Raw genomic sequence first — 55064 nt, 5'->3', positions numbered from 1 at the left:
GAACGGTTCGTCGGAATAGCCGATCTCGACCTCTTCCTCGGCCTGGCCGGCTTCCATGTTGCGGACGGTCAGCTTCACGCGGTCGTTGTCGAAGGCCAGTTTCACCGAACGGCTCTTCTCGGCCGAGATGGTGGCGACGCGGTCGACGGCCTTGGCGAACAGGGCGTTGTCGATGTCGGCCTGTTTGTCGTTGCCGCGCGGGATGACGCGCAGATAGTCGGGGAAGGCGCCGTCGATGACCTTGGACGTCAGGGACGCCTCGCCCATCTGGAAGCGAATCTTCTGGGCCGAGACGGTGACCTCCACCGCGCCGCCGGCGTCGTCCAGCAGGCGACGGACCTGGTCCACCGTCTTGCGCGGTACGATGACGCCAGGGCCGCCGGCCGCACCCTCGGGCGCCGGGGTCTCGGCCAGGGCCAGGCGGTGGCCGTCGGTGGCGACGGCGCGCAACAGCGGAATGCCGGCCTCGGCGACCGTGTGCAGATACAGGCCGTTCAGATAGTAGCGCGTTTCCTCGGTCGAGACCGCGAACCGGGTCTTGTCGATCAGGCGCGCCAGATCCTCCTTGGGCAGGACATAGGAGGCGCCGGCGCTGTCTGTGGACATCACGGGGAAGTCGCCGGCCGGCAGGACCGGCAGGTTGAAGCGCGACCGGCCGGCCGAGACGACCAGGCGCGGATCGTCGCCCGAATAAAGCAGCGAGACCTCGGCGCCTTCCGGCAGCTTGCGCACGATCTCGTACAGGGTGTGGGCGGGGGCCGTGATCTGACCCTCGACCTGAACCTGGGCCTCGGCCTCGTCCACCATTTCCATGTCCAGATCGGTGGCGGCGAAAGCCAGCCGGTCGCGGCCCGCGCTCAGCAGGACGTTGGACAGGATCGGAATGGTGTTTCGACGTTCGACGACGCTCTGCACGTGGCCCAGGGCCTTCAGGAGCGCGGATCGTTCGATGGTCAGCTGCATGTCGTCTCGCCCGGCGCGGCCGACTCGCAAGGCGGCTGCGGTTAAGTGACCTGGGACACTAGCGGATTGCGCGGCGGGAGCAACGGGTCAGACCCGCTGCTCCACAGCTTCAGCCCCGCAGCTTGCGTGTCAGGGCTTCGACGTCGCGGGCGATCTGATCGTCCTGCGGCATCAGCTCCTCGATCTTGCGCACGCCGTGCAGGACCGTGGTGTGGTCGCGTCCGCCAAACCGACGGCCGATGTCGGGGTAGGAGCGGGTCGTGTGCTGCTTGCACAGATACATGGCGATCTGGCGCGGGCGGGCGACCGAACGGGTGCGGCGCTCGCTCAACAGGTCGGCCTGTTTCATGTTGAAGTGGTCGGCGACCGTCTTCTGGATCTCGTCCACGGTGATGCGGCGCTCGGGACCGCCGCGCATGGCCATGCCCAGCAGGGCCGAGGCTTCGTCCACCGACACCGACGACAGGCGCGCGCCCGCAGCAGCGGCCAGGGTGTTCACGGCGCCCTCAAGCTCGCGCATCGAGCCGGGGGTGCGGTCCACCAGCTGGGCCAGGACTTCGGGGTTGGCTTCGCCCTGGACGACGCCCAGGGCCGACAGGGCCTTCAGACGGTTCTGGGCCACGGCGATCTTCAGCTCGCGGTCGCCCGCCTCGACCGGGCAGGTCAGGCCGGCGGCGAGGTGGCTGCGCAGGCGCGGCTCGACCTCGGTCAGGGCCATGGGCGCACGGTCGGCCGAGAAGACGATGCGTTTGCCGTCCTCGATCAGGGCGGTCAGGGTCGAGAGCAGTTCTTCCTGGGTCGACGTCTTGCCGCCCACGAACTGGACGTCGTCCAGCAGCAGCATGTCGGCCGAGCGCAGGCTTTCCTTGAAGGCGGCGGTCGAGCGGTCCTGCATCGCCTTGACGAAGGTCGACAGGAAACGTTCGGCGGTCAGATAGACGACCTTGGCCTCAGGCCGCAGACGCTGGGCCTCCCAGGCGATGGCGTTCAGCAGGTGGGTCTTGCCGTAGCCGTAGGGGCCGCAGAAGAAGACGGGGTTGAAGTGTCCGTCGGCCCAGCTGGCCACCTGTTTGGCGATGGCCAGGGCGAAGGCGTTGCCCTGGCCCTCAACGAAGCTGTCGAACGTCAGGCGATCCTGCAGACCCGCGGCGCGAACGGCGCGGGCGCCGTCAGCGCTGATTTGGGCGGCGGGAGCCATCTGCGGCGAGGCGGCGAAGGCGGCCAGGCGCGGGGCGGCGTCCACCACATTGCCCGGCATCACGGCCGAGGCCGGCGGGGCCGATCCCACTTCGGCGCGGCAGCGCACCTCGAGACGGCGCGACAGGCCGTCCAGGCCCAGCCACAGCTCGTTCATGCGACGCAGGGCGTTCTTGCGCACCCAGTCGCGAGCATAGGCAGTCGGCGTGACCAGGATCAGATGGCCGGCGTTGTCCAAGCGGACGGCCGACGGGGCGATATAGGAGGAGAACGGGCCATCACCGATTTCAGCGCGCAGGCGCAAGGACGCCTCGCTCCAGATGCGGTCCGGATCCGTCAGTCCCGACGTCTTCGTTCCGCCTGCCATCGCCGCTGCGCCCCCAACCATCTTTGCCCGCCCACCTTAGAAGAACCATTCCGACCTTCCGCGCTTCAGGGCGATGGTTCAGGGACGACTTCTCCTGCGCCGAAAAGCGATGCTTTTCGGACGGGGTCTAACCTCTGAACAGACATCTCCCGCCGACGCGAAACACAGGCCTCGCGCCGTCTTCATCCGTGCTGGGATGGAAGTGCGTTAGAGGCCAAAACTTACGCCGCGAGCCGGGTGGGTCAACGCTGATTCGTTGGTCGATTCGCAGTTAAATTGTTTGACTCCGTCAAACCCTGACACCGCTTGGAATTTCGGCCGGATCATGGCTCGACGATCGGTGTTTTCGGGTTTGACAGTTAGCGACACAACGCAAAACGGCGAAGGAGCTTGCGCGCCTTCGCCGTTGATATTGCTTTATAATCCCACAACGAAACAGCGACAGCTGCTCCGTCCGCTGTTGGATTAATTTTGGCTCAGGCGGCCGACAGCTTCTTCAGCTGGGCGGCCAGGCGCGAAACCTTGCGCGAGCCGGTGTTCTTGTGAACGACGCCCTTGGAGACGGCGCGCATCAGCTCGGACTGGGCCTCGATGAAGGCGGTCTTGGCGACGGCGGCGTCGCCGCCGGCCAGAGCTTCCTGGAACTTGCGCAGATAGGTGCGGACGCGCGAGCGGCGCGCCTTGTTCACTTCGGTACGCGCTTCGATCTTGCGGATCGCCTTGCGGGCGCCGGGGTTGTTGGCCATGTCAAACCTTCGAACGGAAAACGCCGCGGAGCACACGTCCACGGCGCGGAAATCTCAAGAGGGCGGGCCTATAGCCGAAAGCCCGGAGGCGGTCAACGCGGAGTCTTCATCGCTGGACTCCGAGGTTGGGCCAGGACGCCGGTTTGAGCGCGCCTTGCGCGCTATCATCCAAACGCAACCCAACAGGCTTTAACGCGCTTTAGCGGACTTTCCGTCGCAGGTTTTTGCGTTGTGTCGAAAGTGCGCAACGCTTTCACTTTGTTCATGAATTGTGTCGTTTTACGGCCATGTTTGTCCCGTCCTGACAAGGGCTGAAATCATCTCCCGGATCGTCGTTCCATGACCCAGACCGCGCTTCTCCTGCTTGCGCTGGCCCCCGCCGCCGGTGTCGTCCAGCCTGCTCAGGCCCAAACCACAGAGGCTCAACCCGTAGAAGCGCAGGCGCAGGTCCAGCAGGAGGAGCCGACAGTCGTTTTGCCGGACGTGGAGGTGACGGCGGCGCGGCGCGGGGTGGCCTTGGGCGGGCAGGAACCGATCGTCTCTTACGACACCGCCCAGATCCAGGCGTTCGGCGCCACCAACATCGGCGAATTGATCACCCTGCTGGAGGCCCAGACCCGCAGCGCCCGCGGCGGGTCTCCGGTCTTCCTGGTCAACGGACGGCGTATCTCGGGCTTCCGCGAAATCCGCGGCATTCCGCCCGAGGCCATCGAGCGCTTCGACGTCCTGCCGGAAGAAACCGCGCTGTCCTATGGCTACAGCGCCAATCAGCGGGTGGTGAACATCGTGCTGAAGGCGGACTTCAAGTCCCTGACCGCCTCGGTCAACGTCAGCCGGCCGGAGCACGGCGGTCGCACGACCACCGCCAGCGAGAACAACGTCCTGCGCATCGCCGGCTCCGATCGCTGGTCAGTCGATATCAACGGCACGACCTCCAACACCCTGTTCGAGACCGAGCGCGACATCGACCGCAGCACGACAGCCGGCGGCGACAGCGAACTGGCCAACGCCTACCGCACCCTGTTGCCCAAGACCGACGAGCTGTCGGTGTCGGGGACCTACAAGCACGACCTAAACGACAAGGTCGGCATGACGCTGAGCGGCAGCGTGGAGGACTCAAACAGCTTCAGCTACCAGGGGCTGCCCAACGTTCAACTGACCGTCCCGGGGACCAATCCGTTCTCGCCGACCGGCCAGGACGCCAATCTGTTCAGCTATCTGGACCTGCCCGGCGCCCTGACGCGCAAGACCGACACCCGCACGGCCGAACTAGGCACGGTGTTCGACGGCTATGTCGGCGACTGGCGCTGGACGGCGACGGGGGAATACAGCCGCGTCGAGACCGACACCACGACGGGACGAGGCGTGAACGCGACGGCGTTGCGGGCCCTGATCGCGGGCGATCTGACCGTCAATCCGTTCGGCGACCTGACCGACCGGGCCATCGTCAATCCGCGCGACACTGCCAACTCCGTGGCCCAGACGGCGACGGCGGAACTGGTGTTGAACGGGCGTCCCTATGAGCTGCCGGCCGGCGACATCACCTCGACCTTCAAGGTCGGGGCGGGTTATCAATCGCTGGATTCCGAGAGCCTGCGTTTCTCCGAGAGCCTGGGTTCAAGTGTCGCTGTGGATCGATCGCAGTCGCGCAACTCAGGCAGCGTGCAGGCCAACTTTGACCTGCCGATCTCCAACGTCGAGCGCGGCGTCCTGCCCAAGATCGGCGACCTGTCGGCCAACCTGAACCTGGCCTATCAGGAACTGTCCGACTTCGGCGGCGTATCCTCGGTCGGGGCCGGGCTGAACTGGTCGCCGGTCGAGCGGCTGTCCTTCTCCGCCAACTATTCCGACGAGGGCAAGGCTCCGACGGTCCAGCAGTTGAACGACCCGACGGTGGGAACGCCGAATACGCCGGTCTTCGATTTCCGCACCGGCCAGACCGTCGAGATCAACCGGATCACCGGCGGCGATCCCAATCTGCAGGCCGAGGATCGGCGCATCCTGAAGCTGGGCATGAACTGGCAGCCGGTGTCGGACAAGGATTTCCGCCTGAACCTGGCCTACACACGCACCGAGGCGGACAACGAAATCTCCAGCTTCCCGGCCATCACGCCCGATCTGGAAGCGGCCCTGCCGGATCGGTTCGTTCGCGATGCGGACGGCAACCTGGTGTCCATCGACGCCCGTCCGCTGAACTTCTTCAAGCGCGAGCAGCAGGACGTTCAGTGGGGTTTCAACTTCTCGCGCCCATTCGGCAAGCCGAACCCCGCGGCCGCGGGCGGTCGTGGTCCGGGCGGACGCGGCGGTCCTGGTGGCGGTCCGGGCGGCGGCGGAATGATGATGATGGGAGGACCGGGCGGCCCTGGCGGACCCGGCGGCGGCGGGCGGATGCGCGGCGGGCGGGGATCGGGAATGCAGCCCGGCCAAGGCATCTTCAACCTGTCGCTGACCCACACCTGGCGTGTCCAGGACGAGGTCACCATTCGCGACGGTCTGGCGCCGCTGGACCTGCTGGACGGCGATTCCATCTCCGGCTCGGGCGGTCAGTCGCGCCATGAGGTCCAGCTTCAGACCGGGCTCTCCAGAAACGGTGTGGGCGCCTTCGTCAACGCCAACTGGCGCTCGGGCACGACGGTCAATGGCGACGCGCTGGGGTCGCCCGATCTGGACTTCTCGGGGCGGACCACGGTCAATCTGTTCGCCTTCGCCGACCTGACCCAACGCACGTCGTGGGTCGAGCGCTTCCCGATCCTGAAGGGCACGCGGATCGGCTTCGGCGTTCAGAACATCTTCGACGACCGCGTCTCGGTGACCAGCAGCGACGGTCAGAGGCCGGTCAACTATCAGCGCGACTATCTGGACCCGCAGGGGCGCGTCTTCCGCATCAATCTGCGCAAGATCCTCTTCTAGAGGATCAGGGCCAGACGGTCGCCAGGGCGATCATCACGACGGCGGCGGCGAGCGCCAGGGGAAAGAAAAGACGGTCGGACATCGATCCGACCGTTACCCCGACCTGCGCGGCGCGACAAGCGATGGCGAGGCCCGCGAGCCTTGACCGACTTCGGAGGGCGTCCTACCCCGAAAGGCCGTATTTCGAAGGACCGACCGAATGCCGCGCCTGATCCTGCTCCGCCACGGCCAGAGCCAGTGGAACCTCGAGAACCGCTTCACCGGCTGGGTCGACGTCGATCTGACGGCGGAGGGCGAGGCCCAGGCGCGTCGCGGCGGCGAACTGATCGCCGAGGCCGGCTTCAAGCCGGCAGTGATGTTCACCTCGGTCCTGACGCGCGCCCAGCGCACCGGCGCACTGGCGATGCAGGCGGCGGGCCTGACCGATGTGCCGGTGATCGAGGACTGGCGCCTGAACGAGCGCCATTACGGCGGTCTGACGGGTCTGAACAAGGCCGAGACGGCCCAGAAACACGGCGAAGACCAGGTCAAGATCTGGCGGCGCAGCTACGATGTGCCGCCGCCCCCGCTGGTGCCCGGCGGCGAGTTCGATTTCAACGCCGACCCCCGCTACGCCGGCAAGGCCATTCCCGACACCGAAAGCCTGAAGACCACCCTGGACCGGGTGAAGCCCTATTGGGACGCCGAGATCGCGCCGCGCCTGAAGGCGGGCGAGGACGTGCTGATCGCCGCCCATGGCAACTCCCTGCGCGCCATCGTCAAACTGCTGTTCGGCGTGCCGGACGATGAGATCGTCGGCGTCGAAATCCCGACCGGCAATCCGCTGGAGATCGATCTGGACGCGGACTTGAAGCCCACCGCCGCCCGCTACCTCGACGCCGCTCGCGCCGAGACATTGCCGACCGCATCATGAGCTGGAGCGAAGCCGACCAGGCCTTCATGGCCCAGGCGATCGCCCTGGCGACCGGCCGCATGGGCGAGACCTGGCCCAACCCGGCGGTCGGCTGCGTCATCGTCAAGGACGGCCGGGTCATCGCCCAGGCCGCCACCGCGCCGGGCGGCCGTCCCCATGCCGAGGAGCAGGCCGTGCCCGCCGCAGGCGCGGACGCCGTCGGTTCGACCGTCTATGTCACGCTGGAGCCCTGCGGCGCGCGGTCGTCAGGCCGCAAGTCCTGCGCCCACTTCCTGACCGAGGCGGGCGTGGCGCGGGTCGTGATCGCCTGTATGGACCCGTCGCCTTTCGCAGCCGGACGCGGTACGGAGCGACTGCGCGCGCAAGGGCTGACCGTGGAAACCGGCCTGATGTGCGAAGAGGGCGCGGCCCTGTGCGAAGGCTTCCTGCACCGGCTGGAGACCGGCCGTCCAATGGTGCGCATCAGCGAGGACGGCGCCGGGTTCGACGGCCGCTTCGTCGCCTCGCCCAAGGCCGATCTGATCACCGAGCTGAAGCGACTTGGGGAGGCCGGTTATACGCGCCTGTGGACCGGGCCGGGCGAGCTGGCCGAGGCCCTTCAGGGCCAGGGGCTGCTGACCGTCTGAGGCGGCTTCGCCGTTCAAAGGTTTCTTAAGTCAGGCCGCGTAATGTGCCCTGATGGCCCTCGCCGCTGAACCCCTCGTGAGAAAGCGCCTGACGCAGGCGGAGCTGGACGTCATCTGCGCCAAGCATGATCGACTATTCCAGGCCCGCCCCGGCGGCGCCCGCGCCGTCTTCGCGTGGATGGACTTGTCAGGCCTCAGCCTGAAGGGCCGCAATCTGGCCGACGCCGATTTCGCCGCCGCCTGTCTGGAAGGCTGTGACCTGACCGGCGCCAAGCTGGACAACGCCAACTTCTTCGGCGCGGACATGCAGGACGCGATCCTGGCCGAGGCCAGCCTGCGCCGTTCCGACCTGCGCGGCGCCTGTCTGCGCGGAGCGGACCTGTCGGGGGCCGATCTGTTCGAGGCCGACCTGCGCGAGGGCACCATCGCGGCCGCCGACGCCAGATTGGGTTTCAAAGTCATCGAGCCCCGCCACCGTGACGAAACCGAGGCCAGCGGCGCCTGCTTGGCCGGCGCCAATCTTCAACGCTCCAAAATGGCCGGCGTCATCGCGGTGAAGGCCGACTTCTCTGGCGCGGTGATGAAGGACTGCAAGCTCGTGCGGGCCAATCTGAAACAGGCGGATTTCCGCGGTGCCGACCTCGCCGGCGCGGATCTGTCAGGGGCGGATTTGTCGGGCGCGGACCTGCGCGACGCCATCCTTGTGGGCTGCAAGACGACCATGTGGCGCGCCGACGGCGCCGACATGCAGGGCGCCCTGACCGACAACAAGTCGTCCTGCGAATCCGTGGAAAAGATGCCGGCCGCCGAGATGCTGCGCGAACACGCGCGCTGGTGCGAGACCGGCGGCGCGGAAGGACAGCCGTCGGTCTTCAACGGCGTCGACCTGCGTCCGCTGAAGTCGATCACGGGCCTGAACCTGACCGCCCTGTCGGCCAAGGGCGCGGTCTTCTACGGCCTGGATATGGAGGGGGTGCAGTTGCAGGGCGCTCAGCTTGACAACGCCGACCTACGCTCCGCCAAGCTGCGTCGCGCCGACCTGCGCGGGGCGCGCCTGCGGGGCGCGCGACTGAACGGAGCGGACATGCGCGAGGCGCAACTGGGGCCGCTTCTGATCGCCGCCGACCGGCTGATGCCTGCAGATCTGACAGGCGCCGTGCTCCGCGGCGCGGACCTGTCGGGCGCCGACCTGAAGCGCGCCGTCCTGGCCGGCGCCGATCTGGGCCGTGCAACGATGCACGGCGCCCAGACCCGCCAGGCCGACCTGACCGACGCCAATCTGGCGGGCGTGCGCGGCCTGACCATCGATCAGGCCGCTTGAAGCCTTAGGCCAGCGCCTTCAGCTGATCGACCAGATCGGTCTTTTCCCAGCTGAAACCGCCGTCCGCGTCCGGCTTGCGGCCGAAGTGGCCGTAGGCGGCCGAGCGGGCGTAGATGGGCTTGTTCAATTGCAGATGCTGGCGGATCGCACGCGGCGTGGCGCCGCCGATCAGGTCCAGAATCTTGTCTTCCAGCACCGCTTCGGAAATCTTGCCGGTGCCGTGTAGATCAACGTGGATCGATTGGGGTTTGGCCACGCCGATGGCGTAGGAAATCTGGATGGTGCAGCGATCAGCCAGACCGGCGGCGACGACATTCTTGGCCAGATAGCGGCAGGCGTAGGCGGCCGAACGGTCCACCTTGGTTGGATCCTTACCCGAGAAGGCGCCGCCGCCGTGGGGCGCCGCGCCGCCGTAGGTGTCGACGATGATCTTGCGGCCGGTCAGGCCAGCGTCGCCGTCCGGTCCGCCGATCTCAAAGATGCCGGTCGGGTTGATGTGCCAGACCGTGTTCTCGTCGGTGAAGCCTTCCGGCAGCACTTCGAGAATATAGGGTTTGACGATCTCGGCGACCTGCTCGGAGCTCAGCCCCTTGGCGTGCTGGGTCGACAGAACGATCGAGGTAGCGCGGACCGGCTTGCCGTCCTCGTATTCGATCGTGACCTGACTCTTGGCGTCGGGCTCGAGCTGAGAGCCGCCGGCGTGGCGAACCTCGGCCAGGCGTTTCAGGATGTTGTGGCTGTACTGCAGGGTCGCCGGCATCAGCTCCGGCGTCTCGTTCGATGCATAGCCGAACATGATCCCCTGATCGCCCGCGCCCTCGTCCTTCTCGTTGGTCGAGTCGACGCCGACGGCGATGTCGGCCGATTGTGCGTGCAGGAAGCAGGAGTAGTCCGCCGTCTCCCAGTGGAAGCCGTCCTGCTCGTAGCCGATGTCCTTGACCGCGGCGCGGACCAGCGGCTCCAGGCTGTCGATGATGCTCTGGGTGAAGGCTTCGTTCTCTTCCTTGGTGTTGCCCGGCTGGGTGGCGCGAACCTCGCCGGCCAGCACGATGCGCTGGGTCGTCACCAGGGTCTCGCACGCCACGCGCGCCTCGGGATCCTTGGCCAGGAAAGCGTCCACGACCGTGTCGGAGATGCGGTCCGCGACCTTGTCGGGGTGGCCTTCGGAAACACTTTCCGAGGTGAAGAGGAAGGAAGAACGAGCGGCCAAGAGAGGCTCCTGTCAGTGTCAGACCGACAGACATATAAAGATATGCTTATATGTTCAAGTGATCTGACGCAGCGCCCAGCCGCTAGAAACTGCTTTGCGGCGTAAGCATATCGGCTGACTCCCCCTCATTTTAGGGTAAACAGGCCCAAGGGGGTCCCCATGCCAGAAGGCCTGACGACGAGAGAGAGCGAATGTGTCCGCCTGGCCGGCCAGGGTCTTGAGGACAAGGAAATCGCTGCGCGCCTGCGTATCTCGCCGCGCACGGTCGGCAATCACCTGCATCGCGCCTATGCCAAGCTGGGCGTTTCGGACCGCAAACTGGCGGCCCGGCGACTGAGTATTGGCTACTCAGAGGCGTCGATACTCATTCCCGACACCGGACCCAATACGCTCAATGATCCCACGTCGGCCGAACAGTCGGGCGATGCGGTTTCCGACCCAACGACATCCTGGCTTCTGCCTGCGCCTCCTCGGGGCGCTCTGGCGAGAGTGGGGATCATCGTCGCCGGGGCCGCTATCGCCCTTCTGTTCGCCATCGGGATCGTGACGGCGGGCATGGTGGTTCCATCCCTTTTCGACCGGCTTGCTCCCGCTGAAATGCGCTGACTAAACGGCTTAAAGGAAGGTGGAGCCAATGAAGAACATGCACGTCGGCGTCCGCGTGGCACGGCAGGTCAGAACCGCAGAACACGCCGTCGATCAGGCGATGATCGAGGTCAGCCGCTTGGTTCAGACCGCGTTGGAAGGTCGGGTCGAGGCGCGTCTGGCGGCCGAGGTTGGACAGGAAGCGCTGGCCAATATGGTGCGCGGCCTAAGCCAACTGGCCGAGGTTCGTAGCGCCGTCATCGCCAGTCACTGCGAACTGGCCCATGTCGCCGACGACCATCAGGTCGGCTGGCATATGGATGGCGCGCAAGAAGACAAGACGGTCAAACCCACTGGGTTCGCACCGGTTCTCGCCGTCGCCGCTTGATCGCGGCCATCGGAATGGGGTCGCCGCTGTCCTTGTTTCTGGTGGGTCTGACCTACGGCGTCATGGCGCTTCTGCTCTGGAAGGGTCGTATGCCGGAGCGGATCGCCTTGGTCGCTCTGGTCGTCCTCAACTGGGGCACGCCATTGGTCGATCACCTGTTCATCGGGCACTTCCGGTGGGGGGTGGCGATCCTGTCGGTGTCCATGTTCTGTCTGCTGGTCGGTCTGGCGCTCCGTTACGACCGATGGTGGCTGCTTCTCGCCGCCGGCGCCCAGCTCATCGCGGTTTCGACCCATCTGGCCGGCATCGCCGGCTCCGACGCCCTGCTGTGGTCGATCGTATCGACCCGAATGGTCGTCTGGTTCGAGCTCCTGCTTCTCGCCCTCTTCGGCGTCTGGGAGGCCCAGTGCGCCCCCTACGCCCGTCCCAAATCAGCGCCCGGATCGATCCGGGCGCTACAGAAAGTCTGAATGTCATGAACACCCAAACCACCCCCGCCTTCATGCCGCTTTTCCGCTCGTGGCTGGAAACGGCCAATCTGGCGAAACAGGTCGGATCGTCATCGTTGTCCGCCAGCGGCGAGAATCTACTCGTCGAACTGGATCTGGCGCCGATGGAAGCGGCGGAAACCACGCTTCTCGATCACGCCCCGACCTCGGCCGTCGAGGCGGTCTGCATGATCGAGATCATTCGCCAGAGCCTGTCCGACGCCGGCCGCTCGGACGGTCGCGATGCGCGCGCGCTGGACGCCATCCAGTCGTGGTTGGCAGGCGCCGCTCTCGACGGCGCCGATCATCGTGATGAGGTCGAGCAGTTGCTGAAAAGCGCTAGCAACAGGGCCTGATCAGCCGCGCAGGCCCTTGGCCACGGTTAGAAGGGCGTCGCGCTGGGCGGCGTCCTTGATGCCGCGGAAAGCCGCCAGCAGTTCGGCGACCCCGGGAGCGGCCAGCGCCAGCTCGTCGCCCTCGGCCGTTTCCAGTTCGCCCAGCAGGGCCGCGCCGGTCGATTTCAGCACCGAAGCGATCTGCAGCAGGCGGGCGGCCGAGACGCGGTTCACGCCCCGCTCGTACTTCTGGATCTGCTGGAAGGTCACGCCTGCGCCGGCGGCCAACTGCGCCTGGGTGATGCGCAGTTCCTCACGACGGGTGCGGATGCGTCCGCCGATGGCGATGTCTACGGGATCAACTGCGTCGTTCATGTCGGCCTGCGGGCATAGATAATGCGGCGCCATGGCCCCAAAACACCGACCCCGTCAAGCCAAAGCTGCTTAGCTAGGGATTGCTACGTGCGTTGCAGGTGACGATTCAACCTTTAGGATATATTTCGGCGATCTAGACGCCGCCTCCCGCGCGAACCGCGCTCGGAGAAGTGGTGCCGCTTAGGTGACTCGAACACCTGACCCCATCATTACGAATTCGATGGAAGCTTACTTGTCAAACTCAAGCCGCGCCTAGCTTCTGGCATCGTTTCGCTCAGGCTGAAAGCTCCCCACCCACAGGCTTCCCAGTTTGGGCCGAAGGGGCCATTGGGGTGTTTCCTAGTTAAAGATCGTTAGCGTGGGAACGCGACAAATTGCGACCTGCGCCATACCTGCATAGCCCGCGCTGCCAAGAGTTCACTTCGTAGGACGGCTCCGCTTCGTGGATGCCTTCGGAGCATCCGAAGAAGGCTTAGCTTTGCGGCCTTTCGCGCCCAGCCCAATCGACTTTGCCAGTTCCGACCGACGGGCCGAGTAGGCAGGCGAAACCATGGGGTAGGTGGAGGGTAGCCCATATCGATCGCGATATTCGTCTGGGGTGATCCCGTTCGACGATAGATGGCGCTTCAACGACTTGTAGGTTCGACCGTCTAGGAAACTAACCAGACCCTCATCGGTGATCGACTTCCGGATTTGCCCGGCACTGGCACGAGCGTAGATTTCGACAGCTTCCGGTTCAGGCTGGCCGACGTTCGCAAGCGCCGCATGGGTGGACGAGATCAGATCGCCGATCCGCTCCGGTGCCAGGTTGTTGTTCGAGAGGTAGTTGGCCACGATCCCAACCGTCATGTCGAGAAGCGATGAAGTCGGCTGATCAGTCATTTGGCGATGCGTTCCTGGCGATGGCAGAATCCCGGCTGAATCGACATTCCGTGCCCACCGTAAGCCGACATTCTGAGCGTCTGCAATGGGTGGACAGCCGACATCTTACCCGCGACTTCGCGCGTGCTCCGCCGCCAGTGTTGCAATGATACGGAGGTCGCCCGCGTTCACGTCCAGCGGCTCGTGCAGTTGAGAGAGTGCGTGGGTGATATCGTCGTCGTTGATCGAGAACGAGGGCGCTGTCGCGGCCTGGACGACTCTCGGATAGCGATGCCCCGAGAAGCGGTGAAATAGCCAGGCGACACCGAGCAAAAGCGCAGCGTTGAGCGCGACCGGCAAAAGAGGAAACAACCAGCTCGAAGCTGGGGCGCCAATGCCGGCGAGCACCGGGATCAGAGCCGTTCCACCGCCCGGTGGATGCAGGCAACGAAGAAGCGACATCATCGCGATGGCCACTCCAACGGCGAGCCCTCCTCCGAGCATGGGGTCATCGATCAAGTGAGCGATCGTGACGCCGATGGCCGCCGAAACGACATTGCCGCCCAGAACAGGCCAGGGCTGTGCAAGAGGGCTTGCCGGAACGGCGAAGACGAGAACAGCGGAGGCTCCCATCGACGCGATCATCAACAAGTGCGCCGGGCTGTCCGATCCCAGTATCCATTGCGTGGCGAGCCCGGTCGCCGCGATCCCGATTATGGATCCACCGCAGGCGACGATGCGATCGAGAATCGTCGCGCCAGCCAGGATGGGTCGGAATATCTGCATGGCAAGATCCTACGCGCTAGTCGGCGTGTCACACAGATATTCACCGTCTGCAACGCTGGGCCCCAACCATTTGGCGACAGCGCTTAAACGAGACATCGCAACCCGAGCCGGAGAGCCGCTATTTTGGGGCGGCTGCGGGTCGTCATGCGAACTCATACTGACCGAAGACGGATCCATGCCGTGAACCGACGTTCGGAACTTCACCTAGGGGTGGTTAGCGGACTCGGCTGGCGGCGTTCCAAAAAGGCCGTCGATCGACACCACAACGCGATCTACTTGTGTCAAAGCTCGGTTTCTTCGAGGTCGCGAAGGTCCCGCCCTCGAGTCTCGCGACCCAGCCAGAGGATTAATATTAGAGCTCCAGCCATCGGTACGCCAATTAATGCCGCCGCTACCCCGAACGGCGGCGTCAGGGCCGCGACGCTCAGCCCCTGAGCCAGCAAGCCGCCGAGCTTTGAACACCCGGCGATCCAGCCCGTTGCTCGGCCACGTATCCGCAACGGATAGTTCTCGGCTGTGTACGGTAGAATGATCGAAATTACGCCGCTGGACCCGACGATCAGAAGTGCAAGGGGAGCGATTGGGTCCGCCAGCCACTCTACGCCCGCACCCCGCATGAGGAACCCGACGAGGCCCAACGCAGTGACGCCCAACATCAAGGCGAGCGACTTCTTGGTGGACCATCGGCTGTACAGCCAGACAGATACCAGCACGGTGGGAGCGGCGATGAGGGTCGATTTGGCGATCAGGCCCCCCGCAGCTTCCATGCTGCGTCCTTCGGCGACCAGAGCACCCGGCAGCCACAACAGAAGACCAAAGTTGACCAGCCCCCAACTTAGCGCTGCAAGCGTGAGCGCGACGGTCACGCCCAGGTGCCGACGATCGACGGGGGGGAGATGCGAGTGATCTCCCCGCGTCGGCCCAGGCTGATCCTCGGCGTTTGAGCGAACGACCGCTCCGAACCGGGCCAGCACGGCTCGCGCCTCGTCTATCCGGCCGATGTGCTGCAGAAACCGAGCGGACTCGGGCAGCAGTGGGCTGAGCGCGATCAGCAGCAGGCCTGTCGGCAGGTTCAGGAACCACATGATGCGCCAGCCCCAATCCGGTTGCAGCCAAGCGGCCAAGACGCTGGCGGCGAAATAGCCACCTACCGCCCCTATGCCCCCCACTAAGACCAGGGCCCAGCCGCGATGCTTAGTCGGCATGATCTCAGCCAAGAGAGCGTAGGCCACCGGCAACATGCCGCCAGCCGCCGCGCCCATGAGAAAGCACATGCCGACATTCCACCAGAAATCCGGCATGGCTCCGCAGATCGACGTACCGATAAACATCACGCTGGACAGCAGGATCGTGGCTCGGCGACCGTAGATGTCGGCGAGCCAACCCCAGACGAAAGAGCCAACCACTGTTCCCGACAGTGCAGCGAAGGGCAGAACCGCCACCATGGCACCGCCGACGCCATACTCGGCGCTCATCCCAGGCGTAACAAAACCCAAGCTGGCCGGTTTCATGATGTCGATAATCAAGGCCAAGGCCAGCAACGCCATCATGCCCCAGTGCGCTCGCGTCAGCGGCGCATCCTCCGGCGGGGCTATGATTTCGGCGGTCGCCGCAACCTCGATCGTTGCCGGCAACAGACCATAACCGGTCAGCGCAATCCCAACCAAGATCGCGGCCATGCCCCACATCATCCCGGCGTCCATGGCCATCCCGACTAGCTGGAACCCCATGTCGCGGCCCATCCAGTACATGGGCAGGTGCAACACCACCCCTATCGTGACTACCAAGCAACCCAGCCAGAAGGCCCAGGCATTTCTGCGAGATTGAAGCAAATTTCGTTCCCCCAAGGATCACTCGCGCGTAGCCGAGTTCGATCTCGAGGCAAAGCTGCTACTTGGCAACCGTTGGATGAAGGTCCGATATGGGTCGATTTGCGAAGTTGGCTCACTTCCCGAAAGCGGACATCGGTTGCAATGCCAAGAGCGGACGTTGCGGACTTCCGATAGGGGTGGATAAGGCTAATTTTCGCGTCACCGCTCGTGAACGGATGTGTCAATCCAGCCAGAGATGTTACACCTCTCCGCCGCCTTCAATCCAGTTGATTCCATGTTGAGCTATGAGCTGTCGGCATGTCATTGGCTGAAGGAAAAGGCGGGTTTCTTCGGAAGAGAATGGCTGTCGCCAGTGCAATAGAGTGGATCTCAAGGCTGCATTGGCTGGCATGGAAAACATTTCTAGATCGGGTGCGGCATGATGATCTGGATCGGCAGGTGGAGGCACATATACAGTGCCATATACTTCGTCCGCTAACAGCTGAGCTTGGGGCGCAATCAGATTCAGGTTTTGTTTATGATATGCGCAGCCAAGAAATATTAGCCGCTCAGAGTCACGGACTATATGACGCAGCAAGTCGCTTTCGCCAGACTGAACCTTCTCGGAGAAGGTTCGAATACCTCGCGCAAGTTGCTCAATCCCATCTGATGACTGAACTTCCGTAAACTGACGTGGCGCGTTACCGTTCTCGTCCTGCCCGAGCGCCCCGTAGGCGTGGAGGATCGTCGCATGAGATACAACTTCTTCCGCTGCTTCAGTCGAGAGTCCCGAATGGGCGGCAAGAGCCCGTACAAGGAAGGCTTCCAAGGTGCGATCATAGTTAAACGTGATCACTTGAAGCCGCTTGAAAGCTTCGTCTAAGTTTCGTCTAGATACACCTGCCACAATCAAACGAAACAGCTGGTGATATACTGAAGAGTTTCCCGCCTCCAGGGCCCGTCCCGCGGGCTTGCTACCTATGGCGGATCGTTGTTCTTCCAAAGCGATGGCGCACGCAATGGACCACTTGGCAACCTGCACCAGCACGTGGTCGTGTTGGTGATGCTCTACAAGATTATCGATGGAGGCAGCGTATGGAAGTGCGGCTCTTAAGGTGCGCGACGCATCAAACCATTCAGGATTGCCGTGTTGCCCCAGCAACCATCTCAGCTTCTCGTTACCCCCCTCGCCGTGATTTTTTGGCAGAACTTCAACGAGTTTAAGCTTTAAGCCCTCGCCTAGCGGGAGACCAAGATCAGCGCTGAATGCGGCACCTAAAACGAATGTGGTTGATGGCCGAAGCATGCATCCTCCAGTGCGTGACAGTTCGCCTGGGCTACTGTTGAATCGTCAGAGCGCAAAGCGAGACTGACGACTGGGTGACTGCTCGAGCTGATCCCAGGCAGTCGTAATAGCAAATCTTGTTCATGCCGGATTGCCGCTCGCCTCTCGCGAAGCAGGTGGTCGATCCCGATGGTGGTGGACTAAGTGGACGCGGGAACTGTTGCGGTCTTTGGGACGGCGCAACCACCGACAGGGCGCACAACGACACAGACGACTGCGTCACCACGTGCGCCGAGCCAAGGCAGTCATAATAGCAAAGCTTATTGAATCCTGACGTTTGCTCGCCAGTGGCCATGCACATTGTCTGGGGGGCTGGAACCAACGCCGGAGACAAAGCTGCGGCAGATGGAATGCTTGCGGCGGTTGCCAAAGCCGCTACGAGGCTTCCAATTTTCACCAAGCTGCGGTGGTGTTGCCGTTTCATCTTCAATCCCCTGTTCCCTATGCACCACCAGGTAGCACAGAGGATTGCTGACCATGCAACTGCGGCGGTGCCACCAGTGGCGGATAACTAGGCCGTCGCCTCCATCAGATCACTGAACCTCGTCGTGTAGCGCGGAGATCGATTATTCGCTCTGGTGGACCAAGTGGTTGCCTTGCCGATCCCCCCTGGACGAAGGGTGTCACGCCCAAACCGAGCGTTTACAGAATCCAGGGCCACCATAAGCTTTTCGGATTTCACCGGGTCGTTCGTCGGCAGTAGATTGAGAGACGCCTGAGCCTCGGCCTGAAGGTCCAGCAGGATCACCCCACACTTTGCGTAGCGAAGGCCAGGCTTCCACATCGAGCCTCCCGCGCTGACGGCCTGGCGGATGATAGAAAAGCTGTCGCTCGTAGGCTCAATCTCAAACGATCGCTGACCGTTGTACCAAGGCTCGCCTGAGTGTGGATTGGTGTGAAAGAACACCTGCATCCCCGTGGCGGCCAAACCATGTGTGCGGCACTTTTCAGCGGCCCTGGATGCGTGAGCCGCAAGGGCTTCTCGCATGTCCTCCCAAGTCTCGAGAGGGCGTCCGAACATGCGCGTGACCGACACTGTCTGCCTCTTCGCCGGAGCCAGCGTCAGAGGCATGCATGACACACCATTCAGTTCGGCATGGGTTCGCTGGCCGGTGACGGTCATCAACTTCCTGATCGAAGCCGAGGGCAGACTGGCGAACTGATCCACGGTGAAGATGCCGAGCCCATTTAGCTTGGCCTGCGATGCGCCACCTACGCCCCAGATTTCTGAGATCGGCATTTCAGCGAAGGCTTGGCGGCGGGCATCCAGATCGCTGAAATCGGAAACACCAATCTCTGTGCCCTTGGCGTGCTTGTTCGCCAGCTTGGCGAGCGTCTTGGTCGGGCCGATGCCGATGCAGGTAGGAATTTTGGCGACCTGCCGAACACGGTCGCGGACACGCCGGCAGTAGTCCACCCGAGCGAACTGGGTCAAATCCACGAACATCTCGTCGATGGAGTAGGGCTCCACGCGCTGGAAGTGCTCGGACAGCACCTCAAACACCCTCCTGCTCATGTCGCCGTAAAGCGCATAGTTGGACGACTTGGCTATGACGTTGCGGAACTCGGGCTTGCGTTTCGACAGGTGCCAGACCTCGCCCATCTTGATCCCGAGCGCCTTGGCCTCTGCTGACCGGGCTATGGCGCAGCCGTCGTTGTTCGACAGCACGATCACCGGCTTGCCTCTCAGGGTAGGATCGAACGCCCGCTCGCACGAGACATAGAAGTTGTTGCCGTCGATCAGGCCAAACATCAGACGTCGGTCCGAACGAGTGCCGCGATCATCGCCCACACCTCGGTGTCATCACTGATCGGCTGCGGCGCGTAGTTGGAGGGCTCCAGCCACCACTCCCCGTCTTTCTCCGTCAGGATCGCCAGGACAACATCACCATGAACGAAGGCGACACAGACCTTTCCTGATCGGGGCTCTCCGTCCGTGTTGACCACGAGAATGTCGCCGGAGTGGATGCCTCGCTTACGCAGGCCATCACCCTTCACCCGGACGGCGTAACGTTGTGGCCGACGAAGCTCCAACAGCTCGGCCAGATCAGGGACAGCTTCGACGTGATCCTGGGCTGGGCTCTGAAAGCCGGTGGTTTCGTCCCCTCTGTATGCCTTCGCGCCCATGACGAGAACATATGCAGAACATTTGGGGGTGTGGGAAGAAGGATCGGCCGCCGCCTGTGGACCGAACCTATGGCGGCGCTGGAAAACACCACTTGCGAAACACTGGTATTACGCAGTTAGTCCGGCCCATGAGCGAACACGAAAAACAGATAGACGTCGCGATCGGTAAGGCCATTACCGGCCGTCGCGAAGCGATCGGAATGACACAGCGCCGGTTGGGCGAGGCGATCGGCGTCACTTTCCAGCAGGTGCAGAAATACGAGACGGGTAAGAACCGGATCGCCGCTCCGAAGCTGGTGCTCGCCGCCAAGGCGCTGAAGTGTGACGTGGCCGAACTCGTCGGAGAGAACCGTGGCGACCATCCCGGAAGCGCCCGCTTGATCAGGGCGTGGTCCAACCTGAATGACAAACAGCGCGAGGCCGTCACGTCCATGATCGAGGCCTTCGAATAGGAGGCCCAGGGTGTGCAACAACTACGCCTCGCACGTCCCCGCGTCGCAGATCGCTGACGCCTTCAGTGAGACGGGTTTCCCGCTTCGCTTCGACGGTGGCGCGATCCCGAACATCGAGCCGAACGATGACATCAAGATCGGTGACACACCCTCGATCGTGACGTGGGACGAAGGGCCTCTCCTGACATCGATGCAATGGTCCTGGCGATCTCCGCAAGGCCGCCCGGTGTTCAACTTCCGAAGCGACGGGCGAGAGTTTGGCAACACCACGCGATGCCTGATCCCGGCGTCGGCCTTCTACGAATTCACGGACGCCGAGCCTGGACAGAAGCGAAAGACCAAGTGGTCATTCTCGATGACGGGGGAGGCGTGGTTCTGGATCGCCGGACTAGTGAAGGATGGCGCTTGGGCCATGCTGACGACAGAGCCCGGACCTGATGTGTCGCCCTACCACGATCGGCAGATTGTCGTGCTGCAACCCCCGGCCGGGCTGGACTGGCTGACGTTGAAAAGTCCTGCGGCCGAAACACTGAAGCCGTCGTCTGCTGGCTCTTTTCAGGTTGTGAAAGTGTTCCCCTGAACTCGCCGAGGTTGATGGTGTCGCTCCAACCTTTAGGGCCGACGCAATCAAGGGCCACAAAAGCGCTTGCCGCATTTAACGCCTGCCCACCACAGCGCATTTTGTTTCTCCGATTGCTGTTCGGGCAACCGCAATGGTAAGGCGGCGCTTGTCACAACCGGGGGGCTGACGTGCTGAGTCGAATTGAAGACGTTTATCTGAACATCTTGCGGATCGCCGTGCTGTGTATCGCAACGATTGCATTGTTGGCGTTCGTCTTTTCTCTAATGCAATCAGGCCCGGTGTTGGGCCGGCTAGTCGGGGTCTCCACAACCACAGAGATTCAGAACGCCACGCTCTCGGCCTTCGTGGCGGAAAACAGGGAGGCCTTGGGCGCGCCGGACTCGGCAGCTGCCATCGACGCGTCAGCCCAAGTAGTCCCTCAACCGATAGAGAAGGCTGCGGAAAACATTAGCGCATATGTTGCCAAGCACCACGGCTTCACAATTGAGATGGTGCAGGCACGTGCACATCTAATGTCGTTCCACGATGCCATGCCACTGGCCTACCAAGCACAATATGCAGCCAGCATCGAAGCGATGACCAAGCAGTTGGTCGATGCGGTCGGTGAACCTCTCTCCACGGAGAACCTGAACCGAGCGATTGCTTGGCACGCAGATCGATTCCAAAGTCAGATCCAGGAAAAAGAGCTAATTAAAGCGGAAAGCGCATCAAAAGCCGTCGTAGCTGCAACGGTCGCGGGGATGTCGCTGCTCACCTTCCTGATCGTGATCTTCTTCTTTGTAGTTGTGAAGATCGAGCGGAACCTGCGGGTGGTTCGCACTCAGAACGTTTCGGGAGCCGTCTAGTGGAGTTCCGTCTTCAACTCGCATCGTGCTTCGCCACCTGTCTCCTTTTAGTGGCGTGCGATCAGAAACAAGAAGCGGCACCTGTAGATACGACGCTCGCCACAGCATCGACCACTAATGAGCCGTGGGCCACGTATGATTCATATGCCGCACCCTCCGATGCAGCGCCTGCTGACCAAAATGGCGGTGAGCAACTCGATGGCGCTGCCCTAAACGCACAGCTCGCAACCCAAGTTATGAGAATATATGAGGGGCCACGCGCCGCTCCCATTCTTGATGACGACGAACGCGCCTACAGAACTCGCATTCTGCAAGCAGCCGCTGAAGGCGTCAATTTTGCTGGTGCCAGTACGGTGGTGCAGATTGGCTGTGGTTCCGGCTGTAGCTTTGCTTATGTAATCAATCAGGAAACGGGAGACGTGCGTCCCCTGGGCCTTGGTGGCGAAGAGCAAATGTACCTGACACTTATGTTTGAGGCAGATCAGCGCGTCCTTGAGGCAAGCTGGGAAAATGGCGACCAGTGCATTCGAGCGTCCTATTTATGGAACGACAGAACACTGGATCCTCTGGACCAGGAACAGGCTTACGCAAAAGTCGATGGCAGTTGCGATCAAGCAGGCGCTTGATCTTCTGACGATTTGAAGACGATTTGGTGTGGTTGGCATTCTTACAGCCGGTCCTGAATCCTTCAGAAGATCGACGGGCTGCATCTCGACGGCAAAAAAAAATAGGTGCCCATCCGCACCCCGACGTGAGCCAGGATGCGGATGAAGCGCTTAGGGATTAGGCGGCGGCTTGTTTCGCTGCCCCAGCCTCGACGGCCTTCAGCAGCGTGTCATTGGCGAGGTGCGAATACCGCTGGGTGGACTGGTAACTGGCGTGACCCAGCACCTTGCCAACGGCGAACAGATCGACACCGCTGTTGACCATGAACGACGCCGCCGAATGTCGAAGGTCATGAAGGCGTAGACCCGGCAGCCTGGCCTCCCTGATCGCCCGTTGCCAGCCGTGCTTGATGGACACGAAGGGAAGGCGGGTCTCTGGATTGGGCACCAGCCAGGGGCAGTCCTTGAAGCGAGGCAGCGTCTCGATGATCGCCAACGCCGGTGTGGAAAGCGGGACGTGACGTGGCTTACCGGTCTTGCTGGTCGGGATCAGCCAGGACCGACGTTTGACATCCACGTTCTCCCATTTGGCGTCCAACAGTTCGCGAAGCCGTGCCCCTGTAAGAAGGAGGAGGCCGACGATGTGCTGAAGCTGAGGGTTCTGCGATGCCGCCACAGCCTCCCTCAACCGCGTCGCTTCCTCGGCAGACAGGAAGCGTTCACGGCCGTTGTTCAGCGGTGTCCGAGGGATGCCACGGGTGGGGTTTCGCTCGGTGCCGGGGATGTCCCAGCTTGCCCCAAGGACGAACGACCGGCCGATGATGACACGGAGTTTCTCGACCGACGCCGGGGATAAACCCGACGCCCGTTTTTCACTGAGCCACTGAGCCATCGACCGACTGTTCATGTCGGTGAGGCGTGTCTTCCCCCACTTCGGAACGATGTGGACGCGCATACACATCTCGACCGAGGCGTAGGACTTGCTGCCTTTGATGAACTCCAGGTGCTTCAAGGACAGATCGCCATACACCGGGATGGACTTGACCAGAGCCTTCTGAGCGCTTGGATCGCCACCCATCACCACTTCAGATCGAAGATGCTGAGCCTTCTTCCTGGCGACAGCGAAGGTGACGTCGTTATAGCCGCCGATCTTATGCTGCTTTTGCGTCCCTGCTTGGCACAGGTATCTCAAGTAGTAGGTCTTTCCGCCTGTGCAGCGGCATTCCAGCACGAAGCCGGTCACGGTGGTGCAATACCAGTCGGTCTTCTTCTTTCCGACCTCGCAGCCGGCATTGGCGACGAAGGCCTGAGTCAGGTGGGCCTTGGGCATGGGATTATCCTTTTGATGGGTTTGAGTTCAGACGAGCGCCATCACGCGGTGCCGACGGGGCGCAGCGGGAGGCGGTTTGCGGTGGAGGGGGAAGTCTGGAGCGGGGCGAGCCCGCGTTTGCCCCAGGGTGGCCCGCCTGGGCGGGGGCTGGGGTGTCTGGATAGCCGGGCTATGGGGTGCCCGGAGCGGGCCTCAGGGGGCCGCAGAGGTAGGCGATCAGCTTATAGGGTGGTGCCGACTAGACCGCAGTCAGGCGAACATGACGCCCGTAGAGCTTAAGCACCTGCCATGTTGCGACAGGGAGGCAGAAGTTCGTACGAGTGTTGGCTTCGGCTGCCTTCGCGAAGCCTCCAATAATGGTCTCGGTCGTCCGAGCCGGTGTATCGCTGGAGGATCGAAAGAGCATGGCGAAACGGCATGCCGCACTGTCGGGCGGCCGTCTCGGCGAGTGCGGCCTGACCTTCGGAGAACCCGCCGTCGATCAGGCTGAGAAACGTGATGACCAGGGTGGTTTGGTCATCCAAGTCGATGTTGAGTCCGTCGGTCTGACGTTGTCGGTTCATGAGAAAATATTCCTTGGAATAGGCGTGAGGGTGCGCTTGCCGGTGAACCGGTCCGCATGCTTGATTGAGTTGGGCTAGTGTTGAGCGGGTCTGGCCCGCGCCGTTTCAGAGTCAGGCCGGAAGCGCCACGACTCCCCCAAATCCCCAGGTCCCCAGATTGTTAGTCGGCCGTGTCGGCCGGAATGTCTGGGGTTTTGGGAAATTGGGGAGGGGCGGCGGTTCTATTCGCCCTGCTCGACCTGAGGCTTCCGGAGGACGGTGTAGGTCCGCTTTCCACGATCGCCTTTCTGGACTGACCAGCGATGCTTGTCGGGATCTTCGCCCGTGTAGCGATCCAGAACCCGTCGTGCTTGCGACCGGGATATGTCCCCGTCCTCAGCCACGGCGCGAACGAGCTTGTCCTGCCCGGAAGATGCCATGCCGCCGAAAATCAACGCGCGGATTCGGTCTGCAACCTTTGCGTCGTCCAGCATGTCGGCCTCCAAAGCGCTGAACTCCAATTCCTCAGCATAGACGGGACGGACAGAGGCCAGCTTCTCAGCGTATGTCAGGCCTTGTTCGGTAGAGTAGGCATAGGCCACCTCCTGGGGGCTGTCCGCCCGGCTCTTCTGTTGGGTGAAGCGGACGATCTTCTCGGATGCTCCTGGGCTGCCCATCATCGGTTCGGCGACATAGGCTGCATCGAAATCTTCGAGAATGTCCGTTGTGCCTTGATAACGCAGGGTTCCGTCGGCGTTCCGGTTCTTCGCTGTATGGCCCAGCGCAATGATGGTGCCGCCTGCCATCACATACTCCCGGCAGACATTGGCGAAGTTGCTGGAACGGGCTTTGTCCATAAGATTGGTGAACTTCTTCAGCGTGTCGATGATCACTACAGAGCCGCGAGCCGTGCCGTTCTGCGTGGCCTCGATAAGCTTGTCCACGAACTGATTGACCTTGAAGCCTTTCAAGCCGGGGGCCAGCATGTGAGCGTTCAGAATCTCCAGGATTTCGACCTTTTCGGCTAACCCTTTCCCGCTGTCGTCCGCGTTGATGTAGAAGAGCATGTTCGGATCGAGCCGCCCCTCGTCGATCGCGTCCTGAATGAACCTGATCACCAAGAGCGTTTTACCGGCGTTTGGTGGGGCGTAGATGATCGTTGCCTGCCCCAAAAACATGATGCCGCCAAGCAGAGGCATGGTGTCCACCGCCCGTGCGTGGAGCTTTGCAGCATCCCCTCTCAGACTGTGTCTGACGAGTGGGTTGAGCTTCTCTGCCGGTGTTTCAGGGGGCTCTTTATCCGGATCTTCCGGGGGTGGCTTAGGGGGTAGAACCATCGCTCGATCTCCTTGTCTGCGCGATCAGTGAGCGCGTTCTGACCGGCGAATTTCACGGTGTAAATGGGAGCAAATCTCTGTTTTGGCGGGGCAAAACCACGTTTCCTAGCGGACGATACTTCCGGCAGGACCTTGCCAAACTGGCGGCCAGATAAAATTTTTGTAATGCTCCAGCGAGGGCAGATTCAGTGCGTCTGGAGGCGTCGTGGCGAAAAAGAAGGAGGAGGATCTGACCGAGTTCGGTGGCCTTCGAGTCGTTTGGCTGGAGGCGTTTGTGCGGTCAGTGGAAGCCAGTTCCCGTGTTGCGGCCGCCGCCCAAATGGGCGTCGATCAGGCGACCGTTACAAAGCACATCCAGAAGCTTGAGAAGTGGCTCGCCCGAGGTCGAGTTCGTCCGCTGGTCGATTACCAAGTGTGGCCTTTGCGCCTGACCAGTGATGGGGAGAAGTTTTTACCTCAAGCTAAGATGGTGCTGGAGACTCTTCGCCAAGCCCGCATCTCGCCCATCGAAATGCCCTTGCCAGAAGACACGACAGAGGCTGCCATAATGCCGAACCCTGATATTCAGCCGCGCGAAGGCTGAGGAAGTCAGCCGTCGCCGGTCTGACCTCCCCGCCTGTCCGCCTAATCACGGGTGCGGCGGGTCGAGATACCGTGACTTCGAATGGCGTCGCTTGCGGCCCGAAAAAGCGATGACAAAGCCCAAAGCCGCAAGAGTGATGATGCAGGCTAGGGGCTGAGTCACAGTCAGGGCAGACAGGGCAAGGGTGCCAACGAACACCAGTGTCTGTCTCGGCCGCGTGATGAAGCTGACGATCAGAGCTAGCACCACCAAGGCCACAGTGGCCACGATGACGGCCCTGAGCACGGCGAGGGCGACGCATAGGATGAGCAGGAGAAGGAACCGGCCCATCATCGGCCCGCCTCCTCGGTCCAGAAGTGGACAAGGCAGAGGTGGTGCAGGCCCAACTCCGTCCCTGGACCGTTCTCTACGAAGACGACGGTGTCTCGCCCGCACCGGCCCCGGTAGACAATCTCGAACCATAGGCCGTGATCTTCCAGGGTGTCATAGGTCGGCTCCTCGGCATCATCGCCAGTGATCCGGAAGCCAACGGCGGTGTTGATCACGTCGGGGGTGTCGCCGCCCTGGACGACGACGATCCGGGAGTCCTCGCTGAGGCATGAGGGATGATCGGCGTAGGCCTGCCATCCGCGATGAGCGATCAGGGTGCGCAGGTCATCGTCTAGGTCAGAGTCGCTGATTATGCCGGCGACGTCGGCGAGGGTGTTCAGGCAGAGCATGGAAACTGGTGTCCTTCGGGCACAAAAAAAGCCCTCGCGACGGGATGTCGGAGGGCGCGGGTCGGATGAGTGGTTGACGCCTAGTCGGCGTTGGAGGTCGGAGGACGGTCGGCAACGCCCAGGCAGTTGAAGCGGAGCGTGTGGTTGGTGTGGGGATGGTCAGCGACGAACACCAGCATCCCGAAATCATCGGTCAGGACGTAGGCTAGCTCGAACCATGAGCCGTGGTCGTTCATCCATTCCCAGCCGGGTTGATCGGCCTGGTCCCAGGTGATGGGGAAGCCGACGGCGGCGTGAATGGCCTCGGGAGGATCGCTCGGCTGGACGACGACGATCTGGAGGATTTCGCCAAGGGGACGGCGACGATCGGTGTCCACCTGCCAGACACGAAGTCCGATCAGGGCGCGCAGGGAAGGGTCGAGGCTAGGGTCTGTGAGCGCGGCCGTAACGGCGTCGCGGTCGTTCAGGGAGAGCATGGTCTGGATGTCCTTTCCGGGCACGAAAAAACCCCCGCAGCGCAAGGCCACGGGGGTCGGTGATGGTTAGAGTTTTGGAAGGCGTCAGGTCGTCCTAGTGAACGGCCCTAAAGTCGATGACACGCAACAGGTTTTCAGGCTTCTGGCCGAGGGGAGGGACGTTTGTGTCCTGCCCCTGCCAGCGACCCGGTGAGGCACCACCTACCGAGCTGGAGGGACGCTCGGTGAAAGAGCGCCTGCCGCCTGGTTGAGCCGGTCCTTCAAACGCTTTGAACGGGTGATGCCAGAGAGGGGCATGGTGCCGCTGTGAGAGACGGTGAAGTAGAAGCCGTCCTGCACCGTGCCGTCAGCCTTCCGGCCCCTGGAGGGAACCATCGTGCCGACGATCTGGTGGCTGTCGAACAGGAACTTGATGGTGGCTTGATACCCTCTGTTGGGGTGTTCGACACGCACGATCGGGCTGGTGCCGAATTCGACGTTCATGGCGTCCACCAGGATCTGATCGGCCTGAGCCTCGGTGATCAGATAGACGGGTTCGCTCTGGCTGACATAGGTGCCGGGCGTCCGTGCTGGTGCCGAAGCGCAGCCACTGATCGCGAAAGCGGAAGCGGCGAGGGCATAGGCTAAGGGTCTCATTGGGCACGCCTTTCGATTGCCTGTGCGTGCTGCTGAATAAACTCTGTTTTGCGGCGGAGGGCTTCCGAGCAGGTGTTGGAGACCGTTTCTGGATCCCATTCTTCTTCGAGCATCTTTTGCTGAATCCTACCCATGAACAGACCGGTTGATTGACCTCCGCTCGCGACAAAGTCCGATGCTACTTGATTGCAGAACTCCTCGATTTCTTCGGCTTGAGTGGGGGCTTTAGTGGTTTGTGCAACGCCTTGATCGCAGGCCGCCAAAAGGGCGAGCAATGATGCGAGTGCGTAGGTTGATTTCATGATGTGATTGGTCCGTCATGGGTTTGAGTTTTTGGTGATTGAAGATCAGAGGCTTAGGTCGAGTGTGTTCATCTCCACGGTAGGGCAGGGTGAATCGCGTTCGTTGAGTATGGAAAAAATCCATATCGGAAAGGGAAAAATCGCATAAGCGGATTTTCCATATAGTTGGGTTGCCGGTTTAGACTCGGCGGCCCATTCGATGCCCAAGACGATCTTTGGCGGGGATCATCGGCACCTCGTCGCGGTGCTCGTTGAAGCGCGTCAGGCGTCAGGGCTCACGCAGGCCGAGTTGGCCGCGCGCGTGGGGAAGGATCAGTCCTTCGTGTCCATCATCGAGCGCGGTCAGCGTCGCGTGGACGTGCTGGAGTTCGTGGCGCTCGCTAGGGCCATGGATGCCGAACCAACCCGGCTATTCGAACGGGTGACGAGAAGGCTGGCTGCGACGTTGAGGATATAGTCGCCTCCCGTCTTCTTGCTAATTATTCAAATAAGATGGCGCGGTTTGCGCTCTCTGCCGTCGTCGATTTTCACGCAGCGGCGTCAGGGATTCCGTGCCTTCATCACCTCGGTGCAGAAGGCTGCCGACATCACTCAGGTTGAACTCGCGGCGCGGCTGGGTAGGCCGCAAAGCCCTGTGTAGAAGGTGGAGCGAGGCGATTGGCGCATATGATTGACCGCATTCGGTCAGGTCGCGGATGCCCTCGACCATGATCCGGCGACGCTGCTTCGGGATCTTCTAGCTCGCGGCAGGTGATGGCGTCTCTTGACCCTACCCAGTTATAGGCAGCGAAATTTCCCCCATCACCGTGTCCGTCTCCATCATGATTTTGATGACTTTCTGATAGTGGCCGATGTCGTCCCATGACAGAGCGCGACCACGCCGGTCCTTGAGCCATTTCTGGGCTGGCTGATAGCCGCCGATGAAGAAGTTCCAGGCGATGTCGGGCACGGCGTCGAAATACTGGTCGGCGTTGATGTGGACTCGATCGCCCTCGAATTTGGGATAGCCAGCCGCGACCACGTCGTCGCCGTCGCCGTGATAGGGATAGTGCGTCTCGCCGATGGCGGGCGCCTCCATCAGATGCAGGCGGCGCAGTTGCTCGCCCTTGTCGCTGACTTGGCGGAACACCTCGGGCGATGCTGGATAGGGGATGCGTGGAAAGTCGATCTTGAGGAACTCGGCATAGGTCGCGCGATAGTCCGGCGAGTGCAGCACCCCGTAGATGTAGTCGAACACCTTAATTTCGCTCGGCCGGGCGTCGCCCGTCGCGGCCCGGAAATCGTCCTCCGGCCCTGCCTGATTGGCGGGGTCAATCCCGGCGGCTTTGCAGATGGCGGCGTAGAGCTTCGGGTCGAGATTTAGCGTGCGGTGCTTGGCGGCGAAGGCGTCGGATTGATCGCTACATGTATCGGGATAAATGTACAATGGAACGTTCACAGCATTCGATGCTGTTGTTCCTGACACAATAATTACCTCTGATATGGTGTCGGTAACTAAAGAGTGGGCAAAATTACTGTCATTGTGAGCTTTGGATATGAGTAAGCCGATGTTTGGAGATGACAGATAATTCTTCATTATCGCTTCTCTTCCCCAATCGACCATATCTTTCCGATAAATTATCCACCTCTTATCAAACGGTCTGTAGTAGACTGGCCTGATATCGGATTTCCAATCTGACATTCTGATTTCTGGTCGAACCTGCTCAATCTTCCATCCACGCGTGTCTCCCGCGAGATATTTCTCGTCTTTTCTGGACGGGAAAAAAATATTTCGGATTTGTCTATCGCTAAGCGTTGGATCAATGAATTTCTCGATGCGAAGCCTTAGTTCCTCTCCGGAGAATCCAATGACCAGATGGTCTCGCGCTGTCGCGATCCCAGTTACATTGTGAACCATTAGTTCGTTGACGGAAAATCCCTGATCGTAGGCGTCTCTTGAGGCGACGGAAAATGGAGCCATCATGAAGTACGGCGCTTCTGGTTTAAGCTTAGTTGGTGCGCCGTCAAATCTATTGAGATCAAAAAGCTTAGCGCTCTTGCTTTCGCGACTACCCCATATCTCGCCGTGCCAGACCTCACCCAAGGTGCCTAACGTTTTCCCTTTTCGTATGGCAATAACCAGCGCTACGCCTTGACGAATGTCGAACACATTCTTGTCAACCAAACCAGGTGGCACGGGTTCTGGCTTGTTCGTGTTCCCGTGCAAATCAACTACCCAGATTTTGTCGAACGTCTGAAGCAGACGCCAACGCATGCCCCGAAACGTCGGGTTGTCTAAATATCCGTGATTAGTAATAAATCCTAAGACGCCTCCGGATGGATTTTGTGCGATTGTGTGCTCAGCCATGCGGATAAACTTCACGTAGTCGTCGTGCAGCCAGTGCTTGCGTTCGCCAAAATGTTTCTTACCAATGTACTTATAGTCTTCGATCAGACGCGTGATCCATTCTCCATTATTCTGAGATATTCCTGAATATGGTGGATTTCCGATCACACACATGATCGGCGACTGTCGCTTGACCTCACTTGCACCTCGCGCCTCTTCCGCGAGCGGCTGGAAAAACAGGTCGCGTACCTCGCGCTCGGCCGGCTCCAGCGCGTTGGTCAGCCAGACCGACAGCCGCGGCGGCTTGGCGCTCGGCTTGTAACCGCTCTCGGCCAACTGCATGTCCAGCTTCATGTGGCACATGGCGTAGCTGGCCATCAGCAACTCGAAGCCGTGCAGGCGGGGCAACAAATCCTGTTCGACATAGCCGGACCATTTACCCGGCGCGCGCGCCTTGACCCGGTCCGAGATCAACTGGACCGCCTTGGCAAGGAATGTGCCGGTGCCGGTGGCGGGGTCGAGAATCTGGACCCTGTGAACCTGGCGCTTTTCGGTGATCGGTTTGCCGGTCTTGGGGTGGTTTTGGCCGGTGTCCCAATCGACCGTAACCTTTGAGGTGTCGGCCAAGCCGTCGGCAAGGCCGAACTCGGACTTCAGCACATCGTCCACGGCACGGACGATGAAGTCCACCACCGGTTCAGGTGTGTACCAGACGCCCCGACTTTTGCGCTTCTTGGGATTATAGGCGGCCAGGAAGTCTTCGTAGAAGTGGATGAAGGGGTCGTTCCGCGCGGTGAACTTGCCGAAGTCGCGGAACAGCGAATGGGGGTCCGAGGCGCGCATGACCTCGACTAGATCATCGACAATATAGGTCAGGCGCTTGGGCAGTGCCGGGCCGGCGACGTATTCGAACAGCCCCTTAAGGAAGGGATTGGAGGCTGGCAGGTCGTCCATCGCCTCCTGACGGCTGAAGGTCGTCAGGTCGTCGTCGTGGAAGCGGGCGGCGAACATACCGTAGGTGATGGTTTCGGCGTAGATGTCGGCGAACTCGTCCGGTTCGAGGTTCGGGAGCAAGTTGGCCTTGAAGCTCTTAAACTGGCCGCCGAGGCCGGACCGAAACTCAGGATCTTCCTTCAGCGCCAGGCCGATCTCGTCCTTGATGATGGCCGCCTTGGCCGCCATCATTTCCGCCAGTTTCGAGGCGGATTTGATGCTGATCGGCTTCTGCTCGGCGAACAGCTTAAGCTGGCGTTTCAACTCCTCGAACTTTTCCGGAACAGGCTGGAGGCCCATCAAGAAGTCGGCGATGGAGACGAAGTGGACCTGTTGGCCGTCGCGGATGAACTCGAAGTCCACGCCGTTGGTGTAGATCAGGTTGGGGTAGGCGGCCTCGTAGCGTTTGCGCTGTTCGACCGAATAGCCCCTGAGCTTGATGACGTCCTTGTCGATGTCCTTGGCTTCGGCCCAGCCGATGGGGACGCCGTCGCGCTGGAACATGAAGTCGGGCATGCCGCCTTCGGACTGCTTTGGCTCATTGATGACCGTCAGCGCTGGGTCGATGCTTTGGAATAGGTCATTTAGCGCGGGGCGGTAGCTGTGTTCAGTGGCGTGGCCGCTTTTGAACTGGGCAATAACCCTCTCGAGATACTCAGAAATCAACGATTCACCCTCCGCAATCTCGGAGAAGCTAGCTGCACCGAGAAGGACTTGTCACCTCACGGGTGTCATCACGGGCAAGGGGACGTGCAGAAAGTAGGGCTTCGAGCGGAATTGGATCGGAAGCTGTTCCACCGCATACCCACGGAACTCCCAAGCGGAAGCACCTTCCTGCCTATCCCGGCCAGGCGTCAAAGCTAGAGATGCTTTGGGAAGGTGGTGCCGCTTAGGTGACTCGAACACCTGACCCCATCATTACGAATGATGTGCTCTACCGGCTGAGCTAAAGCGGCCCGGTTGCGACGGACGAAGCTGTCCGCGCGAGACGGGGTCTTTATACGGCCGGATCGCGCTTGCCAAGCGCCGCGTTCAAGATCGTGAGTAATGAGGTCTCGTCGGGCGATTTTGCCACAACGGGCGTCAGGCCGAGCGCGACGAGCGGAGCCGCGGCGGCGGGAGAGATGCAGGCGAGGACGGCCTGGGCCAAGGGGGCGTGATGAAGCTTGGCGAGGGCTTTTCCGGCGCGGGGGGAGTGGATCAGAACGGCGTCGAACAGTGCGGGCGCTGCGACTGACGTTTCGATGGCGCGATAGACTGTCAGCGAATGGACCGACACGTTACGGGCGCCGGCGGCGGCGAGGGCAGCGGTGAAATCGCCGGCAGGGGTTTCCGCTTGAGGGACCAGGACGGCGGCGTTGGCGATGGCGCTGGCGATCAGGCGGGCGAGATCGCGCAGGTCGCCGGATGCGGAGTGGACATCGGCGAAGCCCGCATCATGGGCGGCCTGGGCGGTCGCATCGCCGACGGCGAAGACCGGACGGTCGCGGCGGGGCGTCAGGGCGGCGAAGGCCGCCACGCCGTTGATGCTGGTGAAGGCCAAGGCGGCGAACGGCGCCAGATCGGGAACGGGCGGTGTCAGGTTCTGGATGGTCAGAAGGGGCGCGACGATCGGTTCGTACCCCATGTCGCGCAGGCGGGCGGCGGTGCGCACGGCGCCCGGTTCGGCGCGGGTGATCCATACGCGTGTCGGCGTGACGTTCATCCGTCCAGGGTCGCGGGATCGACTTCCTGATCGCCGGCCGAGGCGTGGACCTCGCCGCCCAGGCGTTGGCCCAGTGCGCGCGCGTCGGCTTCGGTCGGTTGGAAAAGATCGCCGACGCGCCGCCAGCGGGCGGAGCCGTCCGGGCTGAGCATTTCGGTGGTCAGATGCAGGGTGTCGTGTTCGATGCGGGCAAAGGCGCCGACGGCGGTGCGGCACGACCCCTCCAGCGCCGTCATGGCGCCGCGCTCGGCGGCGATGCACAGGGCGGTCTCGGGGTGGTTCAGGGCGGCGACCCAGTCTGCGTCGATGTCGGCGGCGCGGGTCTGGATGGCCAGGGCGCCTTGGCCCGGCGCCGGCAGGAAGGCGTCCAGCGACAGTTTCTCGCGGATATGTTCGGTGACGCCCAGGCGCGTCATGCCCGAGACGGCCAGCAGGATGGCGTCGAAGTCGCCCTCGGCCGCGCGGCGCAGGCGGGTGTCGATGTTTCCGCGCAGCATCTCGATTTTCAGGTCCGGCCGCAGCGCAAGCGCCTGGGCTTGCCGTCTCAGGCTGGCGGTGCCCAGGCGCGCGCCGAAGGGCAGGGCGTCGAAACTGTCGAAGTCACGGCTGATGAAGGCGTCGCGGGCGTCCTCGCGTTCGGGGATGGCGGCGATGCACAGTCCGTCGGGCTGTTCGGCAGGGACGTCCTTCATCGAATGGATGGCGATGTCGATCCGGCCGGCCAGCAGGGCCTCCTCGATCTCCTTGGTGAACAGGGCCTTGCCGCCGACCTCCAGCAGGCGGCGATCCTGGATGCGGTCGCCGGTGGTGACGATCTCGACCAGAGGAACGGCGGTCTCGATCTCGGCCTCGGGCACGTTCAGGGCGCGACCGATGGCGCGTTGCATCATGCCGGATTGGGCGAGCGCCAGCTTGGAGCGCCGGGTGCCGATGCGGAGAGGAAAGGTCATGAGCGTTGCGCACCGGTCGCCGGGTCGCTACCTCGACCCGATGGAGATGTCCGCCGACTATAGCAGCGGCGCCGATGCGGCAACTGGACGGGATGTCCCCCCTCGTCCCGGTCCGCTGACGGTGCTGGGCCTGGAGACCAGTTGCGATGAGACCGCCGCCTCGGTCGTGCGCCTGACGGGCGGTCGGGCGGAGGTGCTGTCCTCGGTCGTTCACAGCCAGATCGACGACCATGCGGCCTATGGCGGCGTGGTGCCCGAGATCGCGGCGCGCAGCCATGTCGAGATGATCGCCGAGGTCACACGCCGCGCGATGGCCGAGGCCGATATGGGCTATGACGGGCTGGACGGGGTCGCGGCGACCGCCGGGCCGGGTCTGGTCGGCGGGGTCATGGTGGGCCTCAGTTTCGGCAAGGCGGCGGCGCTCGCGCGCGGTTTGCCGCTGGTGGCGGTCAACCATCTTGAGGGGCATGCGGTGTCGGCCCGGCTGGGGGCGGAGGTCGCCTATCCCTTCCTGCTGCTGCTGGTCTCGGGCGGCCACTGCCAGCTTCTGGAGGTGCGCGGCGTCGGCGATATGAGCCGGATGGGGGCCACCATTGACGACGCGGCCGGCGAGGCCTTCGACAAGATCGCCAAGGCCTTGGGCCTGGGTTATCCGGGCGGCCCGGCGCTGGAGCGGCTGGCCATGCAGGGCGATGGGTCCAAGATCGATCTGCCGCGCGCCCTCTTGGGCCGCAAGGATTGCGACTTTTCCTTCTCGGGCCTTAAGACCGCGGCCTTCCGTATCGCCCAGACCTGCCAGACTGAGCAGGACACGGCGGATCTGGCCGATGCGGTGCAGAACGCCATCGCGCGCCAGCTGTCGGATCGGTCTGAGCGAGCCTTGGCGGCCTATGCGGAGACGCATGACCACCGTCTGTTCGTGGTGGCAGGCGGGGTCGCGGCCAACAAGACCATCCGCGCGACCTTGCAGGCGACGGCGGCGAAACACGGCTTCGACTTCCTGGCGCCGCCCATGGCCTATTGCACCGACAATGCGGCGATGATCGCCCTAGCCGGGGCGGAACGGCTGGCGCTGGGCCTGACCAGCGACATCGACGTGGTCGCCCGGCCGCGATGGCCGCTGGACGAAGCGCGCGCCCTGTCCGATCCTTCGCACAAGCCGGGCCGCAAGGGCGCGAAAGCATGACGAACGAAACCGCCTCGGGAGGGCGTATGGAATTCCGCACGGCAGGGGTCATCGGCGCGGGCGCCTGGGGCACGGCTCTGGCGCAGGTGTGCGTTCGGGCCGGACTGGACACGACCTTGCAGGCGCGCGAGCAGCAGTTGGTCGAGACGATGCGGGCGACGCGGGCCAACGACCTCTATCTGCCCGGCGTGCCGCTGGCCGACGAACTGAAATTCACCGCCGATCTGGCCGATCTCGGGGATTGCGACGTGATCCTGGCGGTGCCGCCGGCCCAGCATATGCGCGCGACGCTGACGGCGTTTGCGCCCTACTATCGCGCCGGCGTGCCGGTGGTGCTGTGCTCCAAGGGGGTCGAGCGCGGCACGATGAAGCTGATGACCGAGGTACTGGCCGAGACCCTGCCGGACGCCCCCGCCGCCGTCCTATCCGGTCCCAGTTTCGCGGGCGAGGTGTCGCGCGGCCTGCCGACCGCCGTGACCCTGGCCTGCGCCCATCAGGCGCTGGGCGAGGCCTTGCTGAACACCCTGTCGGCGCCGGGCTTCCGACCCTATCTGGCGACCGATCTGGTGGGCGCCGAGGCGGGCGGCGCGCTGAAGAACGTGCTGGCCATCGCCTGCGGCATCTCCGAGGGGCGCCAGTTGGGCCGCAGCGCCCACGCCGCCCTGATCACGCGCGGCTTTGCGGAAATGACTCGCCTCGCCGTCGCCATGGGGGGGGAGGCGGAGACGGTGGCGGGCCTGTGCGGCCTGGGCGACCTCGTCCTGACCTGCTCCAGCCCCCAGTCGCGCAACATGAGCCTGGGTCTGGCCTTGGGTCAGGGCCAGACGGTCGAACAGGCCCTGGCCGGCAAACGGTCGGTGGCGGAAGGCTATGAGAGCGCGCCGGCGGTTCGCGAACTGGCCGCGCGTCTGGGCGTGGAAATCCCGATTTCGGAAGGGGTCGCCGCCCTGCTGGCCGGCGAGATTGATGTCGATGGTCTGATCGACGGCCTGTTGTCGCGCCCGCTGAAGGCCGAGCGTGTCTGAAGCGGCCGAGGCGCCGGCCGAGCGCAAACGGGCCTGGAAGACGCCGCCCGGCGTGGCCCTGTGTGCCGAGGGCGACATCGCCGACCCAGGCTCGCGCGGCTTCGTGCTGCAGATCGGCGAGGCCTTCTTCCACGGCTTCGTGGTCAGGAAGGACGGTCAGGTCGCGGGCTGGGTCGATCGCTGCCCGCACGCAGGTTTTCCCATCGCCATGGAGATCGACCGTTATCTGACGCCGGACGGCGCACTGATCCTGTGCGGCTGGCACGGGGCGGTGTTCGAGCCGCTGACCGGCGAATGCAAGGGCGGCCCCTGCGCGGGCGGGCGACTGACGCCCTGGCCGGTGGCGGCCTCTGGCGGGATCGTCAGAACGGCCTGAGGCGCTTCACCGCGCCAGTCTGCCCTTGGCCTTGCCGGCGCTGAAGACCACGTCGGGATCCGGTTTCGTGATGTCGATGCTCGTGTGGCTCAACACCGACAGGATGTAGCGGCCGATGTTCAGGCGCGCCGTCTTCTTGTCGTCGGTGGCGACGACGGTCCAGGGCGCATAGTCGCGGTCGGTCTCGTCCAGCATCCGGTCGCGGGCGTCGGAATAGGCGTCGAACCGCGCCTCGGCCTCGGCGTCCAGCGACGACAGCTTGAACTTCTTCAACGGATCCTCGCGGCGTTCCTTCAACCGCTTGGCCTGCTCCTTGCGCGAGATATCCAGCCAAATCTTGATCAGAATGATCCCGTCGTCGGTCAGCATCCGTTCGAAGCGCGGCGCGTCGGTCATGAACTGGGCGTACTGCTCGGGCGTGCAATAACCCATGACCGGCTCGACCCCGGCGCGGTTGTACCAGGACCGGTTGAAGATCACCGTCTCGCCCGCCGCCGGCAGGTGCGGGACATAGCGCTGGAAATACCACTGGCTCGTCTCGCGGTCGCTGGGCTTGGGCAGGGCGATGACGCGGGTCTGGCGCGGCGACATATGTTCGGTCAGGCGCTTGATCGCGCCATCCTTGCCGGCGGTGTCGCGCCCCTCCAGCACGATGACCACGCGCGAGCCATGCTCGATGCTCCAGGCCTGGGTCTGGACGATGGCCAGCTGGATCTGTTCCAGCTCGGCGTCATAGGCGTCGGATTTCTTTCCCATGGTAAGAGAGTGGGCCGAGGGCCGGCAGAGAGCAAGGGCGAGGGAGCCGACTGCGAAGCTGGGCGTTAAGGCGCCGGGCCCGTCCGGCCTGCGAGGGGCCGAATGAAGCGCGATCTGGCGGACATGTGGAATCTGGTGTGGGAGCTGGCGCTGCTGGTCTGCGCCGGCTTTGCGTTGCTGAACGCCTTCGCCCCGCCCCAGGACCTGCCGTGGAAGCCGCTGGATCTGGATCGGCCTTTGGGCCGCGCGACAGCTGCCAAGGTCGCCGGATTCGATGTGCCGACCGCCGCCACCCCCGAGGCTGTCGAGGGCGCGACCGAGGCCTGTATGCAGGCGCTGCGCAATGCTGGGGTTAAGGTCGAACGCGCGCCCGACCGCGACGACGGCGGCTTCTGCGTGGTGCGCGGGGCGGTGCGAATCACGGGCGGCGAGGTGACGCCGCTGGCGCCGTCCGACGTCGTCATGCAGTGCCCGCTGGCGGTCCGCTACGTCATCTGGGAACGACAGGTGCTGCGCCCGGCCTCGCGCGACAGTCTGGGCTCGGCCCCCGCGCGGGTGGAAAACTATGGCACCTATTCGTGCCGCCGCATCTACGGCTCGCAGGACGAGGCCGAGCGGCCCAGCGAACATGCCAAAGCCAATGCGCTGGATGTCGCAGCGGTGACTTTGAAGGACGGTCGGACCGTCAGCGTTCTGAACGATTGGCGCGGCGACGGGCCGGCGGGCGAGCCGGGCGGCCGCTTCCTCCACGCCTTGCGCGACGGGGCCTGCCAGCTGTTCTCGACGGTGTTGACGCCGGACTACAACGCCGCCCACGCCAACCATCTGCACATCGACGGGGCCGCGCGGGGCCTCTGTCGTTAAGCCTGAATGCATCCGGTGCGACTCGCTTTGCTGTTGACCGTCTGGAAAAGCCGGGTGACAACATCGCTGCAGTCCGGATTTCGCGTGGGGTCCAAACCCGCGTTTCGCTCCTTCGCCTGAACGAGCTGTCCAGATGGATTGTCGGGTCACCTCGAGGGGGATCCGCCTGGAAAAGCGCGTTTACGGAGACGCAGACATGGCGACCGGCACGGTCAAGTGGTTCAACCCCACCAAGGGCTACGGCTTCATCCAGCCCGATAGCGGCGGCTCCGACGTGTTCGTTCACGTCACCGCCGTTCAGAAGGCCGGACTTCAGGGCCTCGATGAGAACGCCAAGGTCGAATACGAGCTGGAAAACCAGCGCGGCAAGACCTCGGCGATCGACCTCAAGGTCCTTTAAGTCGATCCAGCCTTCAAGGCTTAGAGGCGGGCGCGGGAGTTTCTCCCGCGCCCGTTTTGTTTTTTCCGGGCTACCGCGCCTCGCGCTACTTGAGCCCGTTTGATGCGTCCTGCGGCTTGGTCTCGGCGGCTTGGACGGTCTTGGTGTGTTGGGACCGCTGCGCCAGGACGATGGCGCCCAGCACCAGGGCGCCGCCCAGGGCCTGAACCGGCGTCAGGGTTTCGCCGAAGATCCACCAGCCCAGCAGGCCCGCGACAACAGGCTGGATCAGGATGGTCACGGCCGTGACAGAGGCGGGCAGTTTGCCCAGCGCCCAGGCCACGCCGCCTTGGCCGAAGACGTGCATCACGCCCATGGCCATGCAGGCGGCCCAGCCGGCCGGTCCGGCGGGGATGACGGCCTCGCCCAGCGCCAGGGCGACGATCAACAGCAGGGGCGCGCCCAGCAGGGTCGCCCAGAAGGTCACCCGCATCGCGCCGGCCGTGCGCCGCGCCGCCTGCACCGCCAGAAAATAGCCCGAGTACCAGACCGCCACCGACAGGGAGAACAGGTCGCCCAGCATCGGATTGGTCCCTTGGCCGCCATCGGCGCCCGCCGCCATGGCGAAGGCGCCGCCCATGGCCAGGGCCAGGGCCAGGATGAACAGCCGGTGCGGCCGCTCCTTCAGCACAAACCAGCCGAACAGGGTCACGACGACCGGCGTCAGGTTGCACAGCACCGTCGCGTTCGCGACCGAGGTCATGACGATGCCGTAGTGCCAGAAGCTGAGGTCCAGGGCGAAGAACAGGCCCGCCAGCAGCGCCCATTTCGACGGCCCGCCGACGCCGCCCGGCTCGCGCGCCGCCAGGATCGTCAGCAGGGGCAGGGCGAAGAGAAACCGCCAAAACCCCGCCGCCGCCGGTCCCGTCTCGGTCAATCGCACCAGAATGGGCGCCAGGCCCAACACGCTGGCCGCGATCAGCAGAACGATCAGCGCAAAGGCGCGCGAGGAGGGACGAAAGGCCATGGCGGACATGGCCCGGCTCTTACGGCGCCATGCGACCTGACGCCACAGGCGCCGTCAGGCCGCGCCTTAAACGAGCGGGTCGATCCGCGACCGCAACACGACGCTGAGGCCCGGCGCGCGGTCTCGATAGTCGATCGTCCCGTCCAACTGACCGACCAGGCTCTTGATCATCATCGAGCCGAAACCCTTGCCGGCCAGATGCCCGCCGGCGCCCTCGTCCTCCACCGTCATGCGGAAGAAGGCGCCGTCTTCCTGGAAGGCGATCCGCAACGGACCAGGCTTGCCGCCATAGGCGTATTTCTGGGCGTTGATGATCAGTTCCGTCAGGATCAGGCCGATGGTGATGGCGCGCCCTGGCTCGATGCAGACCGGGTCCAGATCGGTTTCGATGGCGGCGGCCCAGTCGGGCCCCATGCTGGAGCCCAGATCGCCGATCAGCTCGCCGATATAGCGGCTCATGTCGATGGTCGTGACCTGATCGCTCAAATAAAGCCGGCTGTGGACCGCAGAGACGGCGCGCACGCGACGTCGCGCCTCGTTCAGCGCGGTCGCGGCCGAGCCGCCCGCCTGTTCTCGCGCCTGAAGGCCCAGGAAGCTGGACACCAGCGTCAGGCTGTTCTGAACCCGGTGGTTCACCTCGCGGATCAGATACTGCTGCTGTTCCAGCCGCAGGTCGCGCTCGGACAGGCGGTCCTGTAGCGATCGGTTCAGCCGTCGGATCTGATGGACCGCGGCGTAGTCGGCCAGCGCGTCTCTGAGCCGGGCGGCGGATTCCACGGCGGCGGGGCCCCAGCGGTGCGCGCGGCCCGAGACGGTGTCCGACCAGCTTTCGAACGAGGCGCGGGGCGTCAGAATGGCGTTGGGGCCAGTCTTCTCCGCCGTTGCGGGATTGCCGGCCCAACGCACCGTTTCCAGCACCTCCGAGCGGAACCACAGCAGCGACACCGGCTGATCCAGAGGCAGGGCCACCGCCAGCAGACCGCTGGCGTGTGTCTTCCAGGCCTCGGCGGCGGGCAGAACCGAGGCCAGGTTGTGCGACGAGACGGGGCGCAGGCCCGGCCGTCCCGCAGCCCAGGCGGCGATGGCGCGTACGCCGTCTTCGGGCGGCGTATGGCCAAAGGTCTGGATGTCCCTGTCGCTGACGATGGCCAGACCGTCCGCGCTGGTCAGCTGCATCAGGGCGTCGGCCTTTTCGCCCAGCGCCTCTTGCATCGGCCGGTCTGGCGACAGCCGTGAAAGCAGTTCGTCCTCCATCCGGCGCAGGCGCGTGCGCTCGCGATAGAGGTCGGCGTCGGTCCTGGACTTCAGCTGTCGCGCCAGATTACGCGCCAGGGCCGTGCAGCCTACGCGCAGCTCATAGGGCAGCAGTTTAGGCGAGGCGTTGTGGCAGGCGACCAGCCCCCACAGGGCGTCATCGACGATGATCGAAACCGAAGCCGAAGCCCGAACGTCCATGTTGCGCAGATATTGCAGATGGATCGGGGACACCGAGCGCAGGCCGCTGTCGCTCATGTCCAGCGGCGCCTCGCCGGGCGCAATGGGGCGCAGGGGCTGGGGCGTATAGCGGCTGTCCGGGATGACCCGCACGGGGTTGCGCAGATAAAGGGCGCGCGCCTGCTGCGGGATGTCTGTGGCGGGGAAGTGATGGTTGAGGAAGGAGCCGGACCCATCGGCGCGGCTTTCGGCCACGACCTGACCCGCCTCGTCGTCCTGGAAGCGATAGATCATCACCCGGTCGAAACCGGTCAGGCGACGGAAGGCGTCGGCCGCCCGCTCGGACACCGTCTGGATCGTCACCGCCCGTTCCAGCGCGGCGCCGGCGGCGTCCAGGTTGGCGATCAGATCGACGCCGAGGCGGGCCTGCTGCGAGCTCTGCTCGACCTCGATGATCATCAGATCGTTGATCGTGCCAGAAGTGGTTCCCGGCGCACGATGCACCACGACGTCGTATTCCAGACGATTGGTCGCGCGCCAGCGACAGGCGAAGCCGGCCTCCTGATGCGCGGCCATGGCGCGCACGGCCCGGTCGGCGACATCGCCCAACACGTCGGCGACGGTGCGATCGATCCAGACCTTGCGGCCCGTCAACTCCTCGATCGCGCCCGCCCCCTGGCGGATGGTCAGGGATTGCAGATCCAGCACCAGCATGAAGCCGTGCGGTTGGATCGATTGAGGAATGTGGATCGGCTCGCGATCGCACTCGTTCAGCGCGGCGTCGGCCAGGTCGAGCGTCTCGGTCATGCCGCGGCCTCCTGCGGCTGGGGTTGCAAGGTGCGGTGGGCGAAGGCGAAACCGTCGATGCCGCCCTTCACCACCTGATCGATCGTGACGTGGCCGCTAACGCAGGCCCGGTCCAGCAAATCCATGAAGGCTCGCCAGCGTGCGCCGGTCTCTTCGCCATAAGGATCCAGAAAGCCGAGGCCGTCCAGATCGCGACCCTCGGCGGCCAGCCGGCGTCGAATGATCCGACCGCCCAGCATCGAACCTTCGGCCACATAGACCCAGCCCAGGGCTTCGCCGGCCGAGGCGGGCGCAGCCGGACGCGCGGGCGGAGAAATGCGCTGACCCAGTATCGTCAGGTCCTGGGCGATCCCGTTCGCACGTGATCGCGGTTCGAAGCCGGCGCCCAGTTCGGCGTTCAACGCCGCCACCAGCGGATGGCTGAGCGGCTCCAGTCCGGCATGGAAGCGGTAAAAGGCCGCCACGGTCGCCGGCCGCGTGGCGTGGTCCGCCAGACGCGGCTCGATGTGGGCCTGGACTTCCAGGGTTTCGTGGGCTGAGGCGGTGGCTTCCCGAAGAGCGAGAAGGGCAGGGGAAGCGATCATGGGGCTCAGATTAACACACTGTCTTGTCTTGTCGATTTGCACAGGCCAGAAGGCGCGGACCACCACGGAACGGCCCAGACCGCGTGGCGTTCACCAGCAACCTTCTCATCTCCCTTTGATCGGCAGATTTTCATGAAACTGCGCGTCCGCGCCGAACTCGTCTATCGTTTCGATCCGCCGACGGACGCCATCTACAAGATCCAGGTCGCGCACTGGCCGGGTCAGGACATTCTGGAAGAAACCCTGACCTTCGACCCGCCGGTTGATTTCCATGAGGACGAGGACGTCGACTTCGGCGCCCGCACCCTGCGTTGCCATGTCGAGGGCGAGGTCAAGCTGACCTATGAGGCGGTGGTCGAAAACGGCGTGCTGAAGGGCCTGCCGCCTAGCGTATCCCAGCATGACTGGGGCGAGCTGCCCGCCGAGGTCCTGCCCTATCTCCAGCCCAGCCGCTATTGCCCGTCGGATCAGTTCGGCCGCTTCGTGACGCGCGAGTTCGGCGACACGGCGGGCGGCGCGCGTGTGCTGGCGATCCTGAACTGGATCACCGAGAACGTCGCTTACGAGCACGGCGTGTCGGACACCGAAACCACGGCGGCGCGCACCTTCATCGACCGGGCCGGCGTGTGCCGCGACTTCACCCATCTAGGCATGACACTGTGTCGGGCGTCGGGCATTCCTGCGCGCGCGGTCAGCGCTTTCGCCCACCAACTCAGCCCGCCCGACTTTCACGCCATCTTCGAAGTCTGGCTGGATAACGGCTGGTGGCTGGTCGATCCGACAGGCTTGGCGCCGGTCGAGGGTCTGGTGCGGATCGCCTGCGGGCGGGACGCGGCGGACATCGCCTTCCTGACGACGCAGGAGCGCTGTCAGATGGTGCGCCAGTCGGTGACGGTGGCCGAGGCCTGACCGGCCGCTACTTCGGCTTCTGCGCCGCCTTATAGGCCTGAAGCTCGTCGATCACGTCCATCTGGCGCAGCACCTTGTTCTGCGGATCGATCAAGACATGGGCGCCGGCCGGAACCGCGATCTGGCCCCGACCGCCGGTCATGGCCACGGTCTGAACGCGCCCGTCGATCTCGACCTCCAGCGGCATGGGGAAGACGCCGCCGTCGCCGGTCGTCCACTCCAGCTTCAGCACATCGCCGTCGCGGGTTTGGGTCAGCACCGGCAGGGCGGCGTTGTAGAGATAGCCGCGGAAGAACCAGCCGTAGTCCCGGCCCGTAACGTCGTTGATGATCGCGAGGAAGTCTCCAGTCGAACGATAAAGCGGCGCGAAGTTCCCTGGTCTGGGGTCGGCTCGCCCATAGACCAGGCGCGTGACCGCGTCGTGGAAGGCCGTGTCGCCGATCAACATCCGCAGCGAATGGCTGATCAGCGAGCCCTTGGAATAAATGTCATTGCCCGGCCCAACGTCGCCCTTGTAGACCTCGTCTTCGGTCTTGGGCGTGCCCGAGACGACCGGATATTTGTTGATCAAACCCTCGCGCTGGTTGGCCAGTTCGCGCTGCATATAGCGGTCGCCCAGCAGCCAGCGCGCATAGAGCGGCTGCATATAGCTGCCCAATCCCTCGTGCAGCCACATGTCGTCGGCGTTCTGATTGGTCAGCTGGTTGCCGAACCATTCGTGGGCGAACTCGTGCTGCAACAGCCAGTCATAGCCCCGCCCGTCGATCTTGTAGCCGTTGCCGTAGGCATTGATCGTCTGGTGCTCCATGCCCAGGTGCGGGGTCTCGACCACGCCCATTTTCTCGTCGCCGAAGGGGAAGGGGCCGACGGTGGCTTCGAAGAAGTCCAGCATCCTAGGGAACTGGGCGAACAGGCCGTGGACCTGTTCGGGCGTGTCCGATTTCAGATGCCAGTAGCGCATCGGGATCGTGTTGCCGAACCGGCTGGCGTATTCGCGCGACACCTCTTCGTAGGGCCCGACGTTCAGCGCGATGGCGTAGGTGTTGGGCGATTTCGCCGACCAGTTCCAGGTGGTCCAGCCGTCGCCGTGATCGACCTTGCCCAGGAAGCGGCCATTGGACGGCGCCGACAGGGCCGACGGGACGGTGATGTGCAGATCGACGCGGCCCGGCTCGCCGTGCGGGCTGTCGATGCAGGGCCAGAAGATGTCGCAGCCCTCGCCCTGAACCGCCGTGGCGATCCATGGCTCGCCCGACGCCGCGGTGGACCAGACGAAGCCGCCGTCCCAAGGCGCACGGGGCGCCACGCGCGGCTGGCCGGCGTAGGCGACGCGCAGGGCTACCGACCGGCCCGTGGCCAACATGTGGGGCAACTGCACCGTCAGCCGGCCTTCGGGGTTGGACCAGCGATCGACAGCGACCTCGACTCCGTCGATCTGGACCGAGGAAATGGTCAGCAGGGTGTCCAGTTCGACGACCAGAGCGGTCAGGGGCGCCTTGGCGGTGAAGTCCAGCACGGCGACCGCGTCGATGGCCTTGTCGTCGGGCAGGACCATGATCGACAAATCGGCCTTGTCGAACTGCATCGCCTGCTGTTCCGGCGTCAGCGGCTGATCGGTGGCCAAGGTGAAGGCGGTCGATTCGCGCGGCGTCGGCGCCGGCTGGGCGACGGTGGCGCAGGCCGACAGCGTCAGGGCGCTGGCTGCGGCCAAAAGCAAAATCTTGATGCGCATGAAGCCGTCCCTCTCTGAGGCGACAGGCTAGCGTGAGCGGGCAATGGCGCAAAGAAAAAGGCCGGTGTTTCCACCGGCCTCTTCCAGAATTCTATGTCGCGGTCGCCGATCAGGCGGCGGCTTGTTCGGCCAGCTTGGCGCGAATCTGGCGCTTGATGCGCTGAGCGGCGATCGACAGCTGCTCGTCGCGTGCCTTGACGATGAAGACGTCCAGGCCGCCCTTGTAGTCCAGGGTGCGCAGCGCAGCGTTCGAGATGCGCAGGCTGAACGTCTGGCCCAGGGCTTCCGACGTGACCTTGACCGTCTTCAGCGACGGCAGGAAGCGGCGCTTGGTCTTGATGTTCGAGTGGCTCACGTTGTGGCCGACCATGGGGCCGATACCGGTGAGTTCGCAACGACGCGACATCGTCAGATCCTTAAGGTGCGGCGTCCAGCCCGAGCGTGGGAGAGGACGCATGAAACAGTTGCGCGCGGGAACCAGCCCGCGCGAGAGGGGGCCGTATAAGGGAAGAGGCGGTTCGGCGTCAAGCCGAGTCTGGACGGATCGTCCCCACGCCTCGTTCAGCCGTCATTCAAATGCCGCCCTGTATGGCCCATATGATGACGACCTCAAAAGAGACCCAAGCAGAACAGAAGGCTTCCATGTCCCGTCCGTCCTTGATCGATCGCCTGCCCAAGCGCGCGCTCGCCGTCCTGGCCCCGGTGATGGCCGGCGGCTTCATGCTGGCCTCGCCCGCCATCGCCCCGGCCCAGACTGCGGCTCAGTCCGAAGTCCTGCCCGGCTATTGGGAATACACTACCAGCGCGGTGGGCCAGCGCGACACCGAGCAGAAGTGCGTGCGGCCCAGCGAGATCAACCGATTCTTCGGCGGCCTGTCGACCAACAAGTGGCGCTGCACCTATCCGACCCGCGTGGTCGGCAATGGCAACGCCCGCTTCGAGGGAACCTGCCAGGATCGCAAGGGCCGTCGCATCGCCGTTCGCCTGAACGGGACCTACACCGAAACCAGCTTCAGCTTCCGCGGCGGCGCCCAGATCGTGCGCGGCACCCCCTATATCCCCGCCAGCATCACCGCGCGCCGCATCAGCGCCCAGTGCCCGGCCAACGCCGAATACTTCTGACCCCGGCTCTGCGACGCATCAAAAAAGGCCCCGGATCGCTCCGGGGCCTTTTCTTTAGTCCGAGACTCGAAGCTTAGGCGGCTTCGGCGGTCGGGATCGGTTTTTTGGCGCTGAGCGACTTGGCGAGCAGCTCGACGGCGGCGTCCTTGTCGATCTTGTTGGCGGCGGCGACTTCGCGCGCCATGCGGTCCAGGGCCGATTCATAGAGCTGGCGCTCCGAATAGGACTGCTCCGGCTGAGTGTCGGCGCGGTGCAGGTCGCGGACCACTTCGGCGATGGAGATCAGGTCGCCGGAGTTGATCTTGGCTTCGTATTCCTGGGCGCGACGCGACCACATGGTGCGCTTGATGCGCGCGCGGCCCTTCAGGGTGGTCAGGGCCTTGGTCACGACGTCGTCGGCGGCCAGCGAACGCAGGCCGGCCGTCACGGCCTTCTTGGTCGGGACGCGCAGGGTCATCTTCTCGTGGTCGAAGGTCACGACATAGACCTCCAGCGACATGCCCGCGACTTCCTGGGTTTCGATCGCCGCCACCTTGCCGACGCCGTGCGCCGGATAGACGACCGCGTCGCCAACCTTGAACTCCAGACCAGTCTTGCTCGTCATAATCGTCCTTTCCCGGTCAGGGCCGGGCGAAACGAAGGCGCAGGAAACGCAGACAGGATCTCACCCGCCGGATCGCTCCGTCGGAGGGGATGATGTCGGGCGTCAAAAGCGGAAACGGATCACCAAACCTCTGGCCGATCCCGTCTAGGGCGGGATTCTGTCGCAAACACGGGCGGCGCGAAGATTTCGCGGACCGCCCGATCCAATGGAACAGAACCTATCACAAATCTGCAGAATTTCAAAACGTCCACAGGGCGGACGTGCAAATACGGCAAGGCTTGAGCGGAGCCGGTCCTGAAATCAGGAACCCTTGCCCGGCTTGGGGCTGAAGTATTTCTCGTATTTGCCGGTTTCGCGCTCATACTGCTCGCGGTCGGCGGGGGGCGTGCCCTTGACGGTGATGTTCGGCCAGACCTTGGCGTACTCGGCGTTGACTTGAAGCCATTTGCCGTCCGGCTCGTCCTCGGTGTCCGGCACGATGGCGTCGACCGGGCATTCCGGTTCGCACACACCGCAGTCGATGCATTCGTCCGGCGCGATCACAAGGAAGTTCTCGCCCTCGTAGAAGCAGTCCACCGGACACACCTCGACGCAGTCCATGAACTTACATTTCACGCAGGCGTCGGTGACGATGTAGGTCATTGGGCGAGAAACGGGTGTCGGTCTGTGGGCGGGAGGCCTGCGACATGGCGGCCACGCACCCAACTGTCAACAGCGCGGCTTAAGGCGAGAGCCATTCGCAGCGTCTTGACAGAACGGCGCCTAATCGCAACTGTATTGATTGCATATCCGCCCCATCGACAGGAAATCCCCATGCGCACCCCCTTCATGAAATACGCCGTCGCCGGCGCGGCCGCCCTCAGCCTGGTCGCAGGCGGCGCGGTCGTGGCTCAGGCCGCCCTGACCAAGAACCCTGCCGAAGTCACCGCCGGGACCTACGATCTGGAATCCAGCCACGGCAAGATCACCTGGTCGGTCAATCACTTCGGCCTGTCGACCTATACGGGCCAGTTCGTGAACGTGAAGGCGGTGCTGAAGCTGGACCCGGCCAACCCCTCGGCCTCGACCCTGACCGCGACCATCCCGCTGACCGACGTGGCGCCCAACGACGACCGTCTGAAGGCCCACCTGCAGACCGCCGACTTCTTCGACACCGCCCAATATCCGACGGCGACCTTCGTCTCGCGCTCGGTCACGGTCGACGCCGATGACGCCAACGAGGCGACCGTGGTCGGCGATCTGACCCTGAAGGGCGTGACCAGGCCCGTCACCATCGAGGTCGAGTTCAACGGCGCCGGAACCGTCATGGGCACCTACAAGGCCGGCTTCGACGGCGAAGCGACCATCAAACGCTCGGACTTCGGCATCAACTACGCCCTGCCGGCCGTCTCCGACGAGGTGAAGCTGCACATCGAAGGCGAGTTCGTCATTCAGAAGTAGGCTATCGCGCTGCGCGCGACTTGAGGCCGTTCTTTTGGGCCTACCGCGCTTCGCGCTACTTGAGGCAATTTATACCGTAAGCGAATACAGGGCGCGGGCCTCCTCTGCGGGTCCGCGCCTTTCGCCAAGCCCCTCGACCTTCAGGCTGGTGACGCGTCCGTTCTGGGCGAAGGTCAGCAGGTCGCCGACGTGAACGCATCGGCTGGGCTTGTCGAGCCGCGTCTCGCGCCCCTGATGCGTCAGCCGCACCGCCCCCCGCTCCACCAGATCGGCCGCCAGGCCGCGCGTCTTCACGAACCGCGCGCGCCACAGCCAGATGTCGATGCGACAGGCGTTCTCGTTCAAGCCTTCGCCTTTCGACGCGGCCGACGACGCTTGGGCTGGGCCGGCGGCGCCTCCGTCAGGGCGGCGAGGGCGGCGAAGGGCGAGTCCTTAACGATCTTCGGCGCTGCGCCCGGCTTGTCGGGCAGGCGGGCGCGTTCGACCTTCAGGGCGGCGATGACCTGTTTCGCTTGATCGGCGCGCCAGCCCAGATCGGTCAGGGCCTCGTCGGACAGCCGGCCGTGATTGGCGGCCCGCAGCTCGGCCATCTTCTCCAGCGTCTCGACCGGCGCCAGCCACCGTCCAGCCAATCGCAATCCGTGCGCGGACAATAGCCGCGCCGAGGGCGGCTCCATGGGCGCGGGGATCAGATCGGGCGTCGCCGGGATCAGCGGCGCGGCGACGAAGGCCTGGGCGAAATGGCGGGCGCGCGGCTTTTGAAGGCCGGGCAGCCACACCGAATGCGCCCCGATGCGGATGGCGAAACTGCGCAGCGTGCGGCGCTCGACCTGACTGAGCGCGGCTAAATCGCGTTCGACCTCGCGCCGGTCGATCACGCCGCCGGCCTCGATCAGGCGAAAGGCGATGCCGCGCGGAAGGCCCTTCAATGTCCCCGACTCCACCGCCTGACGCAGCCGTCGCAGATCACGCAGCGCACGGCCCGCTTCCGCCGCCAGCCACGCCTCGATCCGGCGCTGGGCGCGCTCGCGGGCGGGCGTCGGTCCCAGATCGCCCAACAGGCGCACGGAGGGCGTAAAGGGATCGACCCCTTGCGGCGTTGCATTGATCTGCGCCGTCAGCACGCCGCGCCACAGCACCGCCCCGTCCGGCGTGACCGAAAAGCCTTCGTCGGTCTCGGCCGCCAGGCGCCCCAGCCGTCGATTGATCTCGGGCGTCACCGCACGCACGGCCGCCTGGCGCAGGGTCCGGTCTTCCAGGGCCGACGAGCCCTTCTCCATGTGGAAGCGCACGCCCTCCAGCTGGCCGACGACCTGACCCTCGACCGTGACCTCGCCGTCATCGGCGACGCCTGCAAACGTGTCTTCGCGCACGTTCAGCGCTCGCATCAGGGCGGTGGTGCGGCGATCCACGAACCGGGCGGTCAGCCGCTCGTGCAGCACGTCGGACAGCCGGTCCTCCAGCGCGCGGGTCTTGTCGCGCCAGCCTTGCGCGTCGTGGACCCAGTCCGGCCGGTTGGCGATGTAGGACAGGGTGCGCACCGCCGACAGCCGCGCCGACAGCTGGTCGATCTGACCGTCGTCACGATCCACGAAGGCGAAGCGCGGCGCCATCCAGTCGTCGGTCAGCCGGCCGCGCTTGCCGGTCAGGGCGTGGAAGACATCCTTAGCCAGCCGGGCGTGTTCATCCAGCGTCGTCTTCTGGAAGTCGGGCAACTGGCACGCTTCCCACAGACGCATGACCGCCCCGCGCGAGCGCCCCACGCGCGCGATCTCCTCGTCCTTGATCAGACGCCGCAGCAGGGTCTCGTCCAGCGCCTCCGCCGTCAGGCTCAGCCCCGATCGCTGGGGCGTCACCGTCAGCGAGCGCAGCAGATCGGGCAGGGTGTCGAAATCCAGCCGGGAGTTCCGCCACTCTGCCGCCTCGATCGGATCGAACCGATGCTCGACCACCTGTTCGACCAGATCGGGGTCCAGATCCTCGGCCTCGGCGGTGACGCCGAAGGTGCCGTCGCGCAGATGCCGGCCGGCCCGCCCGGCGATCTGGCCGATTTCATGGGCGTGAAGCCAGCGGGTGCGCCGCCCGTCGAACTTTCTCAGGCCCGCGAAGGCGACATGGTCCACATCCATGTTCAGCCCCATGCCGATGGCGTCGGTGGCGACGAGGAAATCGACCTCACCCGACTGATACAGGGCCACCTGGGCGTTGCGGGTGCGAGGAGACAGACTGCCCATCACCACCGCCGCGCCGCCGCGCTGACGCCGGATCAGTTCAGCGATGGCGTAGACCCGATCGGTCGAGAAGGCGACGATGGCGCTGCGGCGGGGCAGGCGGGTCAGCTTCTTGGACCCCGCATAGGACAAGGTGGACAGCCGGTCGCGCGTCACGATCTCCACGTCCGGGACAAGGCGGCGGATCAGCGGCTCCATGGTTCCGGCGCCTAGGAACATCGTCTCGAACCGACCGCGCGCGTGCAGTAGCCGCTGGGTGAAGACGTGGCCGCGTTCGGGGTCGGCGACCAGCTGGATTTCGTCGATGGCCAGAAACTCGACCGATCGCTCCAGCGGCATGGCCTCGACGGTGCAGACGAAATAGTGCGGGCGCGGCGGGACGATCTTTTCCTCGCCCGTGATCAGGGCGACGGCCGCCGCGCCGCGCTGTTTGACGATCCGCTCATAGATCTCGCGCGCCAGCAGGCGCAGCGGCAGGCCGATCATGCCCGAGGCGTGACCCAGCATCCGCTCGACCGCCAGATGGGTCTTGCCGGTGTTGGTGGGCCCCAGGACCGCAGTCACGCGGGACGGGGCGAGGCCTGCGGACCGGTCGCTCATGTCGCGACTAAGGTGGCGACGAATCTCTTCGGGCTCAAGCGTCGCCGGCGCGCATTCCGATCCGGACCAGGGTGGACAGGTTTGCGGCCTGCATTTTCGTCATCACCTTGGCGCGAAAGATTTCCACCGTGCGCGGGCTGATCTCCAGCCTTTGGGCGATCTCCTTGTTGGAACAGCCGTCGATCAGGGCGTCGAATACCTGACGCTCGCGCGGGGTCAGGGTGTCCAGTCGGGCCTTGGCGTCCTCGCGCGCGATCCGCTCGGCCTCAAGACTGGTCAGCGAGGCCAGGCAGCTGGAAACCGCGTCCAGCATTCGCTGCGGATCGAACGGCTTTTCGACGAAATCCACGACGCCCGCCTTCATCAACTGAACCGCCAGCGTCACCTCCCCATGACCCGTGATGACGATCACCGGCCAGGTGTCGCCGCGCAGGGTTTTCAGACGCCCGACCAGCTCAGAACCCTGAAGCCCCGGCATCCGCACATCGGTGATGACGCAGGCGCTGCGGTCTTCGGGTAGATTGTCCAGAAAGTCGTCAGCGCTGACGAAACTGCGCGCCCGATACCCGGCCCCGCGCAGCATCAGCACCAGAGCATCGCGCATGGCGGGGTCGTCGTCGATTATGAAAACGGAGTGCGGGCTCATCAGATTTCGGACTCCGTGGGACGCGGCAGACGAAACGAGAAGGTCGCTCCACCCTGAGGATTCCGGCTGACGACCAGGGTTGCGCCGTGGCTTTCGACGATTGAACGCGTGACCGACAGCCCCAGACCCATGCCGCCGGCCTTGGTCGTCGCCATCGGATGAAAGATGCTGTCGATTCTGTCTTCGGGGATGCCGTCGCCATTGTCGTACACCGCGATTTCATAGCCGTCCGCGCCCAGCGTCCGGCCGGTCACCGTCACGCGTGCGCCCTCGCGTCCGATGACGGCGTCCACGGCGTTGCGCACCAGATTGGCCAGCGCCTGCTGAATTTGAATGCGGTCGGCCAGAACCTGATCGTCGTCCTCTTCGACATCCAGAGCGATCGTCGTGTCGGTGTCCTGTCCCGTCAGGGCGAAGACCGGCGCCAGGTCTAGGACGATCAGCGAGGCCCGCTCTTCGGTAAAGGACCGCGAACCTGTCGCGACCTGTTCGCGCATGCGCCGGATGATGTCGCCCGCGCGCAGCAACTGGGTCTTGGCCAGGTCGATGGTCCTGGCCGGCCCTTCCGCTGGCGGCCCCAGCCGTGTCAGTTCGGCCTGGCCGGCATGCAAATAAACGGTGGCGGCGGTCAGCGGCTGGTTCAGTTCGTGGGCCAGGGTCGCGGCCATTTCGCCCATAGAGTTCAGACGCCAGACGCTGCTGAGCTTGTCGTTCAGGTCGCGCTCGCCTTTTCGGATCGTCTCGGCCTGGCTCTGATCGCCCAGCGTCAGGACGATGTGTTCGGGGGCGATGTCGTCGGGCAGGACGTTGGCGTGAAGCGTCAGCGGCGGCCCGGGCATGTCTATATTCCGGCTTGTCCAGGGGCCGGAGGACGCGGCAAGCACCTCGCCGCCTCGGCGAGCCTTCGCCAGGGCCGCGTCGTCGAAGCCGGGCAGCAACGATCCGAAAGGTTGCGCCATCGCCGCCTCTCGATCCACGCGCAGCAGATCGGCGGCGGCCGGGGTCACGCGGCGCGTGCGTCCTTCCCGGTCCAGCGTCACGATCGGCGTCGTGGCTACGATGGTGTCGAGCAGCATCTCGCGCAGCGCCAGATCGCGCGTCAGGGCACGGGCCTGTTCCAACGAGTCGATCAGCCGACGACAGACCTCGGCGATGACCCAGGCGATGACGGCGAAAAGCGCGGCGTTGGTCGCCGCATCCAGCACGCTTTCGCGATGCACCAGCCCCAGGTTGGCCCCGATGGCCAACAGGATCGCCAGCACGACTGCGCCCCTTTGCGCCAGCAGAGCCGTAACAATCACCGCCGGAACCAGCGGCAGATAATAGAAATTTCCAAACGGTTCGAGCGCGCTGCGAACCAGCGTCGCCACAAGAACAGCCAGACACGCGATCAAGACCCCGCTCCACCATGTCCTGGACCTGAAAATCATGTCCTCGTGCTGTTCCTAGGCTGCTGGATATATTTCACCGGAGTATGGGTTGGGATGTGAAAACTCGACAGAACTTGGGCTGCAGGGCCTCGCCGCTTTTCTGACAACTTTCGTATAGGCTCGTTTCGACTACGTGAACATACGTATTCGCTCAAAATCGGTTTGGAGTGACCAGCACCGCTGCCGATGACGCAGCTCGGACGCTGGGCGACACACCTCATGGGTTACGCAATCCTACATACGGTCCGGTTCAGATTTAATATTAATCATCGCCTCATCCTTGGGCTTCAGAATGCAGAAGCTTCAGGGATCACCATGTTTCGTTCGTCAGCCTTCTTTGTTGTCGCGGCAGTAGGCCTCGCAGCGCCGATCACGTCCCAGGCCCAATCGTTCGGCCTCGATGTCGGTGTCGCCAGCCAGTATGTCGGCAAAGGGCTGGGCAAGAGCAATCAGGACGTTGCGCCTTTCGCCAAGGCCGAAGCCGGCTTCGGCGAAGGCTACGCCAGCGTCTTCGTCTCTGACGCCGCCGGATCTCAAGGCTACGACCTGGAAATCGTCAGCATGGTCGGTTGGCGCCCCAAGGCGGGCGGCTTCACCTTCGATCTGGGGGTCATGAACCGCGACCTGCCAGGGTCGCGCGCCGGCGTCGACAAAAACTACTGGGAATATCAGGCAGACGCTTCACGCAAGCTGGGCCCCGTGGCGACGCGCCTGCGCGTCAACTATTCGCCCGACGGCTTTGCGGCGACGAAAGAGGCCTGGTGGCTGGAGCTGCAAGGCACGGTCGCCGTCGCCGCCAAGACAAAGATTTCGGCTGCCGTCGCCAACCGCATGGCGGACGGCGGCGTCGATTACAACGCCTGGAATGTCGGCGCCAAACAGAAGCTGACCGACGCCTTGGCCGTCGATCTGCGCTGGTACGACACCGACCGCCACAGCGCAGGCGAACCCTATGTGGGTCGCCTCGTCGCCGCCGCCACCTATTCGTTCTGAGTTACCGATCCACCGGGGGATGCTGAGTTGAAGTTGATTGAAAATATGCCCGTCGGCCGCAAGCTGTTCGCGGCCTTTGGTCTCGTTTTGGCGGCGATCGCCGTCATGGGCGTCGTCGTCGTCACGAGCCTGCTGCAATTGGAGAAGGCCGGCGAAGTTCGCACGGTGGAAAACCAGGCCAACCGCACGACGGCGACGGCCGAGTTCTACATGGCCCGCCAGGAGAACGCCTTCCGCGGTTACCTCCTGTCTCAGGATCCCTACTATATTGAGCGCGTCGATGCGCACCGCGCCAAGTTCCTGGCGGCCATGGACGAGTTGCGCGGCGAACTGCCCGCCGATCGCGCCGCCCTGATCGACAAGGCGGTCGAGGCCAATGCGACCTGGTACAAGAATGTCGTGGAAGCCGGTTCTGCGATGGTGCGCGACGGTCGCGCAGCCCAGGCCGTTCAGATGGTCGGCCGCAACGGAACGGCCGACAACTACGTCGCACCGGTCGAAGACACGATCGACCAGATCAAGGCTGCCAACGAAGTCGCGCGCGAGGCCTCGACCGAGGCTCAGGCCGCCGCCAGCCGCACCGCGCTGATCGCCACGATCGTGGGACTGATCTCGGCCTTGGTGATCGCCGTAATCGCCGGCTTCGTCGCGACGCGGTCCATCGTGCGCCCGATCTTCACGATGATCGGCTATGTGCAAAAACTGATGGCCGGCGACACCGACATCAAGGTCGCCAGCGCCGAGCGCAAGGATGAGTTCGGCAAGATGGGTCAGGCCATCGTGGCCTTCCGCGACGCCGCGATCGAAAAGGTCCGCGTCGAACAGGAGGCGATCGCCAACCGGTCCATGAGCGAGCAGGAACGCGCTGAACGCGAGGCCGAGAAGGCGCGTGAGGCCGCCGAGGACGCCCAGGCCATCGGCGCCTTGGGCCAGGGTCTTTCCGCCATGTCGAACGGCGACCTGACCTACCGGATCGAGATCGACTTCAATCCCAAGTCGGCTCAGCTGAAGACCGACTTCAACGCCGCCATCTCCCAGCTGCAGCAGGCCGTCTCGGTCGTGGTCAACAATGTCTCGGGCATCCGCTCGGGCGCCGGCGAGATTTCGCAGGCGGCCGACGACCTGTCGCGCCGCACCGAACAGCAGGCCGCCTCGCTGGAGGAAACGGCTGCGGCCCTGGA

58 protein-coding genes and 1 tRNA gene (2 of these 59 only partly in view) are annotated in these 55064 nt (G+C 63.9%); 24 read left to right on the top strand and 35 right to left on the bottom strand.

The genetic code is table 11. The annotated features are described in order from the left end of the window. From dnaN to rpsT, 3 genes are all read right to left on the bottom strand, one after another. A protein-coding gene (gene dnaN, locus ASF81_RS07095) for a DNA polymerase III subunit beta (RefSeq protein WP_055806769.1) crosses the window boundary here: on the bottom strand, positions 1–963 show its 5' portion. The gene continues 156 nt to the left of window position 1, outside the view; 963 of the gene's 1119 nt are visible here — the first part of the coding sequence; its start codon is at positions 961–963; its stop codon lies off the left edge, out of view. A 109-nt stretch (positions 964–1072) separates the two neighbouring features. Further along, positions 1073–2548 carry a chromosomal replication initiator protein DnaA gene (dnaA, locus tag ASF81_RS07090; RefSeq protein WP_369814904.1) on the bottom strand — a complete coding sequence of 492 codons (1476 nt, stop codon included), beginning with the start codon at positions 2546–2548 and terminating at the stop codon, positions 1073–1075. Between the two features lie 455 nt (positions 2549–3003). Continuing rightward, complete coding sequence (gene rpsT / locus ASF81_RS07085; RefSeq protein WP_017505938.1) at positions 3004–3273, bottom strand: 30S ribosomal protein S20; 270 nt, start codon at positions 3271–3273, stop codon at positions 3004–3006. A gap of 339 nt (positions 3274–3612) precedes the next feature. Here rpsT and ASF81_RS07080 point away from each other — a divergent pair, with 339 nt between their 5' ends. The 4 genes from ASF81_RS07080 (at position 3613) to ASF81_RS07065 (ending at position 9043) form a co-directional block, all read left to right on the top strand. After that, positions 3613–6183, top strand: coding sequence for a TonB-dependent siderophore receptor (locus ASF81_RS07080; RefSeq protein ID WP_055806762.1), 2571 nt, complete (start codon positions 3613–3615; stop codon positions 6181–6183). Between the two features lie 199 nt (positions 6184–6382). After that, positions 6383–7096: a 2,3-diphosphoglycerate-dependent phosphoglycerate mutase gene (gene gpmA, locus ASF81_RS07075; protein ID WP_055806759.1), complete on the top strand. Its 714-nt coding sequence runs from the start codon at positions 6383–6385 to the stop codon at positions 7094–7096. Beyond that, a complete protein-coding gene (locus ASF81_RS07070; protein ID WP_055806758.1) occupies positions 7093–7722 on the top strand; it encodes a bifunctional diaminohydroxyphosphoribosylaminopyrimidine deaminase/5-amino-6-(5-phosphoribosylamino)uracil reductase RibD in 630 nt (209 codons plus the stop codon). Before gpmA ends, ASF81_RS07070 begins: the two co-directional genes overlap by 4 nt. Before the next feature lie 52 nt (positions 7723–7774). Further along, positions 7775–9043, top strand: a complete 1269-nt coding sequence (locus tag ASF81_RS07065; protein ID WP_156363172.1) for a pentapeptide repeat-containing protein — start codon at positions 7775–7777, stop codon at positions 9041–9043. 4 nt (positions 9044–9047) lie between these two features. Here the strand turns inward: ASF81_RS07065 and metK are convergent, their stop codons facing one another. Then, positions 9048–10253, bottom strand: a complete 1206-nt coding sequence (metK, locus tag ASF81_RS07060) for a methionine adenosyltransferase (protein ID WP_055806751.1) — start codon at positions 10251–10253, stop codon at positions 9048–9050. A gap of 159 nt (positions 10254–10412) precedes the next feature. Between metK and ASF81_RS07055 the strand changes: the two genes are divergently transcribed. Genes ASF81_RS07055 through ASF81_RS07040 form a run of 4 tightly spaced genes read left to right on the top strand, consistent with a single transcriptional unit; the run spans position 10413 to position 12070 of the window. Beyond that, positions 10413–10859: a helix-turn-helix transcriptional regulator gene (locus tag ASF81_RS07055; protein WP_055806748.1), complete on the top strand. Its 447-nt coding sequence runs from the start codon at positions 10413–10415 to the stop codon at positions 10857–10859. Between the two features lie 28 nt (positions 10860–10887). After that, complete coding sequence (locus ASF81_RS07050; RefSeq protein ID WP_200932903.1) at positions 10888–11226, top strand: hypothetical protein; 339 nt, start codon at positions 10888–10890, stop codon at positions 11224–11226. Between the two features lie 14 nt (positions 11227–11240). Next, the gene (locus ASF81_RS07045) at positions 11241–11696 is read left to right on the top strand and encodes a hypothetical protein (RefSeq protein WP_055807023.1); all 456 of its coding nucleotides are present in this window, start codon (positions 11241–11243) and stop codon (positions 11694–11696) included. A gap of 5 nt (positions 11697–11701) precedes the next feature. After that, complete coding sequence (locus ASF81_RS07040) at positions 11702–12070, top strand: hypothetical protein (RefSeq protein WP_055806745.1); 369 nt, start codon at positions 11702–11704, stop codon at positions 12068–12070. On the opposite strand, the gene ASF81_RS07035 is transcribed toward ASF81_RS07040, so the two are convergent. The 7 genes from ASF81_RS07035 to ASF81_RS07010 form a co-directional block, all read right to left on the bottom strand. Beyond that, on the bottom strand, positions 12071–12424 hold the full coding sequence (locus ASF81_RS07035) for a helix-turn-helix domain-containing protein (RefSeq protein ID WP_039246365.1): 354 nt from the start codon (positions 12422–12424) through the stop codon (positions 12071–12073). Positions 12425–12841: 417 nt separating this feature from the next. Continuing rightward, the gene (locus ASF81_RS07030) at positions 12842–13306 is read right to left on the bottom strand and encodes a MucR family transcriptional regulator (RefSeq protein WP_055806741.1); all 465 of its coding nucleotides are present in this window, start codon (positions 13304–13306) and stop codon (positions 12842–12844) included. 105 nt (positions 13307–13411) lie between these two features. Further along, the gene (locus tag ASF81_RS07025; RefSeq protein ID WP_055806738.1) at positions 13412–14071 is read right to left on the bottom strand and encodes an HPP family protein; all 660 of its coding nucleotides are present in this window, start codon (positions 14069–14071) and stop codon (positions 13412–13414) included. A gap of 281 nt (positions 14072–14352) precedes the next feature. Beyond that, a complete protein-coding gene (locus ASF81_RS07020) occupies positions 14353–15837 on the bottom strand; it encodes an MFS transporter (protein WP_230974889.1) in 1485 nt (494 codons plus the stop codon). Between the two features lie 304 nt (positions 15838–16141). Continuing rightward, a complete protein-coding gene (locus ASF81_RS15025; RefSeq protein WP_156363171.1) occupies positions 16142–17188 on the bottom strand; it encodes a hypothetical protein in 1047 nt (348 codons plus the stop codon). Positions 17189–17738: 550 nt separating this feature from the next. Further along, the gene (locus tag ASF81_RS07015) at positions 17739–18980 is read right to left on the bottom strand and encodes a Y-family DNA polymerase (protein WP_055806732.1); all 1242 of its coding nucleotides are present in this window, start codon (positions 18978–18980) and stop codon (positions 17739–17741) included. After that, the gene (locus ASF81_RS07010; RefSeq protein WP_055806729.1) at positions 18980–19354 is read right to left on the bottom strand and encodes a LexA family transcriptional regulator; all 375 of its coding nucleotides are present in this window, start codon (positions 19352–19354) and stop codon (positions 18980–18982) included. The genes ASF81_RS07015 and ASF81_RS07010 overlap by 1 nt, the downstream gene beginning before the upstream one ends. Positions 19355–19482: 128 nt before the next feature. Between ASF81_RS07010 and ASF81_RS07005 the strand changes: the two genes are divergently transcribed. From ASF81_RS07005 to ASF81_RS15020, 4 genes are all read left to right on the top strand, one after another. Next, entirely contained in the window at positions 19483–19806 is a 324-nt protein-coding gene (locus ASF81_RS07005) for a helix-turn-helix domain-containing protein (RefSeq protein ID WP_055806726.1), read from the top strand. Positions 19807–19816: 10 nt separating this feature from the next. Continuing rightward, positions 19817–20386, top strand: coding sequence for an SOS response-associated peptidase family protein (locus ASF81_RS07000; protein WP_055806723.1), 570 nt, complete (start codon positions 19817–19819; stop codon positions 20384–20386). Positions 20387–20556: 170 nt separating this feature from the next. Further along, entirely contained in the window at positions 20557–21234 is a 678-nt protein-coding gene (locus tag ASF81_RS06995) for a hypothetical protein (protein ID WP_055806720.1), read from the top strand. Beyond that, positions 21234–21860, top strand: a complete 627-nt coding sequence (locus tag ASF81_RS15020; protein WP_156363170.1) for a hypothetical protein — start codon at positions 21234–21236, stop codon at positions 21858–21860. The genes ASF81_RS06995 and ASF81_RS15020 overlap by 1 nt, the downstream gene beginning before the upstream one ends. 157 nt (positions 21861–22017) lie before the next feature. On the opposite strand, the gene ASF81_RS06990 is transcribed toward ASF81_RS15020, so the two are convergent. From ASF81_RS06990 to ASF81_RS06980, 3 genes are all read right to left on the bottom strand, one after another. Continuing rightward, positions 22018–23169: a site-specific integrase gene (locus ASF81_RS06990; protein ID WP_055806717.1), complete on the bottom strand. Its 1152-nt coding sequence runs from the start codon at positions 23167–23169 to the stop codon at positions 22018–22020. A gap of 275 nt (positions 23170–23444) precedes the next feature. Next, complete coding sequence (locus ASF81_RS06985; protein ID WP_055806714.1) at positions 23445–23732, bottom strand: hypothetical protein; 288 nt, start codon at positions 23730–23732, stop codon at positions 23445–23447. A 221-nt stretch (positions 23733–23953) separates the two neighbouring features. Further along, positions 23954–24910, bottom strand: a complete 957-nt coding sequence (locus ASF81_RS06980; protein WP_162237580.1) for an AAA family ATPase — start codon at positions 24908–24910, stop codon at positions 23954–23956. Between the two features lie 343 nt (positions 24911–25253). On the opposite strand from ASF81_RS06980, the gene ASF81_RS06975 reads away from it, so the two are divergent. Then, the gene (locus ASF81_RS06975; RefSeq protein ID WP_055806707.1) at positions 25254–25631 is read left to right on the top strand and encodes a LysR family transcriptional regulator; all 378 of its coding nucleotides are present in this window, start codon (positions 25254–25256) and stop codon (positions 25629–25631) included. A 45-nt stretch (positions 25632–25676) separates the two neighbouring features. Here ASF81_RS06975 and ASF81_RS06970 read toward each other — a convergent pair whose 3' ends face one another. The 5 genes from ASF81_RS06970 to ASF81_RS15015 form a co-directional block, all read right to left on the bottom strand. After that, on the bottom strand, positions 25677–25964 hold the full coding sequence (locus tag ASF81_RS06970) for a hypothetical protein (RefSeq protein WP_055806702.1): 288 nt from the start codon (positions 25962–25964) through the stop codon (positions 25677–25679). After that, complete coding sequence (locus ASF81_RS06965) at positions 25961–26350, bottom strand: hypothetical protein (protein WP_055806699.1); 390 nt, start codon at positions 26348–26350, stop codon at positions 25961–25963. The genes ASF81_RS06970 and ASF81_RS06965 overlap by 4 nt, the downstream gene beginning before the upstream one ends. A gap of 80 nt (positions 26351–26430) precedes the next feature. Further along, complete coding sequence (locus ASF81_RS06960; protein ID WP_156363168.1) at positions 26431–26826, bottom strand: hypothetical protein; 396 nt, start codon at positions 26824–26826, stop codon at positions 26431–26433. A 201-nt stretch (positions 26827–27027) separates the two neighbouring features. After that, complete coding sequence (locus tag ASF81_RS06955) at positions 27028–27462, bottom strand: hypothetical protein (RefSeq protein ID WP_055806692.1); 435 nt, start codon at positions 27460–27462, stop codon at positions 27028–27030. Beyond that, positions 27459–27764, bottom strand: coding sequence for a hypothetical protein (locus tag ASF81_RS15015; RefSeq protein WP_156363167.1), 306 nt, complete (start codon positions 27762–27764; stop codon positions 27459–27461). The genes ASF81_RS06955 and ASF81_RS15015 overlap by 4 nt, the downstream gene beginning before the upstream one ends. A 199-nt stretch (positions 27765–27963) precedes the next feature. On the opposite strand from ASF81_RS15015, the gene ASF81_RS06950 reads away from it, so the two are divergent. Further along, on the top strand, positions 27964–28221 hold the full coding sequence (locus ASF81_RS06950) for a helix-turn-helix transcriptional regulator (RefSeq protein ID WP_055806689.1): 258 nt from the start codon (positions 27964–27966) through the stop codon (positions 28219–28221). 312 nt (positions 28222–28533) lie between these two features. On the opposite strand, the gene ASF81_RS06945 is transcribed toward ASF81_RS06950, so the two are convergent. The 4 genes from ASF81_RS06945 to hemC form a co-directional block, all read right to left on the bottom strand. Beyond that, the gene (locus ASF81_RS06945) at positions 28534–31749 is read right to left on the bottom strand and encodes a type ISP restriction/modification enzyme (RefSeq protein ID WP_200932902.1); all 3216 of its coding nucleotides are present in this window, start codon (positions 31747–31749) and stop codon (positions 28534–28536) included. A 214-nt stretch (positions 31750–31963) separates the two neighbouring features. After that, positions 31964–32039 (bottom strand) — tRNA-Thr (locus ASF81_RS06940). Between the two features lie 41 nt (positions 32040–32080). Next, a complete protein-coding gene (locus ASF81_RS06935; RefSeq protein ID WP_055806682.1) occupies positions 32081–32788 on the bottom strand; it encodes a uroporphyrinogen-III synthase in 708 nt (235 codons plus the stop codon). Beyond that, positions 32785–33738 (bottom strand): hydroxymethylbilane synthase, encoded by a 954-nt coding sequence (gene hemC / locus ASF81_RS06930; protein WP_055806679.1) that lies wholly within the window; start codon positions 33736–33738, stop codon positions 32785–32787. Before hemC ends, ASF81_RS06935 begins: the two co-directional genes overlap by 4 nt. 46 nt (positions 33739–33784) lie before the next feature. Here hemC and tsaD point away from each other — a divergent pair, with 46 nt between their 5' ends. From tsaD to ASF81_RS06915, 3 genes are read left to right on the top strand one after another with little or no spacing between them, the layout of a single operon-like run. Continuing rightward, complete coding sequence (gene tsaD / locus ASF81_RS06925; protein WP_055807020.1) at positions 33785–34924, top strand: tRNA (adenosine(37)-N6)-threonylcarbamoyltransferase complex transferase subunit TsaD; 1140 nt, start codon at positions 33785–33787, stop codon at positions 34922–34924. Positions 34925–34950: 26 nt separating this feature from the next. Then, positions 34951–35949, top strand: coding sequence for an NAD(P)H-dependent glycerol-3-phosphate dehydrogenase (locus ASF81_RS06920; protein WP_055807017.1), 999 nt, complete (start codon positions 34951–34953; stop codon positions 35947–35949). Continuing rightward, positions 35942–36325, top strand: coding sequence for a Rieske (2Fe-2S) protein (locus tag ASF81_RS06915; protein ID WP_055806676.1), 384 nt, complete (start codon positions 35942–35944; stop codon positions 36323–36325). Before ASF81_RS06920 ends, ASF81_RS06915 begins: the two co-directional genes overlap by 8 nt. Positions 36326–36331: 6 nt before the next feature. Here the strand turns inward: ASF81_RS06915 and ppk2 are convergent, their stop codons facing one another. Beyond that, positions 36332–37081 carry a polyphosphate kinase 2 gene (gene ppk2, locus ASF81_RS06910; RefSeq protein ID WP_055806673.1) on the bottom strand — a complete coding sequence of 250 codons (750 nt, stop codon included), beginning with the start codon at positions 37079–37081 and terminating at the stop codon, positions 36332–36334. A gap of 102 nt (positions 37082–37183) precedes the next feature. Between ppk2 and ASF81_RS06905 the strand changes: the two genes are divergently transcribed. Then, entirely contained in the window at positions 37184–37945 is a 762-nt protein-coding gene (locus ASF81_RS06905; RefSeq protein ID WP_055806670.1) for an extensin family protein, read from the top strand. A 196-nt stretch (positions 37946–38141) separates the two neighbouring features. Further along, on the top strand, positions 38142–38345 hold the full coding sequence (locus ASF81_RS06900; RefSeq protein ID WP_017505920.1) for a cold-shock protein: 204 nt from the start codon (positions 38142–38144) through the stop codon (positions 38343–38345). A gap of 85 nt (positions 38346–38430) precedes the next feature. Here ASF81_RS06900 and ASF81_RS06895 read toward each other — a convergent pair whose 3' ends face one another. The 3 genes from ASF81_RS06895 to ASF81_RS06885 are packed head-to-tail and all read right to left on the bottom strand — an operon-like array spanning position 38431 to position 42176. Next, positions 38431–39360, bottom strand: coding sequence for a DMT family transporter (locus ASF81_RS06895; RefSeq protein WP_055806668.1), 930 nt, complete (start codon positions 39358–39360; stop codon positions 38431–38433). Between the two features lie 57 nt (positions 39361–39417). Then, entirely contained in the window at positions 39418–41592 is a 2175-nt protein-coding gene (locus ASF81_RS06890; RefSeq protein WP_055806665.1) for a histidine kinase dimerization/phosphoacceptor domain -containing protein, read from the bottom strand. Next, entirely contained in the window at positions 41589–42176 is a 588-nt protein-coding gene (locus tag ASF81_RS06885; RefSeq protein WP_055806662.1) for a biliverdin-producing heme oxygenase, read from the bottom strand. The genes ASF81_RS06890 and ASF81_RS06885 overlap by 4 nt, the downstream gene beginning before the upstream one ends. Positions 42177–42308: 132 nt before the next feature. Here ASF81_RS06885 and ASF81_RS06880 point away from each other — a divergent pair, with 132 nt between their 5' ends. After that, on the top strand, positions 42309–43085 hold the full coding sequence (locus tag ASF81_RS06880; protein ID WP_055806658.1) for a transglutaminase family protein: 777 nt from the start codon (positions 42309–42311) through the stop codon (positions 43083–43085). Positions 43086–43092: 7 nt separating this feature from the next. On the opposite strand, the gene ASF81_RS06875 is transcribed toward ASF81_RS06880, so the two are convergent. Together ASF81_RS06875 and rpmB are read right to left on the bottom strand one after the other, a co-directional pair. Then, the gene (locus ASF81_RS06875) at positions 43093–44817 is read right to left on the bottom strand and encodes a M1 family metallopeptidase (protein WP_055806655.1); all 1725 of its coding nucleotides are present in this window, start codon (positions 44815–44817) and stop codon (positions 43093–43095) included. 109 nt (positions 44818–44926) lie between these two features. Beyond that, positions 44927–45223 (bottom strand): 50S ribosomal protein L28, encoded by a 297-nt coding sequence (rpmB, locus tag ASF81_RS06870; protein WP_026108540.1) that lies wholly within the window; start codon positions 45221–45223, stop codon positions 44927–44929. A 236-nt stretch (positions 45224–45459) separates the two neighbouring features. Between rpmB and ASF81_RS06865 the strand changes: the two genes are divergently transcribed. Beyond that, complete coding sequence (locus tag ASF81_RS06865) at positions 45460–45939, top strand: DUF3617 family protein (protein WP_038294089.1); 480 nt, start codon at positions 45460–45462, stop codon at positions 45937–45939. Positions 45940–46012: 73 nt separating this feature from the next. On the opposite strand, the gene ASF81_RS06860 is transcribed toward ASF81_RS06865, so the two are convergent. Together ASF81_RS06860 and fdxA are read right to left on the bottom strand one after the other, a co-directional pair. Further along, the gene (locus ASF81_RS06860) at positions 46013–46543 is read right to left on the bottom strand and encodes a CarD family transcriptional regulator (protein ID WP_055753908.1); all 531 of its coding nucleotides are present in this window, start codon (positions 46541–46543) and stop codon (positions 46013–46015) included. Positions 46544–46843: 300 nt separating this feature from the next. Continuing rightward, positions 46844–47185: a ferredoxin FdxA gene (gene fdxA, locus ASF81_RS06855; RefSeq protein ID WP_017505910.1), complete on the bottom strand. Its 342-nt coding sequence runs from the start codon at positions 47183–47185 to the stop codon at positions 46844–46846. 171 nt (positions 47186–47356) lie between these two features. Between fdxA and ASF81_RS06850 the strand changes: the two genes are divergently transcribed. Then, on the top strand, positions 47357–47983 hold the full coding sequence (locus ASF81_RS06850) for a YceI family protein (RefSeq protein ID WP_055806650.1): 627 nt from the start codon (positions 47357–47359) through the stop codon (positions 47981–47983). A 69-nt stretch (positions 47984–48052) separates the two neighbouring features. Here the strand turns inward: ASF81_RS06850 and ASF81_RS06845 are convergent, their stop codons facing one another. From ASF81_RS06845 to ASF81_RS06830, 4 genes are read right to left on the bottom strand one after another with little or no spacing between them, the layout of a single operon-like run. Next, positions 48053–48328 (bottom strand): RNA-binding S4 domain-containing protein, encoded by a 276-nt coding sequence (locus tag ASF81_RS06845; RefSeq protein ID WP_055806646.1) that lies wholly within the window; start codon positions 48326–48328, stop codon positions 48053–48055. After that, positions 48325–50814: a helicase-related protein gene (locus ASF81_RS06840; RefSeq protein WP_055806643.1), complete on the bottom strand. Its 2490-nt coding sequence runs from the start codon at positions 50812–50814 to the stop codon at positions 48325–48327. Before ASF81_RS06840 ends, ASF81_RS06845 begins: the two co-directional genes overlap by 4 nt. A 34-nt stretch (positions 50815–50848) precedes the next feature. Continuing rightward, entirely contained in the window at positions 50849–51460 is a 612-nt protein-coding gene (gene fixJ, locus ASF81_RS06835) for a response regulator FixJ (RefSeq protein WP_055806639.1), read from the bottom strand. Beyond that, on the bottom strand, positions 51460–52854 hold the full coding sequence (locus ASF81_RS06830; protein ID WP_235559255.1) for a nitrogen regulation protein NR(II): 1395 nt from the start codon (positions 52852–52854) through the stop codon (positions 51460–51462). The genes fixJ and ASF81_RS06830 overlap by 1 nt, the downstream gene beginning before the upstream one ends. Before the next feature lie 351 nt (positions 52855–53205). Between ASF81_RS06830 and ASF81_RS06825 the strand changes: the two genes are divergently transcribed. After that, positions 53206–53883: a TorF family putative porin gene (locus tag ASF81_RS06825; protein ID WP_055806635.1), complete on the top strand. Its 678-nt coding sequence runs from the start codon at positions 53206–53208 to the stop codon at positions 53881–53883. 45 nt (positions 53884–53928) lie between these two features. After that, a protein-coding gene (locus ASF81_RS06820; RefSeq protein ID WP_055806632.1) for a methyl-accepting chemotaxis protein crosses the window boundary here: on the top strand, positions 53929–55064 show its 5' portion. 796 nt of this gene lie beyond the right edge of the window; 1136 of the gene's 1932 nt are visible here — the first part of the coding sequence; its start codon is at positions 53929–53931; its stop codon lies beyond the right edge, outside the window.

The organism is Brevundimonas sp. Leaf168 (genome assembly GCF_001423685.1).
GTDB classification, from domain to species: Bacteria; Pseudomonadota; Alphaproteobacteria; order Caulobacterales; family Caulobacteraceae; genus Brevundimonas; species Brevundimonas vesicularis_C.
Note: the sequence above shows the minus strand (reverse complement) of the source record. Positions and strands in the feature narration are given on the sequence as shown.

What these genes read in the sequence shown, in the direction of transcription:
- ASF81_RS07015 (WP_055806732.1), bottom strand. Translation starts at nt 18,980, where the DNA reads ATGTTTGGCCTGATCGACGGCAACAACTTCTATGTCTCGTGCGAGCGG.
- ASF81_RS06860 (WP_055753908.1), bottom strand. Translation starts at nt 46,543, where the DNA reads ATGACGAGCAAGACTGGTCTGGAGTTCAAGGTTGGCGACGCGGTCGTC.
- ASF81_RS06935 (WP_055806682.1), bottom strand. Translation starts at nt 32,788, where the DNA reads ATGAACGTCACGCCGACACGCGTATGGATCACCCGCGCCGAACCGGGC.
- ASF81_RS06960 (WP_156363168.1), bottom strand. Translation starts at nt 26,826, where the DNA reads ATGCTCTCCCTGAACGACCGCGACGCCGTTACGGCCGCGCTCACAGAC.
- ASF81_RS06985 (WP_055806714.1), bottom strand. Translation starts at nt 23,732, where the DNA reads ATGAACCGACAACGTCAGACCGACGGACTCAACATCGACTTGGATGAC.
- ASF81_RS06890 (WP_055806665.1), bottom strand. Translation starts at nt 41,592, where the DNA reads ATGACCGAGACGCTCGACCTGGCCGACGCCGCGCTGAACGAGTGCGAT.
- ASF81_RS06970 (WP_055806702.1), bottom strand. Translation starts at nt 25,964, where the DNA reads ATGATGGGCCGGTTCCTTCTCCTGCTCATCCTATGCGTCGCCCTCGCC.
- ASF81_RS06865 (WP_038294089.1), top strand. Translation starts at nt 45,460, where the DNA reads ATGTCCCGTCCGTCCTTGATCGATCGCCTGCCCAAGCGCGCGCTCGCC.
- ASF81_RS07055 (WP_055806748.1), top strand. Translation starts at nt 10,413, where the DNA reads ATGCCAGAAGGCCTGACGACGAGAGAGAGCGAATGTGTCCGCCTGGCC.
- ASF81_RS06850 (WP_055806650.1), top strand. Translation starts at nt 47,357, where the DNA reads ATGCGCACCCCCTTCATGAAATACGCCGTCGCCGGCGCGGCCGCCCTC.
- ASF81_RS07005 (WP_055806726.1), top strand. Translation starts at nt 19,483, where the DNA reads ATGAGCGAACACGAAAAACAGATAGACGTCGCGATCGGTAAGGCCATT.
- gpmA (WP_055806759.1), top strand. Translation starts at nt 6,383, where the DNA reads ATGCCGCGCCTGATCCTGCTCCGCCACGGCCAGAGCCAGTGGAACCTC.
- ASF81_RS07030 (WP_055806741.1), bottom strand. Translation starts at nt 13,306, where the DNA reads ATGACTGATCAGCCGACTTCATCGCTTCTCGACATGACGGTTGGGATC.
- ASF81_RS06955 (WP_055806692.1), bottom strand. Translation starts at nt 27,462, where the DNA reads ATGAGACCCTTAGCCTATGCCCTCGCCGCTTCCGCTTTCGCGATCAGT.
- ASF81_RS06825 (WP_055806635.1), top strand. Translation starts at nt 53,206, where the DNA reads ATGTTTCGTTCGTCAGCCTTCTTTGTTGTCGCGGCAGTAGGCCTCGCA.
- fixJ (WP_055806639.1), bottom strand. Translation starts at nt 51,460, where the DNA reads ATGAGCCCGCACTCCGTTTTCATAATCGACGACGACCCCGCCATGCGC.
- ASF81_RS07040 (WP_055806745.1), top strand. Translation starts at nt 11,702, where the DNA reads ATGAACACCCAAACCACCCCCGCCTTCATGCCGCTTTTCCGCTCGTGG.
- ASF81_RS06900 (WP_017505920.1), top strand. Translation starts at nt 38,142, where the DNA reads ATGGCGACCGGCACGGTCAAGTGGTTCAACCCCACCAAGGGCTACGGC.
- ASF81_RS06895 (WP_055806668.1), bottom strand. Translation starts at nt 39,360, where the DNA reads ATGTCCGCCATGGCCTTTCGTCCCTCCTCGCGCGCCTTTGCGCTGATC.
- ASF81_RS06980 (WP_162237580.1), bottom strand. Translation starts at nt 24,910, where the DNA reads ATGCCTCTGCTTGGCGGCATCATGTTTTTGGGGCAGGCAACGATCATC.
- ASF81_RS06875 (WP_055806655.1), bottom strand. Translation starts at nt 44,817, where the DNA reads ATGCGCATCAAGATTTTGCTTTTGGCCGCAGCCAGCGCCCTGACGCTG.
- ppk2 (WP_055806673.1), bottom strand. Translation starts at nt 37,081, where the DNA reads ATGGGAAAGAAATCCGACGCCTATGACGCCGAGCTGGAACAGATCCAG.
- ASF81_RS07025 (WP_055806738.1), bottom strand. Translation starts at nt 14,071, where the DNA reads ATGCAGATATTCCGACCCATCCTGGCTGGCGCGACGATTCTCGATCGC.
- ASF81_RS06920 (WP_055807017.1), top strand. Translation starts at nt 34,951, where the DNA reads ATGGAATTCCGCACGGCAGGGGTCATCGGCGCGGGCGCCTGGGGCACG.
- ASF81_RS06880 (WP_055806658.1), top strand. Translation starts at nt 42,309, where the DNA reads ATGAAACTGCGCGTCCGCGCCGAACTCGTCTATCGTTTCGATCCGCCG.
- ASF81_RS06965 (WP_055806699.1), bottom strand. Translation starts at nt 26,350, where the DNA reads ATGCTCTGCCTGAACACCCTCGCCGACGTCGCCGGCATAATCAGCGAC.
- ASF81_RS07050 (WP_200932903.1), top strand. Translation starts at nt 10,888, where the DNA reads ATGAAGAACATGCACGTCGGCGTCCGCGTGGCACGGCAGGTCAGAACC.
- ASF81_RS07045 (WP_055807023.1), top strand. Translation starts at nt 11,241, where the DNA reads ATGGGGTCGCCGCTGTCCTTGTTTCTGGTGGGTCTGACCTACGGCGTC.
- ASF81_RS06840 (WP_055806643.1), bottom strand. Translation starts at nt 50,814, where the DNA reads ATGAGCGACCGGTCCGCAGGCCTCGCCCCGTCCCGCGTGACTGCGGTC.
- ASF81_RS06885 (WP_055806662.1), bottom strand. Translation starts at nt 42,176, where the DNA reads ATGATCGCTTCCCCTGCCCTTCTCGCTCTTCGGGAAGCCACCGCCTCA.
- ASF81_RS06990 (WP_055806717.1), bottom strand. Translation starts at nt 23,169, where the DNA reads ATGCCCAAGGCCCACCTGACTCAGGCCTTCGTCGCCAATGCCGGCTGC.
- ASF81_RS07035 (WP_039246365.1), bottom strand. Translation starts at nt 12,424, where the DNA reads ATGAACGACGCAGTTGATCCCGTAGACATCGCCATCGGCGGACGCATC.
- fdxA (WP_017505910.1), bottom strand. Translation starts at nt 47,185, where the DNA reads ATGACCTACATCGTCACCGACGCCTGCGTGAAATGTAAGTTCATGGAC.
- ASF81_RS15015 (WP_156363167.1), bottom strand. Translation starts at nt 27,764, where the DNA reads ATGAAATCAACCTACGCACTCGCATCATTGCTCGCCCTTTTGGCGGCC.
- ASF81_RS06950 (WP_055806689.1), top strand. Translation starts at nt 27,964, where the DNA reads ATGCCCAAGACGATCTTTGGCGGGGATCATCGGCACCTCGTCGCGGTG.
- ASF81_RS07065 (WP_156363172.1), top strand. Translation starts at nt 7,775, where the DNA reads ATGGCCCTCGCCGCTGAACCCCTCGTGAGAAAGCGCCTGACGCAGGCG.
- ASF81_RS07080 (WP_055806762.1), top strand. Translation starts at nt 3,613, where the DNA reads ATGACCCAGACCGCGCTTCTCCTGCTTGCGCTGGCCCCCGCCGCCGGT.
- rpsT (WP_017505938.1), bottom strand. Translation starts at nt 3,273, where the DNA reads ATGGCCAACAACCCCGGCGCCCGCAAGGCGATCCGCAAGATCGAAGCG.
- ASF81_RS15025 (WP_156363171.1), bottom strand. Translation starts at nt 17,188, where the DNA reads ATGCTTCGGCCATCAACCACATTCGTTTTAGGTGCCGCATTCAGCGCT.
- ASF81_RS06905 (WP_055806670.1), top strand. Translation starts at nt 37,184, where the DNA reads ATGAAGCGCGATCTGGCGGACATGTGGAATCTGGTGTGGGAGCTGGCG.
- tsaD (WP_055807020.1), top strand. Translation starts at nt 33,785, where the DNA reads ATGTCCGCCGACTATAGCAGCGGCGCCGATGCGGCAACTGGACGGGAT.
- rpmB (WP_026108540.1), bottom strand. Translation starts at nt 45,223, where the DNA reads ATGTCGCGTCGTTGCGAACTCACCGGTATCGGCCCCATGGTCGGCCAC.
- ASF81_RS07070 (WP_055806758.1), top strand. Translation starts at nt 7,093, where the DNA reads ATGAGCTGGAGCGAAGCCGACCAGGCCTTCATGGCCCAGGCGATCGCC.
- ASF81_RS07010 (WP_055806729.1), bottom strand. Translation starts at nt 19,354, where the DNA reads ATGGGCGCGAAGGCATACAGAGGGGACGAAACCACCGGCTTTCAGAGC.
- hemC (WP_055806679.1), bottom strand. Translation starts at nt 33,738, where the DNA reads ATGACCTTTCCTCTCCGCATCGGCACCCGGCGCTCCAAGCTGGCGCTC.
- dnaA (WP_369814904.1), bottom strand. Translation starts at nt 2,548, where the DNA reads ATGGTTGGGGGCGCAGCGGCGATGGCAGGCGGAACGAAGACGTCGGGA.